This is a genomic window from Modestobacter italicus, from assembly GCF_019799965.1.
In the GTDB taxonomy this organism is placed as follows: domain Bacteria; phylum Actinomycetota; class Actinomycetes; order Mycobacteriales; family Geodermatophilaceae; genus Modestobacter; species Modestobacter italicus_A.
Window position 1 is genome coordinate 111,003 of the sequence record NZ_JABGCJ010000004.1, and the last position, 54,166, is coordinate 165,168.

General features: G+C 74.6%; 57 protein-coding genes and 4 tRNA genes (2 of these 61 only partly in view). 27 read left to right on the top strand and 34 right to left on the bottom strand.

Annotated features, from left to right (window positions below; translation table 11 throughout):
* Both HLA93_RS11035 and HLA93_RS11040 read right to left on the bottom strand, forming a co-directional pair.
* Positions 1-793, bottom strand: partial view of a hypothetical protein gene (locus tag HLA93_RS11035; RefSeq protein WP_222194798.1) — the 5' portion only. 74 nt of this gene lie to the left of the window's left edge; 793 of the gene's 867 nt are visible here — the first part of the coding sequence; it begins with the start codon at positions 791-793; the stop codon falls past the left edge of the window.
* Positions 793-1,008 (bottom strand): hypothetical protein, encoded by a 216-nt coding sequence (locus HLA93_RS11040; RefSeq protein WP_222194439.1) that lies wholly within the window; start codon positions 1,006-1,008, stop codon positions 793-795. The genes HLA93_RS11035 and HLA93_RS11040 overlap by 1 nt, the downstream gene beginning before the upstream one ends.
* A 369-nt stretch (positions 1,009-1,377) precedes the next feature.
* Between HLA93_RS11040 and HLA93_RS11045 the strand changes: the two genes are divergently transcribed.
* From HLA93_RS11045 to HLA93_RS22190, 3 genes are all read left to right on the top strand, one after another.
* Complete coding sequence (locus tag HLA93_RS11045) at positions 1,378-1,944, top strand: dihydrofolate reductase family protein (protein WP_222194440.1); 567 nt, start codon at positions 1,378-1,380, stop codon at positions 1,942-1,944.
* 199 nt (positions 1,945-2,143) lie between these two features.
* Entirely contained in the window at positions 2,144-2,542 is a 399-nt protein-coding gene (locus HLA93_RS20955) for an iron chaperone (RefSeq protein ID WP_222194441.1), read from the top strand.
* Between the two features lie 825 nt (positions 2,543-3,367).
* A complete protein-coding gene (locus HLA93_RS22190; protein WP_368858262.1) occupies positions 3,368-3,565 on the top strand; it encodes an Ltp family lipoprotein in 198 nt (65 codons plus the stop codon).
* Here the strand turns inward: HLA93_RS22190 and HLA93_RS11060 are convergent.
* The gene (locus HLA93_RS11060) at positions 3,499-4,080 is read right to left on the bottom strand and encodes a TetR/AcrR family transcriptional regulator (RefSeq protein WP_222194442.1); all 582 of its coding nucleotides are present in this window, start codon (positions 4,078-4,080) and stop codon (positions 3,499-3,501) included. The genes HLA93_RS22190 and HLA93_RS11060 overlap by 67 nt on opposite strands.
* Before the next feature lie 77 nt (positions 4,081-4,157).
* Here HLA93_RS11060 and HLA93_RS11065 point away from each other — a divergent pair, with 77 nt between their 5' ends.
* Complete coding sequence (locus HLA93_RS11065; protein ID WP_222194800.1) at positions 4,158-4,880, top strand: SDR family oxidoreductase; 723 nt, start codon at positions 4,158-4,160, stop codon at positions 4,878-4,880.
* 361 nt (positions 4,881-5,241) lie between these two features.
* Here HLA93_RS11065 and HLA93_RS11070 read toward each other — a convergent pair.
* Positions 5,242-5,314: transfer RNA gene (locus HLA93_RS11070), tRNA-Lys, on the bottom strand.
* Between the two features lie 113 nt (positions 5,315-5,427).
* A complete protein-coding gene (locus tag HLA93_RS11075; RefSeq protein WP_222194443.1) occupies positions 5,428-6,093 on the bottom strand; it encodes a TetR/AcrR family transcriptional regulator in 666 nt (221 codons plus the stop codon).
* Between the two features lie 80 nt (positions 6,094-6,173).
* Here HLA93_RS11075 and HLA93_RS11080 point away from each other — a divergent pair, with 80 nt between their 5' ends.
* Positions 6,174-7,235: an NAD(P)-dependent alcohol dehydrogenase gene (locus tag HLA93_RS11080; RefSeq protein ID WP_246626403.1), complete on the top strand. Its 1,062-nt coding sequence runs from the start codon at positions 6,174-6,176 to the stop codon at positions 7,233-7,235.
* A gap of 358 nt (positions 7,236-7,593) precedes the next feature.
* Here HLA93_RS11080 and HLA93_RS11085 read toward each other — a convergent pair whose 3' ends face one another.
* From HLA93_RS11085 to HLA93_RS11095, 3 genes are read right to left on the bottom strand one after another with little or no spacing between them, the layout of a single operon-like run.
* Positions 7,594-8,481: a Rieske 2Fe-2S domain-containing protein gene (locus tag HLA93_RS11085; RefSeq protein ID WP_222194444.1), complete on the bottom strand. Its 888-nt coding sequence runs from the start codon at positions 8,479-8,481 to the stop codon at positions 7,594-7,596.
* Entirely contained in the window at positions 8,478-8,924 is a 447-nt protein-coding gene (locus HLA93_RS11090) for a VanZ family protein (RefSeq protein ID WP_222194445.1), read from the bottom strand. Before HLA93_RS11090 ends, HLA93_RS11085 begins: the two co-directional genes overlap by 4 nt.
* Positions 8,921-9,406: a hypothetical protein gene (locus HLA93_RS11095; RefSeq protein ID WP_222194446.1), complete on the bottom strand. Its 486-nt coding sequence runs from the start codon at positions 9,404-9,406 to the stop codon at positions 8,921-8,923. The genes HLA93_RS11090 and HLA93_RS11095 overlap by 4 nt, the downstream gene beginning before the upstream one ends.
* A gap of 193 nt (positions 9,407-9,599) precedes the next feature.
* Here HLA93_RS11095 and HLA93_RS11100 point away from each other — a divergent pair, with 193 nt between their 5' ends.
* On the top strand, positions 9,600-10,124 hold the full coding sequence (locus HLA93_RS11100; protein ID WP_222194447.1) for a GtrA family protein: 525 nt from the start codon (positions 9,600-9,602) through the stop codon (positions 10,122-10,124).
* 52 nt (positions 10,125-10,176) lie between these two features.
* On the top strand, positions 10,177-10,509 hold the full coding sequence (locus tag HLA93_RS11105) for a hypothetical protein (protein ID WP_222194448.1): 333 nt from the start codon (positions 10,177-10,179) through the stop codon (positions 10,507-10,509).
* 3 nt (positions 10,510-10,512) lie between these two features.
* On the opposite strand, the gene HLA93_RS11110 is transcribed toward HLA93_RS11105, so the two are convergent.
* Positions 10,513-11,148 carry an AMIN-like domain-containing (lipo)protein gene (locus HLA93_RS11110; protein ID WP_222194449.1) on the bottom strand — a complete coding sequence of 212 codons (636 nt, stop codon included), beginning with the start codon at positions 11,146-11,148 and terminating at the stop codon, positions 10,513-10,515.
* Positions 11,149-11,287: 139 nt separating this feature from the next.
* Here HLA93_RS11110 and HLA93_RS11115 point away from each other — a divergent pair.
* The 5 genes from HLA93_RS11115 (at position 11,288) to HLA93_RS11135 (ending at position 13,946) form a co-directional block, all read left to right on the top strand.
* A tRNA-Glu gene (locus HLA93_RS11115) sits at positions 11,288-11,360 on the top strand.
* A gap of 30 nt (positions 11,361-11,390) precedes the next feature.
* Positions 11,391-11,467, top strand: a tRNA-Asp gene (locus tag HLA93_RS11120).
* 33 nt (positions 11,468-11,500) lie between these two features.
* Positions 11,501-11,574, top strand: a tRNA-Phe gene (locus HLA93_RS11125).
* A gap of 103 nt (positions 11,575-11,677) precedes the next feature.
* On the top strand, positions 11,678-12,421 hold the full coding sequence (locus HLA93_RS11130) for a response regulator transcription factor (RefSeq protein ID WP_281425271.1): 744 nt from the start codon (positions 11,678-11,680) through the stop codon (positions 12,419-12,421).
* A 16-nt stretch (positions 12,422-12,437) separates the two neighbouring features.
* The gene (locus HLA93_RS11135) at positions 12,438-13,946 is read left to right on the top strand and encodes a sensor histidine kinase (protein WP_222194450.1); all 1,509 of its coding nucleotides are present in this window, start codon (positions 12,438-12,440) and stop codon (positions 13,944-13,946) included.
* A 3-nt stretch (positions 13,947-13,949) separates the two neighbouring features.
* On the opposite strand, the gene HLA93_RS11140 is transcribed toward HLA93_RS11135, so the two are convergent.
* Positions 13,950-15,005 carry a glycosyltransferase family 4 protein gene (locus HLA93_RS11140; RefSeq protein ID WP_222194451.1) on the bottom strand — a complete coding sequence of 352 codons (1,056 nt, stop codon included), beginning with the start codon at positions 15,003-15,005 and terminating at the stop codon, positions 13,950-13,952.
* Between the two features lie 245 nt (positions 15,006-15,250).
* On the opposite strand from HLA93_RS11140, the gene HLA93_RS11145 reads away from it, so the two are divergent.
* Positions 15,251-16,684, top strand: coding sequence for a hypothetical protein (locus HLA93_RS11145; RefSeq protein WP_222194452.1), 1,434 nt, complete (start codon positions 15,251-15,253; stop codon positions 16,682-16,684).
* 8 nt (positions 16,685-16,692) lie between these two features.
* On the opposite strand, the gene pcaC is transcribed toward HLA93_RS11145, so the two are convergent.
* The 5 genes from pcaC to pcaH are packed head-to-tail and all read right to left on the bottom strand — an operon-like array spanning position 16,693 to position 20,700.
* Positions 16,693-17,109 (bottom strand): 4-carboxymuconolactone decarboxylase, encoded by a 417-nt coding sequence (gene pcaC, locus HLA93_RS11150; protein WP_222194453.1) that lies wholly within the window; start codon positions 17,107-17,109, stop codon positions 16,693-16,695.
* Entirely contained in the window at positions 17,106-17,882 is a 777-nt protein-coding gene (gene pcaD / locus HLA93_RS11155) for a 3-oxoadipate enol-lactonase (RefSeq protein ID WP_222194454.1), read from the bottom strand. The genes pcaC and pcaD overlap by 4 nt, the downstream gene beginning before the upstream one ends.
* Positions 17,879-19,195, bottom strand: a complete 1,317-nt coding sequence (locus HLA93_RS11160) for a lyase family protein (protein ID WP_222194455.1) — start codon at positions 19,193-19,195, stop codon at positions 17,879-17,881. Before HLA93_RS11160 ends, pcaD begins: the two co-directional genes overlap by 4 nt.
* Positions 19,196-19,220: 25 nt before the next feature.
* Positions 19,221-19,889, bottom strand: a complete 669-nt coding sequence (gene pcaG, locus HLA93_RS11165; RefSeq protein WP_222194456.1) for a protocatechuate 3,4-dioxygenase subunit alpha — start codon at positions 19,887-19,889, stop codon at positions 19,221-19,223.
* Positions 19,890-19,932: 43 nt separating this feature from the next.
* Positions 19,933-20,700 (bottom strand): protocatechuate 3,4-dioxygenase subunit beta, encoded by a 768-nt coding sequence (gene pcaH, locus HLA93_RS11170; RefSeq protein ID WP_222194457.1) that lies wholly within the window; start codon positions 20,698-20,700, stop codon positions 19,933-19,935.
* A gap of 102 nt (positions 20,701-20,802) precedes the next feature.
* Between pcaH and HLA93_RS11175 the strand changes: the two genes are divergently transcribed.
* The 5 genes from HLA93_RS11175 to HLA93_RS11195 all read left to right on the top strand — a co-directional run bounded on the left by HLA93_RS11175 (position 20,803) and on the right by HLA93_RS11195 (position 24,548).
* Positions 20,803-21,546 carry an IclR family transcriptional regulator gene (locus HLA93_RS11175; protein WP_308128066.1) on the top strand — a complete coding sequence of 248 codons (744 nt, stop codon included), beginning with the start codon at positions 20,803-20,805 and terminating at the stop codon, positions 21,544-21,546.
* A 63-nt stretch (positions 21,547-21,609) separates the two neighbouring features.
* Positions 21,610-22,782, top strand: coding sequence for a 4-hydroxybenzoate 3-monooxygenase (locus tag HLA93_RS11180; RefSeq protein WP_222194459.1), 1,173 nt, complete (start codon positions 21,610-21,612; stop codon positions 22,780-22,782).
* Positions 22,783-22,998: 216 nt separating this feature from the next.
* Positions 22,999-23,208 (top strand): hypothetical protein, encoded by a 210-nt coding sequence (locus HLA93_RS11185; RefSeq protein WP_222194460.1) that lies wholly within the window; start codon positions 22,999-23,001, stop codon positions 23,206-23,208.
* Between the two features lie 57 nt (positions 23,209-23,265).
* Positions 23,266-23,886 (top strand): hypothetical protein, encoded by a 621-nt coding sequence (locus tag HLA93_RS11190; protein WP_222194461.1) that lies wholly within the window; start codon positions 23,266-23,268, stop codon positions 23,884-23,886.
* Entirely contained in the window at positions 23,886-24,548 is a 663-nt protein-coding gene (locus HLA93_RS11195) for a hypothetical protein (RefSeq protein ID WP_222194462.1), read from the top strand. Before HLA93_RS11190 ends, HLA93_RS11195 begins: the two co-directional genes overlap by 1 nt.
* Positions 24,549-24,563: 15 nt before the next feature.
* Here the strand turns inward: HLA93_RS11195 and mftG are convergent, their stop codons facing one another.
* Together mftG and HLA93_RS11205 are read right to left on the bottom strand one after the other, a co-directional pair.
* The gene (mftG, locus tag HLA93_RS11200) at positions 24,564-26,183 is read right to left on the bottom strand and encodes a mycofactocin dehydrogenase MftG (RefSeq protein ID WP_222194463.1); all 1,620 of its coding nucleotides are present in this window, start codon (positions 26,181-26,183) and stop codon (positions 24,564-24,566) included.
* Positions 26,184-26,198: 15 nt separating this feature from the next.
* A complete protein-coding gene (locus HLA93_RS11205) occupies positions 26,199-27,065 on the bottom strand; it encodes an MBL fold metallo-hydrolase (protein WP_222194464.1) in 867 nt (288 codons plus the stop codon).
* Between the two features lie 95 nt (positions 27,066-27,160).
* Between HLA93_RS11205 and HLA93_RS11210 the strand changes: the two genes are divergently transcribed.
* Entirely contained in the window at positions 27,161-27,697 is a 537-nt protein-coding gene (locus tag HLA93_RS11210; protein ID WP_222194465.1) for a hypothetical protein, read from the top strand.
* A gap of 66 nt (positions 27,698-27,763) precedes the next feature.
* Here the strand turns inward: HLA93_RS11210 and HLA93_RS11215 are convergent, their stop codons facing one another.
* From HLA93_RS11215 to HLA93_RS11230, 4 genes are all read right to left on the bottom strand, one after another.
* A complete protein-coding gene (locus HLA93_RS11215) occupies positions 27,764-29,083 on the bottom strand; it encodes a M23 family metallopeptidase (RefSeq protein ID WP_222194466.1) in 1,320 nt (439 codons plus the stop codon).
* A gap of 111 nt (positions 29,084-29,194) precedes the next feature.
* Positions 29,195-30,028, bottom strand: coding sequence for an ATP-binding cassette domain-containing protein (locus HLA93_RS11220; protein ID WP_222194467.1), 834 nt, complete (start codon positions 30,026-30,028; stop codon positions 29,195-29,197).
* Positions 30,025-30,930 carry an ABC transporter permease gene (locus tag HLA93_RS11225; protein ID WP_308128067.1) on the bottom strand — a complete coding sequence of 302 codons (906 nt, stop codon included), beginning with the start codon at positions 30,928-30,930 and terminating at the stop codon, positions 30,025-30,027. The genes HLA93_RS11220 and HLA93_RS11225 overlap by 4 nt, the downstream gene beginning before the upstream one ends.
* 152 nt (positions 30,931-31,082) lie before the next feature.
* Positions 31,083-32,072, bottom strand: a complete 990-nt coding sequence (locus HLA93_RS11230) for a substrate-binding domain-containing protein (RefSeq protein ID WP_222194468.1) — start codon at positions 32,070-32,072, stop codon at positions 31,083-31,085.
* Positions 32,073-32,370: 298 nt separating this feature from the next.
* On the opposite strand from HLA93_RS11230, the gene HLA93_RS11235 reads away from it, so the two are divergent.
* On the top strand, positions 32,371-33,426 hold the full coding sequence (locus tag HLA93_RS11235) for a Glu/Leu/Phe/Val family dehydrogenase (protein WP_246626490.1): 1,056 nt from the start codon (positions 32,371-32,373) through the stop codon (positions 33,424-33,426).
* A gap of 209 nt (positions 33,427-33,635) precedes the next feature.
* Positions 33,636-33,851, top strand: coding sequence for a DUF3073 domain-containing protein (locus tag HLA93_RS11240; protein WP_222194470.1), 216 nt, complete (start codon positions 33,636-33,638; stop codon positions 33,849-33,851).
* 161 nt (positions 33,852-34,012) lie between these two features.
* Here the strand turns inward: HLA93_RS11240 and purM are convergent, their stop codons facing one another.
* The 4 genes from purM to HLA93_RS11260 all read right to left on the bottom strand — a co-directional run bounded on the left by purM (position 34,013) and on the right by HLA93_RS11260 (position 38,567).
* Complete coding sequence (purM, locus tag HLA93_RS11245) at positions 34,013-35,077, bottom strand: phosphoribosylformylglycinamidine cyclo-ligase (RefSeq protein ID WP_222194471.1); 1,065 nt, start codon at positions 35,075-35,077, stop codon at positions 34,013-34,015.
* The gene (gene purF, locus HLA93_RS11250; protein ID WP_222194472.1) at positions 35,074-36,630 is read right to left on the bottom strand and encodes an amidophosphoribosyltransferase; all 1,557 of its coding nucleotides are present in this window, start codon (positions 36,628-36,630) and stop codon (positions 35,074-35,076) included. Before purF ends, purM begins: the two co-directional genes overlap by 4 nt.
* A gap of 163 nt (positions 36,631-36,793) precedes the next feature.
* Positions 36,794-37,402, bottom strand: a complete 609-nt coding sequence (locus tag HLA93_RS11255; protein ID WP_222194473.1) for an MBL fold metallo-hydrolase — start codon at positions 37,400-37,402, stop codon at positions 36,794-36,796.
* A 73-nt stretch (positions 37,403-37,475) separates the two neighbouring features.
* Positions 37,476-38,567, bottom strand: coding sequence for an S-(hydroxymethyl)mycothiol dehydrogenase (locus HLA93_RS11260; protein WP_222194474.1), 1,092 nt, complete (start codon positions 38,565-38,567; stop codon positions 37,476-37,478).
* Between the two features lie 238 nt (positions 38,568-38,805).
* Between HLA93_RS11260 and HLA93_RS11265 the strand changes: the two genes are divergently transcribed.
* Positions 38,806-40,221, top strand: a complete 1,416-nt coding sequence (locus HLA93_RS11265; protein WP_222194475.1) for an OFA family MFS transporter — start codon at positions 38,806-38,808, stop codon at positions 40,219-40,221.
* Complete coding sequence (locus HLA93_RS21535; RefSeq protein WP_281425272.1) at positions 40,218-40,343, top strand: MFS transporter small subunit; 126 nt, start codon at positions 40,218-40,220, stop codon at positions 40,341-40,343. The genes HLA93_RS11265 and HLA93_RS21535 overlap by 4 nt, the downstream gene beginning before the upstream one ends.
* Positions 40,344-40,486: 143 nt before the next feature.
* Here HLA93_RS21535 and HLA93_RS11270 read toward each other — a convergent pair whose 3' ends face one another.
* The 4 genes from HLA93_RS11270 to purS form a co-directional block, all read right to left on the bottom strand.
* A complete protein-coding gene (locus HLA93_RS11270; RefSeq protein WP_222194476.1) occupies positions 40,487-40,915 on the bottom strand; it encodes a sterol carrier family protein in 429 nt (142 codons plus the stop codon).
* 63 nt (positions 40,916-40,978) lie between these two features.
* Entirely contained in the window at positions 40,979-43,318 is a 2,340-nt protein-coding gene (gene purL, locus HLA93_RS11275) for a phosphoribosylformylglycinamidine synthase subunit PurL (protein WP_308128068.1), read from the bottom strand.
* Complete coding sequence (gene purQ / locus HLA93_RS11280; RefSeq protein WP_222194477.1) at positions 43,315-43,986, bottom strand: phosphoribosylformylglycinamidine synthase subunit PurQ; 672 nt, start codon at positions 43,984-43,986, stop codon at positions 43,315-43,317. The genes purL and purQ overlap by 4 nt, the downstream gene beginning before the upstream one ends.
* Positions 43,987-43,996: 10 nt before the next feature.
* Positions 43,997-44,245, bottom strand: a complete 249-nt coding sequence (purS, locus tag HLA93_RS11285) for a phosphoribosylformylglycinamidine synthase subunit PurS (protein ID WP_222194478.1) — start codon at positions 44,243-44,245, stop codon at positions 43,997-43,999.
* Between the two features lie 219 nt (positions 44,246-44,464).
* On the opposite strand from purS, the gene HLA93_RS11290 reads away from it, so the two are divergent.
* The gene (locus tag HLA93_RS11290; RefSeq protein ID WP_222194479.1) at positions 44,465-45,130 is read left to right on the top strand and encodes a PilZ domain-containing protein; all 666 of its coding nucleotides are present in this window, start codon (positions 44,465-44,467) and stop codon (positions 45,128-45,130) included.
* A gap of 2 nt (positions 45,131-45,132) precedes the next feature.
* Here HLA93_RS11290 and HLA93_RS11295 read toward each other — a convergent pair whose 3' ends face one another.
* Positions 45,133-46,014, bottom strand: a complete 882-nt coding sequence (locus tag HLA93_RS11295; protein WP_222194480.1) for a phosphoribosylaminoimidazolesuccinocarboxamide synthase — start codon at positions 46,012-46,014, stop codon at positions 45,133-45,135.
* Positions 46,011-47,318: an adenylosuccinate lyase gene (gene purB / locus HLA93_RS11300; RefSeq protein WP_222194481.1), complete on the bottom strand. Its 1,308-nt coding sequence runs from the start codon at positions 47,316-47,318 to the stop codon at positions 46,011-46,013. Before purB ends, HLA93_RS11295 begins: the two co-directional genes overlap by 4 nt.
* A 92-nt stretch (positions 47,319-47,410) precedes the next feature.
* On the opposite strand from purB, the gene HLA93_RS11305 reads away from it, so the two are divergent.
* The gene (locus tag HLA93_RS11305) at positions 47,411-48,877 is read left to right on the top strand and encodes an AI-2E family transporter (RefSeq protein ID WP_222194482.1); all 1,467 of its coding nucleotides are present in this window, start codon (positions 47,411-47,413) and stop codon (positions 48,875-48,877) included.
* A 98-nt stretch (positions 48,878-48,975) separates the two neighbouring features.
* Here HLA93_RS11305 and purD read toward each other — a convergent pair whose 3' ends face one another.
* Positions 48,976-50,232, bottom strand: coding sequence for a phosphoribosylamine--glycine ligase (gene purD, locus HLA93_RS11310; RefSeq protein ID WP_222194483.1), 1,257 nt, complete (start codon positions 50,230-50,232; stop codon positions 48,976-48,978).
* A 57-nt stretch (positions 50,233-50,289) separates the two neighbouring features.
* On the bottom strand, positions 50,290-51,297 hold the full coding sequence (rsgA, locus tag HLA93_RS11315) for a ribosome small subunit-dependent GTPase A (RefSeq protein ID WP_246626404.1): 1,008 nt from the start codon (positions 51,295-51,297) through the stop codon (positions 50,290-50,292).
* A gap of 95 nt (positions 51,298-51,392) precedes the next feature.
* Between rsgA and HLA93_RS11320 the strand changes: the two genes are divergently transcribed.
* On the top strand, positions 51,393-52,439 hold the full coding sequence (locus HLA93_RS11320; RefSeq protein WP_222194484.1) for a glycerophosphodiester phosphodiesterase family protein: 1,047 nt from the start codon (positions 51,393-51,395) through the stop codon (positions 52,437-52,439).
* A 218-nt stretch (positions 52,440-52,657) separates the two neighbouring features.
* Positions 52,658-53,107 (top strand): hypothetical protein, encoded by a 450-nt coding sequence (locus HLA93_RS11325; RefSeq protein ID WP_222194485.1) that lies wholly within the window; start codon positions 52,658-52,660, stop codon positions 53,105-53,107.
* A 192-nt stretch (positions 53,108-53,299) separates the two neighbouring features.
* On the opposite strand, the gene HLA93_RS11330 is transcribed toward HLA93_RS11325, so the two are convergent.
* Positions 53,300-54,166: the 3' portion of an adenylosuccinate synthase gene (locus HLA93_RS11330; RefSeq protein WP_222194486.1), read on the bottom strand. Its footprint extends 420 nt past the window's final position; only the last 867 of its 1,287 coding nucleotides appear in the window; its start codon lies off the right edge, out of view; the stop codon is at positions 53,300-53,302.

The window sequence follows — 54,166 nt, forward strand, 5'->3', positions numbered from 1 at the left end:
GGCAGTCGGCGACCGCGGCGTTCATCGCCTGCTGCACCGCCCCGTGCACCGCAGCGCCGCGCACCTGCTCCCGGCCCATCCGGTCGTGCTGGTGCCAGCTCACCACGATGCCGTGCCGCCCCGGCTCGGGGCTGAGGCAGACGCCGCCGGCCGGCGCCCCACCGGCACAGTCGTGCAGCGGCAGCCCGGACTCGACGAGCGCGGCCGCCACGTCGACCACCAGGGTGACCAGCTCGTCCTCGTCGACCAGCGGCGAGTCCCACTCCTCGGGCAGCCGGTCGAGCTGCTCGCCGAGCTCGGCCAGCCAGGCCCGCTCCGCCGGGAGCTGCCGGCGGACCAGCCGGCCGTCGGGGCGCAGCACCCCGTGCACCGCGCGCACCGTCGCGGCCAGACCGGTGGCGAGCACTGCCCAGTCGGCGTCCACCCGGTCGGGGAACGGGCCGGCCACCAGCTGGCCCGGCCCGGCGTCCTCGGCCTCGTCGACCAGCCACCAGGCGGGCGTCCCCGGCTCGGCGGCCCGCGTGCCGGCGGGGTGGTTGGCCACGCCGACCGGTGCACTCTGCTCCGGCAGCGACCCACCAGCGGCCGGCGCCGGCACGGCGGGGACGCCGGCGGCGGCCGGGACCGCCACCGCGACCGCACCGACCGCGGCGGGGACTGCGGCCTGCCGGCGCTGCCCCTGCACCTGGTTGCGCTCGAACTCGTACCGGGCGGTGGAGCTCTGCGCCAGCGCGACGACCACCGCGGCCAGCAGCACGAAGCCCACGACCGAGACCGTCGGCCAGAGGAGCATCACTGCGCCACGCCCGCCACGGCGCCCCACCGGGCCGCCCGCCGCGAGGTCTGCTGGGTCCAGTCGCGCAGCCGGGCACCGGACGCGCGGAGCGACGGCCGCGCCGGCCCGGCCAGTGGCTCCTCCGAGCCGAAGAGGTCGAGCAGCTCGGCCAGGCTCAGCTCCTCCTCGGCAGGGGACGACGGTCGGGGTGCCAGTTCGAGTGCGGTGGTCACGCGGGGCTCCTCGGTGCTGTTCGTCGCGGCCGGGGAAGTGCCGCGGACGAGCAGAAAGGTATGGCCCGGACCGCTCCGGTCGACCCGCCCGGACACGCCTCCGGCGGCCCCGTCACCGAATCGTTGCGTGGAGCACTCCGCAGGTCGATGACCGACCTCCGGGCGGCCGCCTTGTCGACATACCCACCCTCGCGACCTGGGCTTTTGCCCGCACCGAGCGGGAACGGCGGGGGTGACCCCGCCGGACGCGGCATGTCGCGCGAGTGACGCACGGGGCGGTCGGTGTCCGCACGGCGTGGCCGGGGAGCGATGAGATCCCCGGCGTCCACGGGTCTGAGGTGTCGAGCCCATCGCGGACCAGGAGGACGCATGCGCAAGATCGTCGTGCAGATGATGCTGTCGCTGGACGGCTGCTTCGAGGGGCCGGACCACGACCTGAGCTGGCACCAGGTCGACGAGGAGCTGCACACGCACTTCAACGAGCACCTCGCGACCATGAGCGCCTTCCTGGAGGGCCGGGTCAGCTACGAGCTCATGGAGGCGGTCTGGCCGACCGCCGACCAGGACCCGGACAACTCGCCGACCATGCGCGAGTTCGCCGGCATCTGGCGGGCGATGCCCAAGGTCGTCTTCTCTCGCACGCTGCAGGAGGCCGGGCCCAACGCCTCGCTGCGGTCGGAGGTGGACCCCGACGAGATCCGCGCACTGCAGCAGCAGCCCGGCGGGGACATGACCCTCGGCTGGGTGGACCTGGTGGAGACCTTCCGCCGGCTGGAGCTGGTCGACGAGTACCGGCTCTACGTCAACCCGGTCGTCGTCGGCCGCGGCCGCCGCCTGTTCGAGCCCGGCACCGAGCCGATCGACCTGGAGCTGGTGGAGACCCGCCGGTTCGGCAATGGCGTCGTCCTGCTCCGCTACGCCGTCCTCCGGGCCTGACGGGACGACGGTCCCCGTCGCGGTACGCCCGCGGGAGCGCCCGGCAGATGGTGGTCCTGCCGGCGGCTTCAGGGACACGCCCCTGTCGGCGAGGCCCCCGCCGCCCCTACGCTCCGCCGATGCGACTCGTCGGGGAGCCAGCAGGAGGAGCTCTCAGCCGCTGCCTCGCGGAGCTGCACGGTCTGGTCGCGGAGCACGGGTGGGGACGACGACCTGGAACACCCAGCAGGGAGACACGGCCATGACGACGACACCCGACCACGACTCCTACATCGCCGCGGCGCCCGAGCCCTTCCAGCCGTTGCTGAGACGGTTGCGCGCGACACTGGCCCGCGTCCTGCCGGACGCGGAGGAGATGGTGGCCTACGACATGCCGGGGTTCAGGATCGACGGCTCGGTCGTTGCGAGCTATGCGGCGTTCAGCAAGCAGTGCGGGCTGTACCTCCTCCCAGGCGCCCTCTCCGAACACGCTGGAGAAGTCGCGGCCGCTGGCCTGAAGGCGACCAAGACCGGCGTCACCTTCTCGCCGCGCAACCCGATCCCGGACGACCTCGTCGAACGGCTGGCGCGGGCGTCGCGAAGGGACGCCGGGGCCTGACGGCTCAGCCTGCCCATCAGGCAGGCGCCCTCACCGAGAGGCGCCTGGAGGGATCGAAGGCCCCGGCAACCTCACGAGACGGCCCGACCCGCGAACATGCTGGTCACGAGTGCCTGCGCGTGGGCCCCGTGGGGATCGAACCCACAACCCCCGGATCAACAGCTCGAACGGCACCGAGCTCTGACCTGCGCATTCATTGACCATCACGGGCACTGACCAGCGGATTCACCGTCGGGAGCACATGATCGTGAACGAGTCGTAACGACCCTCTTGTGGGCGCCATGTGGGCGCCGGTGTTGCTCAGCGCCTCGGGACGAGCCGCAGTTCGCGCGCAACGGACGAACCCGGTCGAGCATCTTCCGCGTCAGCAACTCGCCTGCGGTCGGTGCCCGACAGCAGCGTTCTCGAACAGGATCGCTCCGACGCACTCTCCTGACGTGCTTTGGTGGGCACGCAGGGCGAGCGGATGCGCCTACGAGTCCGGGCCACCGAGCGGGTCACCCGTGACGCCACCGTAGCTCCGGGCCCGTAGCCGCACGAACACCGCTCGCCGGGTGAGTTCGTCGTCCACGGCGCCGGGCCGGGCAGCGCCCGCGCACACTGGCCCGCCCTTCTCGGTGCGCGGGCAGCGACTCGGGGACGAACACCCGCGCCCTGAAGTGCTCACGTTCCTCCCACACCTCGGACAGCCGACCAGACGCAGGTCTCCCTCGCGCTGGTCGCGGTGTCACGACCGGCGCGCCCGGGCACTGCCTGAGACAGCCGGATCAGCAGCAGGCGCTCCCCAAGGCGCAGAGCCACCTGGACTTCACCGGCTTCTCCGGAGTGGGGTTGATCGACCAGCTCTCCAGTGAGCACGGCGACCAGTCCACCCAGGCTCAGGCCGAGTACGGAGTGGACCAGGCCGGTCTCCGAGACACCCGGCAGGCGGTTCCGCGGAACCGCCTGCCGGCTGGTCAGGTGAAGACGCCGGCGGTCGCGATGGCCACCCGGCGGCGCGCGGTGGCCTCGTCGTCGCGGTAGCGGTCGACGCCCCAGGACAGCGCGGTGGCCAGCTCGAGGAGCTCCTCGGCGGTGACGTCGTCACGCACGTCGCCCGCGGACCGGGCGGCCTCCATGAGCACCTCGGTGCGGACGAGCAGCGGGTTGCGCGCCGAGCTCAGGGGTGAGCCGGGGTCGGTGGTGACGACGGAGATGCAGTAGGGCAGGTCGTGCCAGATCCGCAGCTGCCAGGTCAGCTGCACCAGCCACTCGGCGAGGGCGTCCCGCGGCGGCAGCGAGTGGGACAACTCGTCGGCGGCGGCCAGCGCGTCGACCACGTTGGACTCCAGGACCGCGGCGAGCAGGTCGTCGCGCGTGGGGAAGTTCCGGTACAGCGTCGCGTTGCCGACGCCGGCCTTCAGCGCGATGCCGTCGAGCGAGGCGAGCACGCCCTCGGTCTCGAACGTCTGCCGTGCGGCCCGGAGGACGGCGTCCCGGTTGCGCTGCGCGTCCGCGCGCAGCGGGCGCTTGGCCGCGACGTCCCCACCAGCGGTCACGTCGCCTCCTTGACGAACTGGGGAGGGTCCCCACATGCTGTAGCTGGGGATAGTCCCCACTTGAGCGAGGAGTCTAGATCGCGTCACTCGATGGCCGTACCGTGCTCGTGACGGGCGCGAACGGCGGGCTCGGCGAGGAGTTCGTGCAGCAGGCGCTCGACCGCGGCGCCCGACGCGTCCACGCCGCCGCCCGGACGCCGAGGAGCTGGACCGACAGCCGGGTCACCGCGCTCGCCCTGGACGTCACCGATCCCGAGGCCGTCGTCCGGGCCGTCACCGCCGCGTCCGACGTCGACCTGGTGGTCAACAACGCCGGCATCGCGCCGGAGGGCGACTCCATCGCCGGACCGGAGGACGAGCTCCGCCACGTCTTCGAGACCAACTTCTTCGGTGCAGTGCGGGTTGCGACCGCGTTCGCCCCGGTGCTGGCGGCCAACGGCGGCGGCGCCCTGCTCAACGTCCTGTCGGCCGCGAGCTGGCTGAGCGTGCCGACCGGCTACGCCGCGTCCAAGGCGGCGATGTGGTCGGCGACCAACGCGCTGCGAGTCCAGCTGCGCGGGCAGGGCACCCAGGTCACCGGCCTGCTGGTCGGGATGGTCGACACCCCGATGTCGCAGAAGCGGGACGTGCCGAAGGTGAGCGCCGCCAGCGTGGTCACCCAGGCCTTCGACGGGGTCCTCGCCGGTGCGCTCGAGGTGCTGGCCGACGAGCCGACCCGCGACCTCAAGTCCCGGTTGAGCACACCCGCCGAGGAGCTGTACCCCTGGTTCGACGAGGTGCTGGCCGGCTTCGTCGCCTGACCCGGCGCAGCAGTCGGGCGGCCGGGGGGTCCCCGGTCCGGCCGCCCTGAGCCGGTGTAGGCACCGTGGGGATCGAACCCACAACCCGCGGAGTTCGAGGCCGACGACAGCTCGCTCGCCAGCGATGCTGCGCTCAACATGAGCCTTGCAGATCGACGGGTGAACGGTCGCGGTGCCAGCTACCGGGTCGACCACCGGGTAGGCGCGGACTGGGAGTTCCTCTACTCGCTGGTTGCCGTCCACGGGTTCGACTAGCACCGATCGGGCAGCCTGAGCGAGGGATCACCGAGGGATCCCCTCGGCAGCAACGATCATTGCGACCTCATCGTCCGGCAAGACCGCAGGTCAACGTCGCTGATCGTGGGCCCCGTGGGGATCGAACCCACAACCCGCGGATTAAAAGTCCGCTGCTCTGCCAGTTGAGCTAGAGGCCCGGCGGGTGCGGGGGCCGGCCGAGCGACCCACGAGACGGCATGGACCTCGGCGGCCCCGCGGCCCGGGACGAGGTTACCGCCGGGTGCGACCGCGCCCACGACCGTGCGGACCGTCAGGCCTCTCGAGCCGCAGCGCGCTCCAGCCCGTCCAGCACCAGGTCGAGGCCGAACTCGAACTCGTCGCCGTAGTCGTAGCCGGGCTGCAGCACGTGCGCGGTCGCCAGCTCGGCCAGGTGCGGGTACGCCCCGGCCGGGAACTGGGCCAGCATGGCCTGCGCCACCTCGGTGGTCTGCTCCGCCGTCTCGAAGGGGAGCGCCCGCTCCTGCAGGACGAACCCGTAGACGTAGCTGTCCATCAGCGAGAAGGCGTGCGCGGTCAACGCCACGGAGAACCCGCCGGCACGGAGGCAGCCGATCACCGCGTCGTGGTGCCTCAGGGTCGCCGGGCCGGGCGTCGTCCGGGAGTCCATGAGGCCGATCGCCCAGCCGTGCCGGGACAGGACCTCGCGCATCGACAGCGCCCGGCGTCGCATCGCCGTCCGCCACCCGACCCCCTCGACCGGCAGGTCGACCTCGGCGAACACCGCGTCGACCATCCCGTCCAGCAGGTCGTCCTTGTTCGCCACGTGGTGGTAGAGCGACATCGCCTCGACCCCCAGCGACTGGCCCAGCTTCCGCATGCTCAGCGCCTCGATGCCGCTCTCGCCGGCCAGCGCCATGGCCGCGCGCAGGACGAGTTCTCGGTTGAGCGGTGCACGTGCGGCGCCGGACGGGCTCATGGCGCTCCTCCCCCTTGACGGACTTACGGCGTAAGCTACATCCTTACACCGTAAGGACCTCGACCGACGGAAGGCCTGCGATGACGACCGACCACGAGACAGCTGCCCGGCTCCCGCTCCCCGCACCCGTGGTGCCGGAGCGGATGACGGCGGTCCGCCAGGACCGGTACGACGCCGTCCCGGAGACCGCCCTCCGGATCGCGGAGGTCGACCGGCCGGCGATCGGCGCCGACGAGGTGCTCGTCCGCGTGCACGCGTCGAGCATCGACCGCGGCACCTGGCACCTGATGGCAGGCCTGCCCTACCCGGTCCGCGCGGCCGGCTTCGGGCTCCGCCGCCCCAAGGACACCAACCCGGGGCTGAACCTGAGCGGGGTCGTCGCCTCCGTGGGCGCGGACGTGACGGACCTCCAGCCGGGAGACCACGTCTACGGCATCGGTCGCAGCACCTTCGCCGAGTACGCCCGGGCCCGGCCCGACGAGCTCGCACGGAAGCCCGCCGGCCTGTCCTTCCCGCAGGCCGCTGCCGTGCCGGTCTCCGGGCTCACCGCCCTGCAGGCCGTCCGCGACCGGGGGCAGGTGCAGGCGGGACAGCGGGTGCTGGTCCTGGGCGCGTCCGGCGGCGTCGGCACCTTCGCCGTCCAGCTCGCCGCGCACCTCGGGGCCGAGGTCACCGGGGTCTGCAGCGGCTCGAAGGCCGACGTCGTCCGTTCCCTCGGGGCCCACCACGTCATCGACCACACCCGCGAGGACGCTCTCGCCGGGCCGCAGCGGTACGACGTCGTCCTCGACACGGGCGGCAACCGACCGATCGGCCGGCTGCGCCGGGTCCTCACCCCCCGCGGCAGGCTGGTGATCATCGGCGGTGAGACGGGCGGGCGGTGGCTCGGCGGCATCGACCGCCAGCTGCGCGCGCACCTGCTCTCGCCGTTCGTCCGTCAGACGCTGGGCACCTTCATCTCCTCGGAGAACACCCAGGACCTCGATGCCCTCCGCGAGCTGATCGAGGCATCCGCGCTCACCCCCGTCGTCGACCGGGCCGTCCCGCTCGACCAGGTCGCCGCCGGCATCCGTCACCTCATCGACGGTCACGCCCGCGGCAAGGTCGTCGTCACCGTCGCCGCCGACACCTCGTCCTCCTGACGGGGCCGGAGGCCCGGCGGCAGGGTGAGTGCGTGGCCGGCGTCCACTCAGAGCAGGGTGAGCAGCAGGAACAGCAGCGCGGTGAGCACGAGGCTGACCAGCAGGGAGCCCAGGCAGCCGAGCCGGCTGGTGAAGAAGAGGAACACGGCAGCTCTCTGCCCGCCGCCGGCCCCCGTCAACCCGAACAGACCCGGTCGAGCAGCGACTGCAGCTGTCCGAGCTGCGCCGGGTCCAGCGACAGCCGCACCGGGCACCCCGGACAGCCGGGCCGGGGAGGGGGGTGCCGACGCGCAGCCGGTGAACAGCACCGCCACCGCCAGCAGCGCCCGCCCGGGCGGGAGGGTGGAGCCCGGTCAGCTCACTTGGTGACGTGCCGGTCGGGCAGCTTGCCGAACACCCGGCCGCCCTCGTACTTCACCTCGAGCTTCTCCTGCGCCGACGCGGTCGGGCCGCGCCGCGGCTCGCCGTTCTCCAGGTCGAACGCCGACCCGTGCCACGGGCAGACGATGCACTCGCTGCCGCGCACCTGCTCCACGGTGCCCTCCGCCAGCGGCCCGCCGACGTGCGCACAGGCGCCGACGAACGCGTCGACCCGGGCGCCCCGGCGGACGACGGCCAGCGGAACGGGCGAGCCCTGACCCTCGCCGGTGCGCAGCGCCGGGCGGCCGTCGGGCAGGTCGTCCAGCGGGCCGAGGTCGATCCAGTCGGTGGTCAGCTGCCGGGCGTCGACCACCGAGTGGTTGGCCCCGGAGGACTGCGCGTAGGACATGTGCCCGCCGATCGCCGCCGAGCCACTGGCCAGCCCGAGGCCGCTGTAGGCCAGCACCCGGCCCAGCGTGCCGTTGCCCTTGCCGCGGGCCACCAGCGAACCGACGTAGAGGCCCAGCGCGGCGACGTTGGCCGCGGCGTGCAGCGCACCCAGGCGGCGGACGGCGTCGTCCTGCTCGGACCAGTCGGCCGCGCCGGCCATCGCCGCGGGCACGCTCGCGGCCACGCCGGTGCCGATCAGCGCGGTGGCGGCCGGGCGGGCCGGCGGCAGCAGGTCGAGGATCCCGGCCGACAGCCAGGTGCCCACCGGGACCATCGCCAGGATGGGGTGCAGCGGGTGACCCAGCCAGGTGCCGTGCAGCAGGTCCTTGAACGCCTGCGGACGCAGGACCTTGTCCACCGCCGTCCGGGCGGTCTCCAGCGACTTGTCGAACGACGACACCTCGGACAGGCGGTCCAGCACACCGAACAGGCTCATGCACCGGCCCATACCCGCGGCGGGCGGCCGGAACCCGCCGAGTGCAGTGCCAGTGCGCCGGCGACCAGGCAGCCCACCACCAGGGCGCCGGCTCCGTTGAGGAGGGCGTCCACCGGGGAGACCACCCTGCCCAGCGGCAGCACCCGTTGGAGCACCTCGATCGCCACCCCGGCCCCGGCGGCCGCGGGCACCAGGATCAGCGGCCGGCGCAGTGCGGGCCAGCGGAGCACCGCGAGCACCGCCGTCGGCACCAGCAGGAGCAGGTTGCCGACCAGCTGGGCGGCGGCCGTCGCGGACCCTGCGGCGTACCAGTGCAGCTCGGCAGCCGGGTCGCCCCACGCCCAGCCACCGGCGCCGGTCGGGCTGAGGGTGAGCAGCCCGACCAGCAGCAGGCTCCCGGCCAGGGCACCGTCCAGGGCCAGCGCGCGGCCCCGCCCGGTCATCGCCGCACCGTCCAGTCGGCCTCCTCGGCCAGCAGCGCGATCGCCGCGGCGCCGACGGCGTCGACGTGCGCGACGACCGCGGCCAGCAGCGCCGGGTCACCCAGCTCGGCGTCCGGCGAGCCCAGGAGCGCCGCCAGCCGGTCGGTGGCGGTCCGCAACCGGGCCCGCCCGGAGCCGTCGACGTCCGCCGCACCGGCCGGCACGCCGGACCAGTCCAGGCCGGCGGCGAGGCACAGCCCGGGCAGCCGGCGCAGCAGCGCGGCCGAGGTGGCCGCCGTCCGCCACGCGGTCCCGCCCACCAGGTCCGGCGCGCAGTCCAGCGTCGCCGCGGCCCAGCGGACCAGCCGCAGCACGTCCCGCCAGACCGCGTCGGACACCACGTCCGCGGCCGCCCCGGCGGACGGCGGCCGGTGGGCGCGGACCAGGAGGTCACCTGCGGACGGGTCGTAGAGCCAAGGGCGACGGGGACCGGATGCGCTCATGGACCCGACCTTGTCCCCCGATCCGGGGATCCCCCTGACCAGTGCCTGTGAGTCGCCGGTGAACACGCTCCGTGAGCGACGTCACGGACTGTGTCCGGGACGCACCGGGAATTCACATGCGCCTCACCAGCTTCGTGCCAGAGCATGGGCAGCACGCGTCACCATGGCGTGCGCACCCGACCGAGGAGAACCCGTGACCTGCCCGTCCCTGATCCGCCGCAGCCCCGTGGGCAGCGTGCGCGAGGGCCGGCCGCAGGCCCCCGAGGCCCTCCAGCAGGCCGGGCAGCTGGTCGCCCTCCTCCGCGAGCGGCTCCGTCAGGACGACGCCGGAGCCCAGTTCGCCCGCTACGTCGTGGTGGGCGTGGTCTCCAGCGCCCTGTACGCGCTGGTCTTCATCGCCCTGCAGGTCGCCGGCGACCAGGCGGCGAACCTCGCCGGCGCGATCGCCTCGACGCTGCTGGCCAACGAGCTGCACCGCCGGCTCACCTTCCACGCCGGCGGCCAGGTCTCCTGGTTCACCGCGCAGTGGGAGGGCGGCGGCCTCGCCGGGATCGGGCTGGTCGCGACGTCGCTGGCGCTGGCCGGCGTGCACGCCCTCATCGGCGACGTCGGCACGGTGCCACAACTGGCGCTGATCGCCGCGGTCACCGGCGCGATCGGCCTCGTGCGGTTCGTGGCCCTGCGCAGCTGGGTCTTCTCCGCCGGCCCCCGGGGCTGACCGACCCCGCCTGGTCCCGCACCCAGAGCTCCTCGCGCCCTACGCTGCGGCCATGGCGACTCTGCACCGACCCGCACGGCTGGCCTCGGGCGCCGTGGCCGCGGCCCTCGTCCTGCTCCCGCTGACCGCCTGCAGCTTCAGCTCGGGCAACGTCTCCTGCTCCAACGGCGAGTGCACCGCCACGCTGAGCGGCGACGGCGCCACGGCGACCGTCCTGGGCACCGAGATCTCCTTCGGCGGCACCCAGGACGGCCGGGCGAGCCTGTCCGTCGGCGACACCAGCGTCTCCTGCGGTGAGGGCGAGAGCGTCTCCCTCGGCCCGCTCTCGCTGACCTGCACCACCGTCACCACCGACTCGGTGGAGATCAGCGCCTCGGTCAACTGAGGCTCAGCCGGCGTCGGCGACCTCGACGACCACCCGGGAGGGCCCGGTGAGCGCGTACACCCGGAACGGCCGGCGGTCGGGCGTGCCGATCCAAGCCACCGAGGTGCCCTCGTAGGTCGCGTCGTAGAAGACGCCGGCGACGGCCTCGGTGCCCGAGACCGCGACCTCGCCGCGGGCGACCTCCTCGGCACCGGTCTCGTACGGGTAGCTGGTGCCCTGCAGCACCACCTGCAGCGCCGCCTCGCCGGGCACCTCCACCGCGTCCCCACTGCCCTGGGACGACGGGGTGTCGACGTACTCGACCTGCCACCCCGGGGTGCCGCTGCCGCTGAGCTCGAACACCACCCGGTCGAAGCCCTCGTGCCGGCCGGCGCGCACCTCGGTGACGCTGAGCCCGGCCGGGTCGACCGGCTCGGCGCTGACCGCCTCGGTGTCGCCCGGGAACGCACTGGTCTCCGCCGCCGGCTCCGCGCCGGCGGAGGTGACCGCCGCGTCGTCCTGGGCCGGGGCGGTGCTGGTGGCGCTGCCGCTGGAGGAGGCCTCGTCGGTGGCGGGCTGCTCGGCGCAGCCGGCCAGCAGGACGGCGGCCAGGACCAGGGGGACGCCGCAGGTGAGGCGGAGCGGGTGGCGAGTCTGCACGGCGCGATGCTGGCACGGCGCACGGCGCGGACGCGGTCGCCACGCCCCGTCCGCCGGCCCCGGCACGCCGCCGCGGGGTACCCGGTGCAGGACACCCCCGCAGGGCATGTATGGTTCTCCCTGCCTCCAGCGACCACGAGCCCCCATCGTCTAGCGGTCCAGGACGCCGCCCTTTCAAGGCGGTAGCACGGGTTCGAACCCCGTTGGGGGCACGCAGCACGAGCAGAACAGCACAACAGCAAGGCCCTGTAGCGCAGTTGGTTAGCGCGCCGCCCTGTCACGGCGGAGGTCGCGGGTTCGAGTCCCGTCAGGGTCGCCACCCGGCACCAGCAACGGCTGGTCCCGGCGCTGGGGCCAGGTAGCTCAGTCGGTACGAGCGCTCGCCTGAAAAGCGAGAGGTCGGCGGTTCGACCCCGCCCCTGGCCACCCCATCTCCTCCCTGCCGGTCCGGTCACCCCTCTGGGTGGGACACAGCCACTTCCCGTGCTGGGTACAGGGAACTCTCAGGATCGCGGCGCACAGTCAGCTCATGACGACGACCACCTCCCCCTCGTCCAGCTCCCGGGCCCAGCTGACCCGCCCCGACGGCAGCGCCCTGCGGGTACTGGTCGTCGACGACGAGCCCTCGATCTGCGAGCTGCTCTCGATGGCCCTCCGCTACGAGGGCTGGGACGTGCGCACCGCCCACGACGGGACCGACGCGGTGCGCGTCTCCCGCGAGTTCCGCCCGGACGCCGTCGTCCTGGACGTCATGCTGCCGGACATGGACGGCCTGGAGGTGCTGCGCCGGCTGCGCGCGGACTCCCCGCTGGTGCCGGTGGTCTTCCTCACCGCGAAGGACGCGCTGGAGGACCGGATCGCCGGGCTCACCGCCGGCGGGGACGACTACGTCACCAAGCCGTTCAGCCTGGAGGAGGTCGCCGCCCGGCTGCGCGGCCTGCTGCGCCGCACCAGCCGGGTCGTGGCCGACGACGGGCTGCTGGTGGTCGGCGACCTGACCCTGGACGAGGAGAGCCACGAGGTCACCCGCGGCGGCGACGACATCCGGCTCACCGCCACCGAGTTCGAGCTGCTGCGCTACCTGATGCGCAACCCCAAGCGGGTGCTGTCCAAGGCGCAGATCCTCGACCGGGTCTGGCAGTACGACTTCGGCGGCCAGGGCAACATCGTCGAGCTCTACATCTCCTACCTGCGGCGCAAGATCGACGCCGGCCGGGCCCCGATGATCCACACGCTGCGGGGCGCCGGGTACGTGATCAAGCCCGCCGCATGACGTCTGCCCGCCCGCGGTGAGCCGCGCCCCCACCCGGTCCCGCCGTTCGCTGCGCACCCGGCTGCTGATCGCCTTCGTCGTCCCGCTGGTGGCGGTGCTGGCCCTGGTGGGCGTCGTCTCGGTCACCGCGCTGCGCGAGCAGCTGGTCGACCAGGTCGACGCCCGGCTGGCCGCGACCACCGACCGCTCCAAGGACTACTCCCCCAGGCCCGGGGACGGGCCCGCGCCGACCCCGCCGGTCGAGGTGGACGCCGATCCCTGCGACGCGGACGGCCCCGGCTTCCTCGACGCCCGGGGCCAGGGCGAGGGCACGCTGGGGGCCAAGATCGTCACGGGCGGGTGCACGGTCTCGGGCGTGATCGGGGCGACCGGGGACACCGTGGAGCTCAGCACCGCCCAGGACGACGTGCTGGCCGCGCTCACCCCCGACGGCGAGCCGGTCACCCGTGACCTGGGCGGTGACCTCGGCGACTACCGGCTGGTGGCCACCGAGCTGCCCGACGGCGACGTGCTCGTCTCCGGCCTGCCGTTGCGCGGTACCGCCGACGCCGTCCGACGGCTGGTCGCCGTCGAGCTGCTGGTCGGCCTGCTGGCCCTGGTCGCCGCGGCACTGGCCGCGGTGCTGGTGATCCGCCGCACGCTGCGACCGTTGGACCGGGTCGCGGCCACCGCGACCCGGGTGTCGGAGCTGCCGCTGGCCACCGGCGAGGTGCGGCTGGCCGAGCGGGTCCCGCCGGAGGACACCGACCCGGGCACCGAGGTCGGCCAGGTCGGCACGGCGCTGAACCGGATGCTGGACCACGTGGAGGGCTCGCTGGCCGCCCGCCAGGAGTCCGAGACCCGGGTCCGGCAGTTCGTCGCCGACGCCAGCCACGAGCTGCGCACCCCGCTGGCCTCGATCCGCGGCTACGCCGAGCTGGTCCGCCGGCAGGGGTCGGAGGTGTCGGCCGACGTCGGCCGGGCGATGGGCCGGGTCGAGTCCGAGGCGCTGAGGATGTCCTCGCTGGTCGAGGAGCTGCTGCTGCTCGCCCGGCTGGACGCCGGCCGGGAGCTGGCGATGGCCGAGGTCGACCTGACCGCCCTGGTCGTGGACACCGTCAGCGACGCGCACGTGGCCGGCCCCGACCACCTCTGGCAGGTCGACCTGCCCGACGCCCCGGTGCTGGTGCCCGGCGACGCGGACCGGCTGCACCAGGTGCTGGCCAACCTGCTGGCCAACGTCCGCAGCCACACCGCGGCCGGCACCACGGCCACCACCCGGCTGCGGGCCGAGGACGGCTGGGCGGTGCTGCAGGTCGTCGACGACGGGCCGGGCGTGCCGGCGGCCCTGCAGGCGCACGTGTTCGAGCGGTTCGCCCGCGGGGACGCCTCCCGCTCCCGCACGGCCGGCAGCACCGGCCTGGGCCTGGCGATCGTGCACGCCGTCGTCGCCGCGCACGGCGGCACCGTCGAGCTGGCGAGCGAGCCGGGCCGCACGGCGTTCACCGTCCGGCTGCCGCACGCCAGTCAGGACGACGTCGGCTGAGCGTCAGGCCACCGCGGAGTCGGCGGCCACCTGCTCGTAGACCTGGGCGTGCACCCGGCGCACCGCGGCCCGCTGCTCGGCCCGCCAGCCGCGGTCGACCCGGGCCGGCGCCGGGCGGGTCAGCGCGGCGACCACCGCCGAGGTGAGCGACGCGGCGTCCAGCCCGTGCTGCGGGTCGTTGCCGTAGAGCACCACGTCGGACCACTGCTGGGCGTGCCAGCCCCCGGCCGGGACGACGAGCCGGGTGCCGGCGTCCCGGCACAGCTCCACCCAGCCCGAGTGGGTGCCGCTGCGACGGCCGAGCACGGCGACGTGCAGCTCCTGCAGGTGCCGCACCCAGGCGGCCGGGCCACCCGGCCAGCTGCGGGCCAGCTCCAGCTCGCCGGCGTCGGCCAGCTCCGTGAGCTCGGGGAGGCGGGTGGCCAGGTCGACGTCGGGGTGCACGTCCACCCGCAGCCGGCCGCCGCCGGAGAGCGCGCCGGACAGCGTGGCCCGGACCAGCTCCAGCGGCTCGGGCACGTCCGGGCCCAGCCGGCCCAGGTGCAGCCCGACCGACCGCGTCTCCCGGCCGATGCCCGGGGTCGGCTCGGCCAGCGACGGGTGGGCGGCCACGATCGCCGTCCGGCCGAAGCGGTCGGCGATCTCGTCGGCCGCGCCCGGGGTCAGGGTGAGCACCACCTCGGCGGTGGCCAGCAGCGCCCGCAGGTGCGCCCGGTGGCGGGTCCGGGCCGCACCGGGGTGGGTGCCGGTGTCCGCGCCCTCCAGCGTGTCCAGGTGGTGCACCGTGACGACCAGCGGGACGCCGGTGCGCCGGACCGCCATGGTCCAGGCGTCCATCTCCGGCACGGTGAGCGAGTCGTGGTCGCCGTGCAGGTGCAGCACGTCGATCTCGCCGGCGTGCTCGGTGAGGAACTCGGGGTCCAGCCACGGGCTCGGCGAGCCGGCCGGGCCCACCCGCAGGACGGCCTCGGGCAGCACGGCGTCCACGTAGGCGCTGGCGAACGGCACGGTCGCCACCCGCAGCGGGCGCTGCGAGGGCTCGTCGGGCACTGCGGTCACGCGGTCGTACGCCTCCTGCGCTCGAGCACTGCGACGCGGCAGGGGCGGTGCTCCTCGACGGGGTCTGGTCAGCCGATCTCCCCTACCCGGTGTAGTCGCTGTCGAACCGACAGGCAAGGAACCGCTCACCCGTGCGGGTGGCCCCCGGCGAGCGTGGTGCGTGCCCACCGGCCGCCGGGTCGGCTACGTTCCGCGCGGCCGACCCGTCCCCCGGGCGGTGGACCCGGGCACGAGGAGGCGGACCAGTGGACCAGCACGGCGAGCGGGGCCCGGCGGTGCTGCCCTCGGCGGCAGCGCCCGACCCGGTGCCGGCCGGACGGCGGCGACGCCCCCGCGGCCCGGTGCTGACCCTGGCTGCGCTGGTCGTGGTGCTGCTCGCCGGGGCCGTGCTGTTCCTCGTCCTGTCACTGCGTGAGGACCCGATCCGGTTCGGCGGCGACTACGTCGTCGACCCCGCGGGCACCCTCGCCGAGGCCGACCGCCGGCTGGCCGGCTACGTCTCAGACCGGAACGGGGTGCTGGCCGAGGACAGCCGCTGCTGGTTCGAGCGGGTCGACCCCGAGAGCGACGACGTGCAGCCCACCCTGCTCTGCGGCCCGGTGCTCTTCGTCGACGGCGACCCGGCGCGCAGCTGGCTGCGGTTCCCGCTCACCGCGGCCCCGACCGGTGGCGACGTCCGGCTCGCCGTCGCCGACCTGCCCGTCGACCCCTCCCCCGAGCAGCTCGCCGACCCCGGCCTCCTCCGCCGGCCGGACGGCGGCAGCCCGCCCGACGGCTCGGGTGGCCTGCAGGTGCCGCCGCCGGCCCGGGCCGAACCGGGGTTCACCGCGGTCGGGCCCTTCCCGGGCGTCACCTACACCGCCCCCACCGGGCCCAGCCGGCTCTCCGGCCCGGCCGCCGCCGTCACCGTGACCGGGCTGGCCGCCCCCGACCGGATCGGCAGCGGCGACGCCGCCCGGCGCCCTGCCGAGGGCGAGCGCTTCCTCGCGGTCACCTACGAGATCGCCGCCGGCGAGGGCCGGTCCGCGACCCCGCCGGCGCTCACCTACCAGGCCGAGGGCGCCGCGCCGGTCGCCGTCCCGGCCTCGGTGGTCGCGCCGGGCACCACGGTCGAGGCGGTCGTCTCGGTGCCCGCCGACGCCGGCGCGGCCGACCTCGTCGCCGTCGACGACGGCGTGGAGCAGCGGCTGTCCCTGCTGACCGGGGCGCCCGGGGAGGGCAACCTGCAGGTGCTGGCCCGGGAGAACCGGCAGCTGGGCCTGGACAGCAGCCGGCAGCTGCCCGGCACGCTGAGCGCGCCGGGTCGGGTGTCGGCCGAGTTCGACCTCACCGTCACCGTCTCCGGCGGCTCGCTGCAGTGGTTCGCCGGCCCGGACGGCGCCGACCGGCCGTCCGCCCCGGACCGGGCGCTGCTGGTGGTCGGCACCACCCTGACCGTCCCGGGGGTCCAGCCCGGGGCCCTGCCGCTGGAGCTGCTGTCGCTGCGGCTGGACGACGGCACGGTGCTCCGGCCGGTCGACCTCGACGACTCCGCCGACCGCGTGCTGATCGCCTTCGACGTCCCGGCCGACCTGACCAGCGCGGACCTCGTCGTCAGCGGGTCGGTGACCACCGACGGGGTGACCGTCGACCTCGGCGCCGGGCGGCTGACCTTCCCGGTCACCCTGCCCGCCGGCTGAGCGGGGCCTCAGCCCTCGGCGCGCAGCTCGGCCAGGATCGGCCGGGCCACCGCGAGCGCGTGGTTGGCCGCCGGCACCCCGGCGTAGACGGCGGTGTGCAGGCAGACCTCGGCGATCTCGGCGTCGGTCAGACCGTTGCGCACCGCTGCCCGCACGTGCAGCGCGAACTCGTCCCAGTGCCGCAGCGAGGCGGTGATGGCCAGGGTGAGCATGCTGCGCTCCCGGCGGGCCAGCCCCGGCCGCTGCCACAGGTCGCCCCAGGCGACCCGGGTGATGAAGTCCTGGAAGTCCGCGGTCAGCGGGGTGACCGCGGCGACCGCCCGGTCGACGTGCGCGTCCCCGAGCACCTCGCGGCGCACCCGCATGCCGGCGGCGCGACGCTGCTCGTCGGTCTCCAGCGGTCCGGTCTCCAGCGGTTCGCTCATGCGGTGCCTCCGGTGGCGTGGGCGATCAGCGCCCGGGTGACCTGCTCGGGCTGTTCCAGGTTGGCCAGGTGCGCAGCGGGGCTGAGGCTCAGCAGCCGGGCCCCGGGGACGCCCTCGGCGATCAGCCGCTGGTGCTCCGGCGGCAGCGCCTGGTCCTCGGCGCCGGAGACGACCAGCGTGGGCGTGGTGATGCCGCCCAGGTCGGGGCGCTGGTCCATCCGCTCGATCGCGGCGCAGCAGCCGGCGTACCCCTCGTCGTCGGCCGCGGCGATCATCGCCTGCAGCCGGGCGACCAGGTCGGGGTGGGCCGCGGCGTGGGGCGGGGTGAGCCACCGGCCGACCACCGTCTCGGCGAGCACCGCGGTGCCCCGGGTGCGCGCCGTGTGCGCCCGCTCCCGCCAAGCGTCGGCGTTGCCGGTGTGCGCCGAGCTGCACAGCACGGCCAGGCTGGCCACCCGGTGCGGCTCGCGCACCGCCAGCCGCAGCCCCGTCATCCCCCCGATGGAGAGCCCGGCGACGTGCGCCCGCTCGACCCCGAGCCGGTCCAGCAGGGACACCACGTCGTCGGCCAGGTCGTCGATCGTGGCGTCCCCCGGCACGGCCGGCGACCGGCCGTGGCCCCGGGTGTCGTAGCGCACCACCCGGAACCGCTCGGCCAGCGCCGGCAGCTGCGGGTCCCACATCGTCAGGTCCGACCCGAGGGAGTTCGACAGCAGCAGCACCGGCGCGTCGGCCGGGCCCTCGACGACGGCGTGCACCTCGACGGCGGTCACGGGTGTCCTCCCTGGACGGCGACGGTGTGGGCGGCGAGGGCGGCGTCGGTCTGGGCGCCGGCCTCCCCGACGTCGGGGGCGCTGTCGGCGACCAGTGCCGCCCCGTCGACGTCGGCGCGCTCGAGCACGACGTCGGCCAGCGGGCGGCCCGCGGCGGTGGCCTCCCGGACGGCGGCGGCCGCCGCGTCGTGCGCAGCGTCCGCCCCCAGTGCCGGGGTGAGCGCCTCGGCCAGCGCGCCGGCCAGCTGCGGGTCGCCCGCGGCGGCGACGGTGCCGGCCATCCGGTCGGTGTCCAGCCGCAGCGAGGCCAGGCACTCGGTCAGCCACGCGGCCGCCGAACCGACCGTGCCCAGCAGGTCGGTCAGCGTCGGCCACTCCGCGTGCCAGGTGCCCGCGCCGCGCTCGTGCTCCTGCTCCATCGCGGCGAACAGCGTCGCCACCATCCCGGGTGCCCGCCGGGCGCAGGCCCGGGCCGAGATCGCGGCCACCGGATTGGCCTTGTGCGGCATCGCCGAGGAGCCGCCGCGGCCCTCGGCGACCTCGGTCACCTCGGCGACCTCGCTCTGGGCCAGCAGGACGACGTCCAGCGCGATGGTCGCCACCACCCCGGCGGCCGCGCCGAGCACCCCGGCCACGTCGGCGATCGGCAGCCGGACGGTGAACCACGGGACGTCGGTGCTGGCCAGCCCCAGCTCGGCGGCCAGCTCGCGGCGCAGGTCGACCCCGGAACCGGCGCTCGCGGCCAGCGTGCCGACCGCACCGCCGAACTGCACCGGCAGCCCGGCCGACACCGCGGCGATCCGGCTGCGGACGCCGTCCAGGCCGGCCAGCCAGGTGGCGGCCTTGAGCCCCATCGTCACCGGCAGAGCCTGCTGCAGCAGCGTGCGGCCGATCAGCACGTCGTCCCGGTGCTCGGCGGCCAGCCGGGCGCAGGCGGTCGCCGCCTCGGCCAGCGCCTGGTCGATCAGCTGCAGGCCGCGGCGGGCCAGGAGCATCGCCGCGGTGTCCACGACGTCCTGGCTGGTGGCGCCGGGGTGCACCGCCCGGGCCGCGTGCGGGCCGACGGCGTCGCGCAGCGCCCGCACCAACGGTGGCACGGGGTTGCCGGCGTCGCCGGCGTGCCGGTGCACGGTGGCCAGGTCCAGCCGGGCCGGGTCGGCACAGGCACGGCTGACCTCCTCGGCCGCCGTGCCGGCCACCAGGCCCACCCGGGCGGCGGCCCGGGCGAGCGCGCCCTCCACCTCCAGCAGGGCGACCAGCCAGGCGTCCCCGGCCGGCACCGGGCCGCGGGCGAACGTCGCGTCGAGGATCACGCGGCCATCCTGTCGGGTCGGTCGCTCACACCGCGAAGAAGACCGTCTCGCGATCCCCCTGCAGGCGGATGTCCAGCCAGTAGCCGTCCTCGCTGGGCTGCGCGACGAGCGTGGCGCGGGAGGCGTCGTCGGGGAGGCCGCGCAGCACGACGTCCTCGGCGTTGGCCGCCGCCTCGTCGGCGAAGTAGACCCGGGTGACCAGCCGGTCCAGCAGGCCGCGGGCGAACACCGAGACGTCGACGTGCGGCGCCTGCCAGCCGCCCTCGCCGTCGGGCACCCGGCCGGGCTTGAGGGTCAGCACCCCGTACTCACCGTGCGGCTCGACGGTGTGCGACCGGCCCAGCCCGCGGAAGCCGGGGAACCGGCGCTCGCCGGCCGGGGCGTCGGGGTGGTCGAACAGCCCGTCCGGGTCGGCCTGCCAGGTCTCGATCATCGCGTCGGGCACGAGGTCGCCGTTGCCGTCGTACACCCGGCCGCGCAGCCAGATGGCGCCCTCCGTGCCCTCCGGGACGGCGTACGGCCCGTCCTCCCAGGTCAGGCCGATGGCCAGGTAGGGCCCCACCGTGGAGCTCGGGGTGGTGCCCAGCCGGAACGGCTCGTCGAGGAAGCCGCTGCCGCGCCGGGGGGTGCCCGGACGGCGGTCGTTGGTCCCGTCGGCGGACCGGACCAGCGGGGACGGGTGCTCGGTGCTCATGCCACGACCTCCGCGCTGCCCCGCGCCTCGATCTGCTCCGTCATCACGCGACGTCCCCGTCGTCGTCGGTCTCGAACGGGGTCTGGTCCCGCCCGCGCAGCACGATGTCCCACCGGTAGGCCAGTGCCCAGTTGTCCTGGGTGCGCTCCAGGTCGAAGCGGCTGATCGCGCGGTGCCGCGCGTTCGGCGGGACGGAGTTGAAGATCGGGTCCTGGCCGAAGAGCGGGTCGTCCGGGAAGTACATCTGGGTGACCAGCCGCTGGGTGAAGGCCTGCCCGAAGAGGCTGAAGTGGATGTGCGCCGGCCGCCAGGCGTTGTGGTGGTTGCCCCACGGGTAGGCGCCGGGCTTGACGGTGGTGAACTCGTACCGGCCCAGGCCGTCGGTGACCACCCGGCCCAGCCCGTCGAAGTGGGGGTCCAGCGGCGCAGGCCAGTTGTCGACGACGTGCCGGTAGCGGCCGGCCGCGTTGGCCTGCCACACCTCGACCAGCGCGTGCGGCACCGGGCGGCCGTCGCTGTCGAGCACCCGGCCGTGGACGATGATCCGCTGCCCCTGGGCCTCGCCGCCCGAGCGCAGCGTGAGGTCGGCGTCGGCGGCGGTGACCCGGTCCTCGCCCAGCACCGGGCCGGTGACCTCGGTCAGCCGGTGCGGCAGGTCGACCGGGGTGCGCAGCGGCGCCCGCAGCGCGGTGCTCCGGTAGCCGGCGAAGGCGACCGGCGTGCGGCTCTCCTCGCGTTCGCGGAGGTAGCGCGGCACGGTCAGCGCGCTGTCCGACGCGGGGCGTGGCGCCCGAGGTGTGGTCCCGGTCATGTCCGGGACCGTACGACCCGGGACTACGGTGCCCAAGCGAGGGCTTCCGCTGAGGGGAAGGCAGGCGACGTGGCCGGTGGAGCAGGCACTGGTGGCCGCTCGGTGACCTCACGCGCGCTGGGGGTGCTCGACGCCTTCGACGCCGAGCACCCCCGGCTCACGCTCTCCCAGGTGGCCGAGCGCTCGGGCACCCCGCTGACCACCGCCCACCGGCTCCTCGCCGAGCTCGCCGCCTGGGGTGCGCTGGCCCGCCGCCCCGACGGCCGCTACGAGATCGGCCGGAAGCTGTGGGACCTCGGACTGCTCGCGCCGGTGCAGCTGGAGCTGCGCCAGGTGGCCAGCCCGTTCCTGCTCGACGTGCACACCGCCACCCGGGACACCGTGCACCTGGCGGTCCGCGACGGCACCAAGGCGCTGTACGTGGAGCGGATCTCCGGCCGCGAGTCGGTGCCGGTGGTCAGCCAGGTGGGCAGCCGGCTGCCGCTGCACGCCACCGGGGTGGGCAAGGTGCTGCTCGCCTCCGCCCCGGACGACGTGGTGGAGCAGGCGCTGGCGCAGGCGACCCGGCAGACCCGGCACACCGTGGTCGACCGGCGGCTGCTGACCCGCGAGCTGGCCGAGGTGCGCCGCCGCGGCCTGGCCCGGACCGCCGAGGAGATGTCCCTGGGCGCGGCGTCGGTCGCCGTCCCGGTGACCGTGGACCGGCCCGCCGGCCCGGTCGTCGTGGCCGCCCTGGGCATCGTCGTCCCGGCGCACCGGCGGGACGTCGGGCGGCTGTCCCCGGTGCTGCAGGTGGCCGCCCGGGGCATCGGGCGGGCGCTGCGCGGCAGCGAGCAGTTCCGCTGACGGCTTCTGCTGGGCGGGAGCAGCGGGTCGCCGGGGGCCGGTAGCGGGGGTCACACTCCGACCGTGCGCACCCAGGTGGGGATCATCGGAGCCGGGCCGGCCGGGCTGCTGCTGTCCCGGCTGCTGCAGTTGCAGGGCATCGACACGGTGGTGCTGGAGAACCGCTCCCGGGAGTACGTCGAGGCGCGGATCCGGGCCGGCATCCTGGAGCAGCACACGGTGCAGACGCTGGTCGACGCCGGCGTGGGCGACCGACTGCAGCGCGAGGGGCTGCCGCACGACGGCATCCACCTGCAGCACCCCGGCGTCCGCCACCACCTGGACTTCCCGCAGCTGTGCGGCCGCCGGGTGTGGGTCTACGGCCAGACCGAGGTCGTCAAGGACCTGGTCGCCGCCCAGCTGGACGACGGCCCGCCGCTGCTGTTCGAGGTCTCCGACGTCCGGCCCGAGGACGTCGAGAGCGACGCACCGCGGATCCGGTTCACCGACGCCGACGGCGTCCCGCAGGTGCTCGAGTGCGACGTGGTCGCCGGCACCGACGGCTTCCACGGCGTCTCCCGCCCGGTGGTCACCGCCGGTGCCGGGGGCCGCACCTGGGAGCGCACCCACCCCTACGCCTGGCTGGGCATCCTGGCCGACGTCCCGCCGAGCGCGGACGAGCTGGTCTACAGCTGGCACCCGGACGGGTTCGCGCTGCTGTCGATGCGCTCGCCGTCGGTGTCCCGGCTCTACCTGCAGGTCGACCCCACCGAGCGGATCGAGGACTGGTCCGACGACCGGATCTGGGACGGGCTGACGACCCGGTTCGCCCTGGACGGCTGGGAGCTGCGGACCGGCCCGGTGACCGAGAAGTCGATCCTGCCGATGCGCTCGTTCGTCAGCGCACCGATGCGGCACGGCCGGCTCTTCCTCGCCGGCGACGCGGCGCACATCGTGCCGCCGACCGGCGCGAAGGGCCTGAACCTCGCCGTCGCCGACGTCACCCTGCTGGCGCAGGCGCTGGTGCGATGGCTGACCGAGGGGCAGACCGACCTGGCCGACACCTACTCCGACCGGGCGCTGGCCCGGGTCTGGCGGTCCACGCACTTCTCCTGGTGGATGACCTCGATGTTCCACCGCTCCGGCGACGACCTGGACGCCGAGCTGCAGCTCTCCCAGCTGCGCCGGCTCTGTTCCTCCGAGACCGCCGCCCGCGAGCTCGCCGAGAACTACACCGGCCTCCCCCTCGACACCTGAACCTCCCCGAGGGAGTCGGCTGCCTGCGTCGGGGCTGGTCGATCCGGCCCGGCGCTGTCCAGCGCGTCGGACGGCGGATTGGCAGGGTCCGCCCATCGGGGTCGACGAGTCGACTCGTCAACTGTCAGAGTCATCGGACTCCCGGCGCGAGCTTCGGTGACTTCTGCCCAGCGCGCAGCCGGACGCGGACCGGTCCTCCCCACTAACTTCCAGTACATGCTCTCGACGCTCTTGATCATCGCCGGCGTGTTCGTGGGGCTGTTCGTCCTGCTCTCCCTGATCGTGCACCTCAGCGCACGGCCGGCGACCCGGGCGCAGTCGACGGGCCCGCGCACCACCCCCTGGGTCGCGGACTCCGGGCAGCCCCACCCCGACGCCTGGTCGCCGCTGTCCACCACCAGCACGCAGATCCGCGCGATCCGCTGACCCCGGCGCTCCCGGCGGCCACCGGCGGTCTCCGCCGTCCCGGCTAGGCTCCGCGCGATGACCAGCGACTCGCCCCCGCTGCAGGTCTACCCGATCGGGCAGCTGATCGGCGTGCGCGCGGTCGTGGGCCAGTTCGACGTCCGCGTCGGTGCGGCCCTGCACAGCCTCAGCGCCGCGGAGTTCGGCGTGTGGGCCATGGCGCACGGCCCCGCCGACCACGTGGCCCGCCCCTGGACACCGGAGGCCCTGGCCGAGCAGGCCGCCTCCGTGGGCCTGCCCGACTGCACCCGGCGGCTGACCGACCTGGCCGAGCAGGGCCTCGTCGCCCTCGCCGCGCCGGGGACGCCGTCCGCCCGCGAGCTCGCCGACCGGGTGCGGATGGTGCCGCTGGTGCTCGGGCTGGGCAACAGCGCGGAGGCACCCGACGCCTACTCCGTCGGCCTGCCCGGCCGCCCGCTGGCCGTGCTGTCGGCCGCCGCCTACGACCTGTTCGAGTGGGCGCACATGGAGACCAGCCTCTGGCACGCCTGCGAGGGCGCCGCGGCGACCGCAGCCCGGGTGGGGATCACCGACACCACCGCCACCGACCCGGAGGCGCTGCTCGCCTCGCTGCTGGGCGACCTGCACCGGCTGCTGACGCCGAACGCGGTGCACCTGGACACCTGGGCGGTCAGCTGATGTACACCGAACCGCTGGTCTTCCCCCTGGGCCACCCCATGGGGCCCTTCCACCAGCACCGCGGCGAGCCACCGGCCTACTGGGTCGTCCGGCTCGGCTGGGACAGCCCGCTGCTGCCCGACCAGGCCAGCGCCGACGTGTGGCGGCTGGCGCACGGGCTGCCCGAGCGGGTGCACGACGAGCCGTGGACCCGCTCGGCGCTGCGCGAGGCGGCGCTGGAGGCCGGCATGACCGACAGCGACACCGTGCTGGACACCCTGGTGGAGCGCGGCCTGGTGGTGGAGCTGACCCCCGGCTCTGCGGAGGCCACCGAGTTCGCCCGCACCCACCGGGTGCAGTCGCTGCTGCTCGGCCTCGGCCAGCCGGCCGACCGGCCCGGCGTCGACGGCATCGGCCTGCTCGGCATGCCCCCGCTGGCCCAGGTGCACCCGGCGACCTACGAGTTCTGGCAGTGGGGCCACCTGTGGCCCACGCTGGCCGAGGCGGCCGACGGGCTGGCCGAGATGGCCGCCCGGGACCCCCAGCACACCCGCCACCAGGCCGATCCCGTCGCGGTGCTCGACCGGCTGTTCCGGGAGCTGCACGGGCTGCTGTGCGGCAACGCCGTCTACCTGGACCGCTCGCTGGCCGTCGCCGACGCCGCCCGCAACGCCTCAGGCTGACCCGCACCCACCCCCTCAGCCGCCGGTCATCAGCTCGGCGGCCCGCTCCCCCACCGCCACCGCCGTCGCCGCGGGGCCCCGGGAGGGCACCCGCGGCAGGACCGAGGTGTCCACCACCCGCAGGCCCTCGACCCCGCGCACCCGCAGGTGCTGGTCGACCACGGCGCCCGGGTCCGACGCCGGCCCCATCCGGGCGCTGCCGGCCAGGTGGACGGCGGTGGCCAGGTGCGTCCGGACCCAGCGGTCCAGCTCCCGGTCGTCGGCCAGGACGTGGTCCGGCAGGCCGGTGCGCTCGGCCACCAGGGGCGCGAAGGCCGGTGTGCGCAGCAGCTCGGCAGCCAGCCGGACCCCCGCGCGCAGTCGCTCCCGGTCCGCGGCCGCGGTCAGGTAGCGGTACCGGATCCGCGGCTGGACCAGGGGGTCGGCGCTGGTCAGGGTGATCTCCCCCCGGCTCTCCTCCTGCTGCAGGCCGACCGCGAGGTAGAGGTCGTCCCGCCGCCGGGCGGTGTCCAGCAGCCGGGCCGGGGAGGCCCCCCGCAGCGCGCGCAGCGTCGCCCGCGGACGGCGCAGCAGGTCGACCGCGCCCGAGCGCCCCGCCGCGCGGGACGTCATCACCCGGCTGAACGGCTTGAGCCACGGCATGACCTCGAGGTGGTCGGCGGTGTTCAGCGCGGTGGCCAGCGGCAGCAGGTCCCGCGGCATCGGCGTGCGCCGCGCGGGCCGCCAGGTGACGTAGACGTCCGGGTGGTCGGTGAACTCCTGCCCCACCCCAGGGACGTCGGCCACCACGTCGACGCCCGCCGCCCGCAGCCGGTCGGCCGGGCCGATCCCGGACAGCAGCAGCAGGTGCGGCGAGCCGACCGCGCCGGCCGCCAGGACCACCTCGGCAGCGCGCACCGGCCCCTGGTCGGTCTGCACCCCGACCGCCCGGCCGCGCTCCACCAGCACCCGGGTCACCCGGACGCCGCCGCGCACGGTGAGCCGCGGGGAGTCCCGGCGGGGGGACAGGTAGGCCATCGCGGTGTTCACCCGCACCCCGCCGGCGACGGTGAACGGCACCGGCCCGTGCCCGGGCGGGGCGTCGCCGTTCTTGTCCGGCTCGGCGGGGAAGCCCAGCGCGTCGCAGGCACCGGCGAACGCGTCGGTCACCGGGTGCGGCCGGTGCACCCGGGTGACCGGCAGCGGGCCGGAGGCACCGTGCCCGGGCCGGTGCCCGAAGTCGGCGTCGGACTCGCACCGGCGGAAGGCCGGCAGCAGCGCGTCGGCGGACCACAGGTCGTTGCCCTCGGCCGCCCAGCCGTCCAGGTCGGCCCGGGTGGCCCGGATGAAGTAGGTGCCGTTGAGCGCGCTCGACCCGCCCAGCACCCGGCCGCGCGGCACCGGCCAGCGCAGGTCGTCGGTGAGCTCCCCGGTCAGCTCCCAGTTGGCCGGGTGCCCGGGGGTGGCCGCGCCCATGGTGGTGGCGTCCCGCAGCACCGCCGGGAAGTCCTCGGGACGGCGGTGGTCGGCACCGGCCTCCAGCAGCAGCACCCGCCGTCCGGCGTCCACCAGCCGGGCGGCCAGCGGGCACCCCGACGACCCGGCACCGACGACCACCACGTCCCACTCGCCGGTGGTCAGCACGCCGTCCGTCATGGCGCCGTCCGGCGGTCAGGCACGGCGCACCCGGTCGCCGTCGTCGGCCACCCGGCCCTCGGCCCGCAGCTTGTCCAGCGTCGCCCGCGTCGACTGGGCGGCGGCCGGCCACACGCTGCGCGGCACCGCCGCGTAGACCGTGGCGACCAGCTCCGCCACCGTCCGCGGCCCGTCGGCGAGGACGTCGAGCAGCTGCTGCTCCCGGTGGGCCCGGTGGGCGAGGTAGAAGCGCAGCACCGCCCCCGGGTCCTCGGTCAGCTCCGGGCCGTGGCCGCAGTACAGCGCCGAGGGCCCCAGATCGTGCACCCGGCGCAGCGACTCGAGGTAGGCCAGCACGTCACCCTCGGGGTGGGTGACCACCGAGGTGCCGCGGCCGAGCACGTGATCGCCGACCAGCACCGCACCGGAGGCGAGCCGGAACGCCAGGTGGTCGGCGGTGTGCCCGGGGGTGGCCACGACGTCCAGGGTGGTGCCGGCCAGCCGCAGCGTCTCCCCCGGCTGCAGCAGGCGTCCGCCGGGGCCGGCGACCTCCGGGCTGGCCGCGGCCACCGGGGCGCCGAAGCGCCGACCCCAGGGCAGCGCCGCCTCGGCGTGGTCGCCGTGGTGGTGGGTGACCAGCACCGCGACCACCCGCGCACCGCGCGCGGCGGCGGCAGCCTCGACCGCGGCCAGGTGCGCCGGGTCGTCGGGGCCGGGGTCGACGACCACGACCTGGCCGGAGCCGGGCTCGCCCACCAGGTGGGTGTTGGTGCCGTCCAGGGTCATCGGCGACGGGTTCGGCGCCAGCACCCGGGTCACCAGCGGCTCGGGCTGCGCCACCGGCTCCATCGCACCCGGGGCGGGCAGGTCCCAGCCGGTCCGGGGGTCGACGGGGGCGGTCACCCGCGCGACGGTATCCGGCCTCCCGCCGTCCCCGCGTCCCGAGCCGGTCACATCGTGGCCGGTCGCCGTCCGCGGCCGGCGGTTAGCGTGGGCACATGCGTCTTCCTCCCGTCCTCGCCTCCGGGGTCTCCGCGGCCGCGGCCCTCGTCCTGCTGACCGCCTGCGGCGGCGACGACTCCGCGGAGTCCTCGGCGAGCACCTCGTCGTCGTCCGGCGCCGGCTCGTCGTCGGCCACCTCGAGCGCCCCGGAGACCGCGGTCGAGGGCGGCTCCAGCGACGAGGAGGTGCAGGCGTTCTGCAGCCAGGCAGAGACCGTCTTCACCGAGCTGGACACGGCCTTCGAGGGCGCCAGTGACCCGGCACAGCTGCCGGCGCTGCTGCAGCAGGCCACGGACGCCTTCGAGTCGGTGGACCCGCCGGCGGAGATCGAGGGGTCCTGGACCGCCTTCTCCGACTCGCTCGGCGGCCTGGCGGACAGCGCGGCCAGCACCGACCTGACCACGCCCGAGGGGCTCGCCCAGTTCCAGCAGGAGTACGAGCAGCTCACCGCCGACGCCACCGCCGCCCAGGGCGACGTGGAGCAGTACGTGACCGCCAACTGCCCGGGGGCCGGGGCCAGCCCGACCAGCTGACCCCGCCGACGACGACGGCCCGGCACCTCGCGCAGAGGTGCCGGGCCGTCGTCGTCCGTGGTGCGGTCAGCAGCCGCTGATGTTGATCCCGCGGGCCCGCAACCAGGGCACCGGGTCGACCTGACCGCCGTACATCGCCCCGCCCGGGTGCACCTCGAAGTGCAGGTGCGGTCCGGTCGACTGGCCCCGGTTGCCGACCTCGGCGATCCGCTCGCCGGCCGCGACCCGCTCACCCGCGCGGACCGAGTAGGTGTTCACGTGGCCGTAGACGGTGACCGCGCCGTCGTCCCCGCGGATGTAGACGGCGAGCCCGAAGCCGGTGGCCGGGCCGGCCCGCTGCACCACCCCGGCGGCCGCCGCGTAGATCGGCGTGCCGATCGGGGCGGCGATGTCGACGCCGTAGTGCGTGACCCCCCAGCGGGCGCCGTAGCAGCTGCTGGTGCGGCCGATGGCCGGGCGCACGTAGCCCGCGCCACCGGAGTCGGCGACCTCGGCCTCGGCCTGGGCGGCCGCGGCGGCAGCGGCACGCGCCCGCTCCTCGGCGAGCCGGGCCGCCTCCTCCTCGGCCGCCTTCTGGGCCAGCCAGGTCTGGTAGGCGTTGCGCGCCCCCTGCAGCTGGAGGAGGGCCACCTGGGCGTCCTGCAGCTGCTGGTCCAGCTGCGCCTTCTGCGCCGCCACCTCGTCGAGGGCGGCCTGCTGGCCGGCCAGCTGGGCGTCGGCCTCGGCCTTCGCCGCCGCGGCGGCCGCCTCGGCGCCGGCGGCCTCGTCGCGAGCCGAGCGCGCCGCGGCCTCGGCGGTGGCCTGCGCCACCTGCGCGGACTCCAGCACGTCGAGGACGTCGACCTGGTGGTCGCCGACGTAGGCGAGCAGGGCGGCCTTCTGCACCAGCTCGGACGGCCCCTCGGCGTCCAGCAGCGCCATCCCGCTGGACAGCTCACCGCTGTTCTTGTAGGAGTCCCGGGAGTACTCCGCGATCCGGGCCTGGGCCGCGACGACGGCGTCGGTCGCCGCCTGCAGCTGCGCCGCGGCCTGGTCGGCGGCGGCCTGGGCGGCCAGCCGGGCCTCCTCGGCGATCAGGTACGCGGTGCCGGCGGCCTCGGCCTGCCACTGCACCTGCTGCAGCCGGGCCTCGGTCGCGGCGACCAGCGCGGCGATCCGGCCCACCTCGGCGGCTGCGGCGTCCTGGGCCGCCTGCGCGCCGGTGATCTGCTCGTCGCTCGGGTTCTCCGGCGCCGCCTGCGCGGTGCCGCCACCGGCGCCGACCAGCACGGCGGACACCACCGTGGCCAGCGTCGCCGACACGAGCCGGGAGGTGCGCCGCCTCGGCGGGGGTCCCGGAGCACGGGAGGAGAACCCGCGCTCCGGGCGCAGCAGACGCTGCGACATGGTCGCTCCCTGGGGAAGGGGGATGGGGGTGAGCACCTCGAGGGTCGCACCCACACCATGAGTCCCAAAGGCAACACGCGGCGCAGTCGCTACATCACTGACTGCGACTGATCAACCCCCCGGCGGACGCTCCAGCTCCTCCGCGAGCTGGGTCAGCTCGTCGCCGCCGGCCATCATGTCGGTCAGCTGCTCGCGGGTCAGCTCACCCTTGGCGAAGTCGCCCATGCTGCGTCCCCGGTTGAGCAGCAGGAACCGGTCGCCGACCGGGTGCGCGTGGTGCGGGTTGTGGGTGATGAACACGACGCCCAGCCCCCGGTCCCGCGCCTGGGCGATGTAGCGCAGCACCACCGCGGCCTGCTTCACCCCCAGCGCCGACGTCGGCTCGTCGAGGATCAGCACCCGGGCCCCGAAGTGCACCGCCCGGGCGATCGCCACCGACTGCCGCTCCCCACCGGAGAGGGTGCCCACCGGCTGGTCGGGGTCGCGGATGTCGATCCCCATCGCGGCCAGCTCACGCCGGGTCACGTCCTTCGCGGTGGCCCGGTCGAACCGGCGGAACGGGCCCCAGCCCGTGGTCGGCTCCGAGCCCAGGAAGAAGTTCCGCCAGATCGCCATCAGCGGGATCATCGCCAGGTCCTGGTAGACCGTGGCGATCCCGGCGTCCAGCGCCTCCCGCGGCGCACCGAACTCCACCGGCGCACCGTCGAGCAGCAGCTGGCCGCGCGTCGGTCGGTGCACCCCGGCCAGCACCTTGATCAGCGTCGACTTGCCGGCCCCGTTGTCCCCGAGCACGCAGGTGACCTCGCCGGCCCGGACGGCGGTGGAGATGCCGTCCAGGGCGATGACCGAGCCGAAGTCCTTGCCGATGCCGCGCAGCTCCAGCAGCGGTGCCCCGCCGTCCGTCGTGCCGCTCTCCCGTCCGGCGCGGGTGGCCCCCCCGCTCATCGCCGGGCCGCCTCGGCGTAGCGGCGCACCAGCCGGTTGGTCAGCACCGCGAGCAGCAGCATCGCCCCGAGGAAGAAGTAGAACCAGTCGGCGTCCCAGTTCAGGTAGACGATCCCCTGCTGGGTCATCCCGAAGATCAGCGCCCCGAGCGCCGCGCCGACGGCCGAGCCGAAGCCGCCGGTCAGCAGACAGCCCCCGATGACCGCCGCCACGATGTAGATCAGCTCCTGCCCGGTGCCGGTGTTCGCCTGCACCGACGTCAGCCGCACCGCGGTGATCGAGCCGACCAGCCAGGCGGCCCCCGCGGTGGTCATGAACAGCGCGATCGTGGTGCGCCGCGCCGGCACGCCCACGTTGCGGCTGGCCACCTCGTCGCCACCGGTGGCGAACACCCAGTTGCCGAACCGGGTGCGCAGCAGCACCCAGCTGGCCACCGCGGTGAGCAGCAGCCACCACACGATCGCGATCCGGAAGGGCTGCCCGAAGACGCTGATCGTGGAGGACAGCAGCAGCTCGGCGGAGTGGTAGCCGGGCGCGTCGGCCAGCCCCCGCACCTGGACGGTGCCGGTGAACAGCTTGGTCAGCCCCAGGTTCAGGCCCTGCAGCATCAGGAAGGTGCCCAGCGTGATGATGAAGCTGGGCAGACCGGTGCGGGTCACCAGCCAGCCGTTGAGGAAGCCGATCGCCAGCGCCAGCACCAGGGCCGCGGCGATCGCCACCCAGATGTTCTGCCCCAGCTCGACCGCGACGATCCCGACCGTCAGCGCGGTCGTGCCGGTCATCACGCCGGCGGAGAGGTCGAAGTGCCCGCCGATCATCAGCAGCGCGACGGCGACCGCCATGATCCCCAGCGTCGAGGCGACGTCCAGCCAGTTGGCCACCCCGCTCAGGGAGCGGAACACGTCGGACTGGGCAGAGAAGAACGCCAGGATGGCGATCGCCCCGATCAGCGACCCGATCTCCGGCTTGACCAGCAGCCGGCGCCCGAGGCCGACGGACGCGACCCGCTCGTCGGTGCGCGCCGTCCGGTCGGCCGGCGCCTCGCGGGTGGCGCTCAGCGGGTGCCCGCCGATGCGAGCTCGGCGATCTCGTCGACGTTCTCGCTGTCGACGATCCCCGGACCGGTGAGCACGGCCTGGCCGCCACCGACGGTGTTGAGGTTCTCCGCGTAGAGCTTGAGCATCACGATCGGCAGGTAGCCCTGCTCGAACTGCTGCTGGTCGACCGCGAAGGCGACCGAGCCGTCCTGGATGGCGGCGATGACGTCGCCGTTGAGGTCGAAGGTGGCGATCTCCACGTCGGCCCCGGCGTCCGAGGCGGCGGCCGCCGCGACCGGCGCCACGGCGGAGTTCAGCGTGAGCACGGCGTCGATCGAGTCGTCGCTCTGCAGCTGCGAGGTGATCGTCGACTGTGCGGACTGCAGGTCGTTGATGTCCACCTGCAGCAGCCGGACGTCGGTGGCCAGGCCCTGGGAGGCACCGGCGCAGCGCTGCTCCAGGCCGATGTTGCCGGCCTCGTGGACGACGCACAGGACGTTCTGCGCGCCGTCGGCGGCCAGCCGCTGCCCGGCGCCGATGCCGGCGATCGTCTCGTCCTGGCCGACGTGCCCGATCGCGCCGAACTCGGCCGACTGGGCCGCGCCGGAGTTGATGGTGACCACCGGGATGCCGGCCTCGACCGCCGCGGTGATCGAGTCCTGCAGGGCGTCGGGGTTGGCCATGGAGACCACGATGCCGTCGACGTCCTGGTTGACCGCGGCCTCGATGAGCTGCGACTGGCGCTGGGGGTCACCGTCGCTCTGGTAGTCCACGCCGACGCCCAGGTCCTCACCGGCGGCCTCGGCGCCGTTCTGCACGACGTCCCAGAAGGCGTCCCCGGCCGAGCCGTGGGTGACGACGGCGAAGTCCAGGTCGCCCGAGGCGGAGGCCCCGCCGCTGTCCCCGCCGCTGTCCCCGTCGCCGCCGCCGGAGTTCTCGGTGGAGCAGCCGACGAGCAGCAGGGGCGCTGCCAGGGCGAGTGCGAGCAGCCGGGTGGGTCGAGCCATCGTGTGCCAGTTCCTCAAGGTCGTCACTCCTGTGTGGCGGCGCAGCACTGCCCCGCTGGTCCGCTCCTCCACGCCCCTGGACTCGGGGCGTCTGGGGGGAGTCTGCGGCACCAGGGTGCGCCGGCGCCTGTCGTCAGCCCCTGATCATGCCCGGCCGCACCGCCCGACACGGCACTGACCTCCTGATCGACACCAGGTCGTTGCCCGCGGGCCCCCTCGCCGCACGCCGCCGGCCCCGCGCGAGCGCACGCGCGCGTGGGACGGCGACCGCGCGCCTAGGCTGCCCGACGTGGACGTGATGGCCTCCGGGCACGAACAGGTCGTCTTCTGCTCCGACCCGGAGTCGGGGTTGCGCGCGGTGATCGCGGTGTACTCCACCGCGCTCGGGCCGGCACTGGGCGGCACCCGCTTCTTCCCCTACGCCTCCGAGGAGGCCGCGGTCGCCGACGCGCTCGCGCTGTCCAGGGCGATGGCCTACAAGAACAGCTTGGCCGGCCTGGACCTGGGTGGCGGCAAGGCGGTGATCATCGGCGACCCGCGCACCGACAAGACCGAGGTGCTGCTGCGGGCCTACGGCCGGTTCGTGGAGAGCCTGGGCGGCCGCTACCTCACCGCCTGCGACGTGGGCACCTACAACGCCGACCTCGACGTCGTCGCCCGGGAGACCCGCTTCGCGCACGGCCGCTCGGAGGCCTTCGGCGGCTGCGGCGACTCCTCGGTGCTCACCGCCTTCGGCGTGTTCCAGGGCATGCGCGCGGCCGCGCAGCACCGCTGGGGTGCGCCCACGCTGGCCGGCCGCACGGTCGCCGTGGCCGGGGTGGGCAAGGTCGGCAGCTGGCTGGTCGACCGGCTGGTCGCCGACGGCGCGTCCGTCCTGGTCACCGACGTCGACCCGGGCGCCGTGGCACGGGTGCGTGCCCGGCACCCGCAGGTCACCGCCGTCGCCGACACCGAGACCCTGGTGCGCACGCCGCACGACGTCTACGCCCCGTGCGCCCTCGGTGGCGCACTGGACGACGAGACGGTCGCCGCGCTGCCGGCCGAGATCGTCTGCGGTGGGGCCAACAACCAGCTGGCCCACGAGGGGACGGCGCAGCTGCTGGTCGACCGTGGCGTGCTGTACGCACCCGACTACCTGGTGAACGCCGGCGGGGTCATCCAGGTCGAGGACGAGCGGCACGGGTTCTCCTTCGCCCGGGCCGAGTCGAAGGCCACCTCGATCTTCGACGTCGCGCTCCGGGTGTTCGCCGCCGCCGACGCCGAGGGGGTCTCCCCCGCGGTCGCCGCCGACCGGCTCGCCGAGGAGCGGATGCGCTCCGTCGGCCGGCTGGCGACCATCCGACTGCCCCGCTGAGCCCGCCGGGGCGGGCCTGGAGACCCGTTCCGGCTGAGACCTCGGCCACGGATCACCTCCCGACGAGGGGGCTGGGGGGTGGGACGCGTGCCCGTGACCGATACGTGTCGTAAGCTCGGCCCAGGACACAGTCACTCAGTCGGGGTCGCCACACGGGCCGTCCAGCCCTGTGCTGGGCGACCCGAACTCCGTCACGAGGGGGTCGAGCCATGGGGCGCGGCCGAGCGAAGGCCAAGCAGACACGCGTGGCCCGTGAGCTCAAGTACAGCTCACCCAACACCGACCTCACGGCCTTGCAGCGCGAGCTCGCTGGTCAGCCGTCGTCGTTCCCCTCGCGGGGGGCGAAGGACGACGACGAGGAAGAGCCGTACGTCGGTGCTTGGTCACAGGACGACGAGGACGACGACTGGGCTGCCAGCCGTTGACCAGCTGAGCCCCCGGGCCCAGTACTCGTTCCAGGACGACACCACGGCACCCCCGGGTGCCGGGGTGTCGTCCTGCGCGTGCACTCCGAACGGCGTCAGCCCCGCACCGACCTCCGGGTCAGGTGCGGGGCTGCTGCCGGTTCACCGGTAGGAGTGCCGGTTCAGCGGTAGGAGCCCACCAGCCGGGCGCTGCCGGCTGCCCCGGGGCTGCCGGCCGCACCGACCGTGCCGGCCACCCACGCGGGCACCCCCCGCTCGGTCAACAGGGCGACGGCGCGGTCGGCGTCGCCCGGCGAGACGGCTGCGACCATGCCGACGCCACAGTTGAACGCCCGCTCGGACTCCGTCCGCGGCACGCCGTGCTCCTCGAGCAGCCGGACGGCCGGAGGCAGCGCCCAGGTGCTGCGGTCCAGGACGGCCTCCAGGCCGGCGGGGACCACGCGTGTGGTGTTGCCGGCCAGCCCGCCGCCGGTGATGTGCGCGTAGGCGTGCACCGTCTCCACGCCGAGGGCCTCGACCAGGGCCAGGCAGTCCAGCGCGTAGATCCGGGTCGGCTCGAGCAGCTCGTCGCCCAGCGGCCGGGTCAGCCCGGCGGGGGTGGCGGTGAGGTCGAGCCCGGCGCGGTCGACGACCCGGCGCACCAGCGAGTAGCCGTTGGAGTGGAAGCCCGAGGACGCCATCGCGATGACCACATCGCCGTCGCGGACCCGCTCCGGCCCCAGCACCGAGTCGGCCTCGACCACCCCGACCGCGGTGGCGGCCAGGTCGTACTCGTCGGCGTCCATCAGGTCGCCGTGCTCGGCGGTCTCCCCGCCGACGAGCGCCGCGCCGGCCTGGGTGCAGCCGGTGGCGATGCCGGTGACGATGGCGGCGATCCGCTCCGGGACGACCCGGCCGCAGGCCACGTAGTCCTGCAGGAACAGCGGCTCGGCGCCGCAGGCGACCAGGTCGTCGACGACCATGGCGACCAGGTCGATGCCGACGGTGTCGTGCCGGTCCAGCGCCCGGGCGAGGGCGATCTTGGTGCCGACGCCGTCGGTGGACGACGCCAGCAGCGGCTTGCGGTACTTCGCCGTGTCCAGCGCGAAGAGCCCGGCGAAGCCGCCCAGGCCACCGACGACCTCGGGGCGGTTGGTCTTCTCCACCGCGGCGCGCATCAGCGTGACGGCGCGTTCACCGGCGTCGATGTCCACGCCGGCGGCGGCGTAGGTGTACTCGCCGCTCACGGCCGGCTCAGCGCGTCGTCGGCGCCACCGGGCAGCGAGGGGCTGCCGGCCTGCCGCCCGGTCCAGCCGGTGACCGCGGCCTCGGGCTCCAGCGCGCGGCGGCCGATGCCCTCCAGCACGTGCTTGCCCAGCACCTCCGGCTCGGCCAGCGGGATCGGGTACTCCCCGGTGAAGCAGGCGGTGCACAGCCGGTTGGCCGGCTGCTCGGTTGCGGCGATCAGTCCCTGCTCGGAGACGTAGCCCAGCGAGTCGGCGTTGATCGAGGCGCGCACCCCGTCGACGTCCAGGCCGTTGGCCACCAGCTCGGCCCGGCTGGCGAAGTCGATGCCGTAGAAGCACGGCCACTTCACCGGCGGTGAGGCGATCCGCACGTGCACCTCGAGGGCGCCGGCCTCCCGCAGCATCCGGATCAGCGCACGCTGGGTGTTGCCCCGCACGATCGAGTCGTCGACGACGACCAGGCGCTTGCCGCGGATGACGTCGCGCAGCGGGTTGAGCTTCAGCCGGATCCCCAGCTGGCGGATCGTCTGGCTCGGCTGGATGAAGGTGCGCCCCACGTAGGAGTTCTTCACCAGGCCCAGGCCGTAGGGGATGCCGGAGGCCTCGGCGTAGCCGACCGCGGCCGGTGTGCCGGACTCGGGCACCGGGATGACCAGGTCGGCCTCCACCGGGTGCTCCTTGGCCAGCCGGCGGCCGATCTCCACCCGGGCCGCGTGCACGCCGCGGCCGGCGATCGTGGTGTCGGGCCGGGCCAGGTAGACGTACTCGAAGACGCAGCCCTTGGGGTCGGCGGGCGCGAAGTGCTGGCTGCGCAGCCCGTCCTCGTCGATGGCGATCAGCTCGCCGGGCTCGACCTCGCGGACGAACGAGGCGCCGCAGATGTCCAGCGCGGCGGTCTCGCTGGCGACCACCCAGCCACGCTCCAGCCGGCCGAGCACCAGCGGGCGCACGCCCTGCGGGTCGCGGGCGGCGTAGAGCGTGTGCTCGTCCATGAAGGTGAAGCTGAACGCGCCCCGCAGCCGCGGGAGCACCTCCATCGCCGCCACCTCGACCGACACGTCGGGCTTGGCGGCGATCAGCGAGGTGACCAGGTCGGAGTCGTTGGTCGCGACGAACGCCCCGGCCACGCCCTGGTCCGCCGCGGCGCTGGCCAGCTCGGCGGTGTTCACCAGGTTGCCGTTGTGACAGAGCGCCAGGCCGGTGCCGGCACTGGTGGTGCGGAACGTCGGCTGGGCGTTCTCCCAGGTGGAGGCGCCGGTGGTGGAGTACCGGGCGTGGCCGACGGCGATGTGCCCGCGCAGGCTGCCCAGCGTGGGCTCGTCGAAGACCTGGCTCACCAGGCCCATGTCCTTGTAGACCACGACGGAGGAGCCGTCGGACACCGCGATGCCGGCCGCCTCCTGACCGCGGTGCTGGAGGGCGTACAGGCCGAAGTAGGTCAGCTTCGCGACCTCCTCCCCCGGCGCCCAGACCCCGAAGACGCCACAGGCGTCCTGGGGACCAGGGGAATGGGGGTCGAGGTCGTGCGTCAGCCGTCCGTCACCGCGAGGCACCCCCAGAGAGTACCGGCTGCGCCGCCCCCGCCCGGGTGGGACCGCTCACTCGGGCGGGGACGACGCCGTCCGGAAAGGGCAGCTCAGCGGCCGGAACCGCCCGGCCCCGTCCAGGGGCTCGCCCCGAGCCTGCACGGGGTGAGCCCCTGGACGGGGGCCTTCATCAGGCGATGTTGCCCAGCTCGGCGTCGATCGTGGTGTCGTCGCCGTGCCCGGTGTGCACCACGGTGTCGCCGTGCAGCGACATCAACCGGCTGCGGATCGACTGCAGGATGGTCGGCTTGTCGCTGAACGACCGGCCGGTGGCTCCGGGCCCACCGCAGAAGAGCGTGTCGCCGGTGAAGACGGTGCGCAGGTCGGCCGCGTGCAGGCAGGTGCTGCCCGGCGAGTGGCCGGGGGTGTGCAGCGCCTCGAGGGTGGTGCCGCCGACGGTGAACCGGGTGCCGTCGACGAGGTCACGGTCCGGCGCGGTGTCCGGGTGGACGACGTCCCACAGGATCCGGTCGGCCGGGTTGAGCCAGACCGGTGCGGCGGTGGCCTCGCGCAGCGCGACGGCCGCGGTGAGGTGGTCGTTGTGGCCGTGGGTCAGCACGATCGCGGTGACCCGCCGGCCGCCGATCGCCTCGACGATCGGCTCGACCCGGTGCGGGGCGTCGATGACGAGCACCTCGTCGTCGTCCCCGACCAGCCAGACGTTGTTGTCGACGTCGAAGTCCTGCCCGTCGAGGCTGAACACCCCGCTGACGACGGCCTTCTCGATCCGGGCGCTCACTCGTCCTCCTCGCTGGCGCTCGTCGTACCCGTGGCGCACGCTGCTCTGCTCATCGGTGAGCTCGCGAGCTCGCTCACTCGTCGAACACCACCACGGAACGCAGCACCTCGCCGGCGTGCATCTTCTCGAAGGCCTGCTCGACCGCGTCCAGGGCGATCGTCTCGGAGACGAACGCGTCCAGGTCGAAGCGGCCCTGCAGGTACAGGTCGATGAGCATCGGGAAGTCCCGGGAGGGCAGGCAGTCGCCGTACCAGGAGGACTTGAGCGCCCCGCCCCGGCCGAACACCTCGATCATCGGCAGCTCGACCGTCATGGTCGGGTTGGGCACCCCGACCAGGACGACGGTGCCGGCGAGGTCGCGGGAGTAGAAGGCCTGCTCGTAGACGGCCGGGTGCCCGACCGCGTCGATGGCCACGTCGACGCCGAAGCCGCCGGTCAGCTCGCGGATCCGGGCGACCGCGTCGGTCTCCTTCGAGTTGACCGTGTGGGTGGCGCCCATCCCGCGGGCCCACTCCAGCTTCCGGTCGTCGATGTCGACGGCGATGATCGTCGTGGCACCGGCCAGCTTCGACCCGGCGATCGCCGCGTCGCCCACGCCGCCGCAGCCGAAGACGGCCACCGAGTTGCCCCGGGTGACCCCGCCGGTGTTGATCGCCGCGCCGACGCCTGCCATCACGCCGCAGCCGAGCAGGCCGGCGGCCGTCGGCGGGGCCGCCGGGTCGACCTTGGTGCACTGCCCGGAGTGCACCAGCGTCTTCTCGGCGAACGCGCCGATGCCCAGGGCCGGGGACAGCTCGGTGCCGTCGGCCAGGGTCATCTTCTGCGCGGCGTTGTGGGTGTCGAAGCAGTACCAGGGCTTGCCGGCGGTACAGGCCCGGCACTCACCGCAGACCGCCCGCCAGTTGAGGACGACGTAGTCGCCGACCGCCACGTTGGTGACGCCCTCACCGACCGCGGAGACGACGCCGGCCGCCTCGTGCCCGAGCAGGAAGGGGAACTCGTCGTTGATCCCGCCCTCGCGGTAGTGCAGGTCGGTGTGGCAGACCCCGCACGCCTGGACGTCGACCACGGCCTCACCCGGCCCGGGGTCGGGGACGATGATCGTCTCGATGGTGACCGGCGCACCCTTGCTCAGGGCGACGACGCCCTTGACCTCGTACGGCATGCCGTCAGCCTAGGTACGCCGACCCAGGTGGCGCCCGTCGCGCCCGCTGGCCCGGGGAGTCGAGTGGTTGCGTCTGCAACGAATTGGTCTCGGCCTCACCCCGATGAGGGCGGTGGGTGCGCCGATGTGCTGGTCGCGTCGTACCGTCCCTGCGGTCGCGACGCAGCTCACAAGGAGTGTGACTCGCGCGGCTGGCTCGTCCGACCGGCCGCGCCGTCACGTCACCTCGGAGGTCTCCGTGGCAGTACCCAGCTTCCTGGCCCGGGAGCGCATCATCGCGAAGCCCGGGTTCAACCGATGGCTCATCCCCCCGGCTGCGCTCGCCGTGCACCTGTGCATCGGGCAGGCCTACGCCACCAGCGTCTACAAGGCCGCGCTCGTCTCGCACTTCGACTCGACCCTGACCGCGATCGGCGTCATCTTCTCGATCGCCATCGTCATGCTGGGCCTCTCCGCCGCCGTCTTCGGCACCTGGGTGGACCGCAACGGCCCCCGTGCCGCCATGTTCACCGCCGCCTGCTTCTGGTCGGCCGGCTTCCTCGTCGGTTCGCTGGGCATCGCGACCGAGCAGCTGTGGCTGGTCTACCTCGGCTACGGCGTCATCGGCGGCATCGGCCTGGGCATCGGCTACATCTCGCCGGTCTCCACGCTGATCAAGTGGTTCCCGGACCGTCCGGGCCTGGCCACCGGCATGGCGATCATGGGCTTCGGTGGTGGCGCGCTCATCGCCTCACCGCTGTCCCGCCAGCTGATGAACTGGTACGACCCGGCCTACGACGGCACCGCCGGCACCACCCCCAGCGGCAGCTCGGTCGCCGGCCTGTTCCTCACCCTGGGCCTGGTCTACCTGGTCTTCATGATGTTCGGCGCCTTCATCGTCCGCGTGCCGGCCGATGACTGGAAGCCCGCCGGCTTCGACCCCTCGACGGTCAAGCAGAAGGCCCTGGTCACCACCGAGAGCGTCTCGGCCGCCAACGCCATCAAGACCCCGCAGTTCTGGCTGCTGTGGACCGTGCTGTTCTGCAACGTGACCGCCGGCATCGGCATCCTCGAGCAGGCCAGCGGCATGATCCAGGACTTCTTCCGCGAGGGCGGCACCTCGGCGGTCGCCGCGGCCACCGCCGGCGGGTTCGTCGGCCTGCTGTCGCTGTTCAACATGGGTGGCCGCTTCGTGTGGTCCTCCACGTCGGACTTCATCGGCCGCAAGGGCATCTACATGGTCTACCTGGGCGTCGGGCTGGTGCTCTACGTCCTGCTGGCCACCATCGGCAGCAGCGCCGTCTGGCTGTTCGTCGTCCTCGCCGCGATCATCATCAGCTTCTACGGTGGTGGCTTCGCCACGATCCCGGCCTACCTGCGTGACCTCTTCGGCACCTACCAGGTCGGCGCCATCCACGGCCGGCTGCTGACCGCCTGGGCCGCCGCCGGCATCGCCGGGCCGCTGATCGTCAACGGCGTCCTGGACTCGCAGGGCACCGTCGGTGAGCTCGTCGCCGCCGACTACCGGCCGGCGCTGTTCATCATGGTCGGCCTGCTGGCCATCGGCTTCGTCGCCAACCTGCTGGTCAAGCCGGTGGCGGCCAAGTGGCACGAGCCGCACGCCACCACCCCCGCCACCGCCCGCGCCAACCCCGAACGGAGCACCGCACGATGAGCGAGTCCAAGAGCACCACGCCGACCGGCCTGGTCGCCTTCGCGTGGGCCCTGGTGGGCCTCCCGCTGGCCTACGGCCTGGTGCAGACCGTCCGCACGGCCAGCTCGCTGTTCACCGGCTGACCCAGCCCGCACCACCACACAGCGCCCCCTCTGCCACCCGGCAGAGGGGGCGCTGTCGTTCCACGTGCGGATCCCGGCCGGAGGCCGTCTCCGGGAGGAGTGGGGCCGGAGGCTCCGGCGAGGAGCGGAGGGAGCGGCTCAGCTCAGCCGGGGGACGGCTCCTGGCCGTGGTGCGGCCCGGAGGAGCGCGACGAGAGCGGCCGCAGCGGGAGGTGCTCGGAGAGGTCGGCGCGGTTGCCACTGGCGCTGACCTTCCCCTCCGCCAGCGCCCCGGCCCAGGTCAGCTGACCGGTCGCCAGCCGCAGCCAGGTCGCCGCGTCCGTCTCGATCACGTTGGGCGGCGTGCCGCGGGTGTGCCGCGGCCCCGGGATGCACTGGACGGCGACGAACGGCGGCACCCGCACCTCGACCGAGCGCCCCGGCACGTGCTGGGCCAGCCAGCGGGCCGAGGTCTTCACCGCCGCGCCGAGCACCGCGCGGGGTGGCTGCTCCCCCTCCCCGGCCAGCCAGCCGGCCGTGGGGGCGACCGCCGCCCGCAGGTCCTCCGCCGAGATCGGCGCGACGCCCGCCATCAGCGCAGCGCCGTCACGACGGGCCCGCAGCCCGGCGGCAGGACGAGCACGGCAGGACCGGGATCAGCTGGTCGGGACGGTGCCCGCCGGCACGGTGCCGACCGCGACCTCCGGGCTGCCGAACAGCGCCGGCAGCGTCGCCGTCCAGGCCGCCCGCAGCTCGTCCAGCGGCAGCTCCAGCAGACCGTCCAGGACCAGGGCGTCGCCGCCCGTCGTCCCGAGCTCGGTGACCGGCACCCCGGCCGCCTCGGCGGCGGCGCGCACCGCGGCCGGGTCGGCGGTGGTGACGACGACGCGGGCCACCGACTCACCGAACAGCGCGGCCGTCGGGTCGCCGGTCACGCTCAGCCGGGCACCGGTGCCGTACCGCAGCGCCGACTCGGTCAGCGCCTGCGCCAGCCCGCCGTCGGCGAGGTCGTGCGCCGAGCTGACCAGCCCGTCGGCCGACAGCGCCGCCAGCAGCTCGCCCAGGGCGCGCTCGGCGGCGAGGTCCAGCCGGGGCGGCAGCCCGCCCAGGTGCCCGTGGACGACCGCGGCCCAGGCCGAGCCACCGAACTCCGGCCGGGTCTCCCCCAGCAGCAGCACGGACTCACCCGCGGCCCGCCAGCCGGTGGGCACCCGGCGGGTGACGTCGGCGTGCACGCCCAGCACCCCGATCACCGGGGTCGGGTTGATCGCCACGTCGCCGGTCTGGTTGTAGAGGCTCACGTTGCCACCGGTGACCGGCAGGCCGAGCTCACGGCAGCCGTCGGCCAGGCCGCGGACGGCCTCGGCGAACTGCCACATGACCTCGGGGTTCTCCGGCGAGCCGAAGTTCAGGCAGTTGGTGACCGCCAGCGGCTCAGCGCCGGAGACGGCGACGTTGCGGTAGGCCTCGGCCAGGTTCAGCTGCGCGCCGGTGTAGGGGTCGAGCCGGGCGAACCGGGCGTTGCCGTCCAGCGCGAGGGCGATGCCCAGGTTGCTCGACTCGTCGATCCGCAGCACCCCGGCGTCCTCGGGCTGGGCGAGCACGGTGTTGCCCCGCACGTAGCGGTCGTACTGCTCGGTGACCCAGCTCTTGTCCGCGCCGTCCGGGCTGGAGACGACGGCGAGCCAGTCGGCCCGCAGGTCGGTCGAGGACGACGGCGGGGCGTCGGCCTGCAGCGCGTCCAGGTCGGCCGGGCGGGACATCGGCCGCTCGTAGCGCGGCCCCTCCAGGGCGACGGTGCGCGGCGGGACGTCGACGATCCGCTCACCGTGCCAGTCGATGGTCAGCCGGTCGCCGTCGGTGACCTCACCGATGACGGTGGCCAGCACGTCCCACTTGCGGCAGACCGCCAGGAACTCCTCGACCTTGCCCGGCTCGACGATCGCGCACATCCGCTCCTGGGACTCGCTCATCAGGATCTCGGCGGGGGTGAGCGTGGAGTCGCGCAGCGGGACGGCGTCCAGGTCGATCGCCATGCCGCCGGAGCCGGCCGCGGCCAGCTCGCTGGTGGCGCAGGAGATGCCGGCGCCACCGAGGTCCTGGATGCCGGTGACCAGGCCGGCGGCGAAGATCTCCAGGCAGGCCTCGATCAGCAGCTTCTCGGTGAACGGGTCACCGACCTGCACGGCGGGGCGCTTGGCCGGGCCTTCGGCGTCGAAGGTCTCGCTGGCCAGCACGCTGACCCCGCCGATGCCGTCGCCGCCGGTGCGCGCCCCGAAGAGCACGACCTTGTTGCCGGCACCCTCGGCCTTGGCCAGCTGCAGCTCCTCGTGCCGCAGCACGCCGACGCACAGGGCGTTGACCAGCGGGTTGCCCGCGTAGGTCTCGTCGAAGAGCAGCTCGCCGCCGATGTTGGGCAGGCCCAGGCAGTTGCCGTAGCCGCCCACCCCGGCGACCACACCGGGCAGCACCCGGGCGGTGTCGGGGGCGTCGGCCGCGCCGAAGCGCAGCGAGTCCATGACGGCGATCGGCCGGGCGCCCATGGTGAGGATGTCGCGGACGATGCCGCCGACCCCGGTGGCCGCACCCTGGTAGGGCTCGACGTAGCTGGGGTGGTTGTGCGACTCGACCTTGAAGGTGACCGCGTAGCCCTCGCCGACGTCGACCACGCCGGCGTTCTCGCCCATGCCGACCAGCAGCGCGTCGCTCTTGGGCAGGTCACCGAAGCGGCGCAGGTGCACCTTGGAGGACTTGTAGGAGCAGTGCTCGCTCCACATCACCGAGTACATCGCCAGCTCGGCGGTGGTCGGCCGGCGGCCGAGGATCTCCCGGATCCGGGCGTACTCGTCGTCCTTGAGCCCCAGCTCGGCGAAGGGCTGCGCGTCGTCGGGGGTGCGCCCGGCGCGGTCGACCGTGTCGAGGTCGGGCATCGCCCGGACGGCGGCGTCGGCCGGGCCGTCGGCGGGGTGCGGGGTGGACGTCACGTCGGCGCTCACGCGGCGACCATCGCGGTGAGCACGGAGGTGAAGAAGCCCAGGCCGTCGGTGCTCGGACCGGTCAGGGCCTCGACCGCGTGCTCAGGGTGCGGCATGAGCCCGACCACCCGGCCGTCGGCGCTGGTCACCCCGGCGATGTCCCGGGAGCTGCCGTTGGGGTTGCCGCCCACGTAGCGGACGACCACCCGGCCCTCGCCCTCCAGGCGGTCCAGGTCGGCGTCGGCGGCCACGTAGCGGCCCTCGCCGTTCTTCACCGGGACGACGATCTGCTGGCCCTGCTCGAAGGACGTCGTCCACGCGGTGTCGGCGCGCTCGACGCGCAGCCCCTGGTCGCGGTTGCGGAAGTGCAGGTGGCTGTTGCGGGTCAGCGCCCCCGGCAGCAGGCCGGCCTCGCAGAGCACCTGGAAGCCGTTGCAGATGCCCAGCACCGGCAGTCCGCCGTGCGCCGCGGCCACGACGTCGGCCATCAGCGGCGAGCGCGCGGCGATCGCCCCGGCCCGCAGGTAGTCGCCGTAGGAGAACCCGCCCGGCAGGACGACGGCGTCGACGTCCTTCAGGTCGTGGTCGCCGTGCCAGAGGGACACGGGCTCGGCGCCGGCCAGCCGCACGGCGCGTGCGGCGTCGACGTCGTCCAGGGAACCCGGGAAGGTGATGACACCGATGCGCACTGGGTCTCTCTCAGTCGGTGGTGCGAGCGGGGAGGTGCAGCTCGACGTCCTCGATGACGGGGTTGGCCAGCAGCGTCTCGGCGATCTGGCGGAGCTCGGCCTCGTCGGGGTCGCCGTCGACCTCGAGGACGAAGTGCTTGCCCTGGCGGACACTGCGCACGCCGGTGTGACCGAGGCGCCCGAGGGCGCCGAGCACGGCCTGCCCCTGGGGGTCGGAGATCTCGGGCTTCAGGACGACGTCGACGACCACCTGGGACACGCCGATGAGGGTACCGGCTGCCGAACAGGTGCCGACACCACGCCAGGTGGACGGAGGTCGTGCACGACCGGAGCCGTGCCGCCCAGCCTGACGCGTCGGACGTCATCCCAACGGGTCATCCACCTGCACGGTTGCACTGGAGAACCAGTCCGGCCAGCCGATGATGGAGGCGGACACGATCGCCACCGGGCGGTCGCCGAGCAGGTCGGAGGCACGGAGATGGTCGCGGGACAGCCCAACGTCGACCACCCGGTCGCGACCACGGCGCTCAGCGTGATGCCCCTCGGACAGGACGAGGCGCTCACCGCCCGGGTCCGTCGCGAGACCGACTCCTTCCTCTACATCAGCTCCCCGCGCAACGGCGTCGGCGAGGCCGCCCCCTTCGTCGAGCGGGACATGCTCGAGCTGTCGTGGCAGTCCGACGACGGCCTGCGCTCCGTGCCGGCCGAGGCGCTCGCCGTCGCCGACGACGGGACGTGGAAGGTCAAGATCACCGGGCCGGCCAGCCGGATCCAGCGGCGGGACTCCGTCCGGGCGCCCATCGGGCTGTCGGTCACCCTCTCCTGGGACCGCACGACCCTCGTCGGCAGCACCGTCGACCTGAGCGAGGGCGGGCTGCTCGCCGTCTTCCGCCCGCACGGCGACCTCGGCGTCGGCGTCCCGTTCCCCAAGCGCGGCCAGCCGCTGGCGCTGCAGCTGGACCTCTACTCCGACCAGCTGGTCACCGAGGTGGCACTGGTCCGCCGCCGGCCCCGGCAGGACAACCTGCACGAGTGGTCACTGCGGTTCGTCGCCCTGCCCGAGCCGTCCGCCGACCTGATCCGCTCGCACGTCTTCACCGCGCTGCGCAACGCCCGCGCCCGCGGGCTCGCCGCCATCTACTGAGCTCAGCTCCAGGGCAGTCCGGTGAGCTGCTCGTAGGCCCTGACGTAACGGTCGCGGGTGGCGGCGACGACGTCGGCGGGGAGCTCCGGCGGCTCGGAGACCCGGTCCCAGCCCGACGTGGTCAGCCAGTCGCGCAGGTACTGCTTGTCGAACGAGGGCTGCGGCGCGCCCGGTGACCAGGTGATCGCCGGCCAGAAGCGTGAGGAGTCCGGCGTCAGCACCTCGTCGCCGAGCACCAGGGTCTCCCCCGCCGTCCCGAACTCGAACTTGGTGTCGGCCAGCACGATCCCGGCCTGCTCGGCGATCTCCGCGCCGCGGGAGTACAGCGCCAGGGTCAGCGACCGCAGCGCCTCCGCCCGGTCGGCGCCGACCGCGTCGACCACCTGCGCGAACCCGATCGCCTCGTCGTGCTCGCCCACCTCGGCCTTGGTCGAGGGGGTGAACACCGGCTCCGGGAGCCGGGAGCCCTCGACCAGCCCGGCCGGGAGCGGGACGTCGACGATCGCGCCGGTGCGCTGGTACTCGACCGTCCCCGAGCCGGACAGGTAGCCACGGGCGACGCACTCCACCGGCAGCATCTCCAGCCGGCGCACCAGCATCGACCGGCCGGCGAGCTCGGCCGGCACGCCCTCGGCGAGCAGCTCGTCACCGGAGGCCAGCAGGTGGTGCTCGGCGCCGTGCGCGGCCAGCACCGGCGCGAGCTGGGAGAACCACCAGACCGACAGCTGGGTCAGCACCCGGCCCTTGTCCGGGATCGGCGTGGGCAGCACGTGGTCGTAGGCGGAGACCCGGTCGCTGGCGACCAGCAGCAGCCGCTCGTCGTCGACCGCGTAGACCTCCCGGACCTTGCCCCGGGCGACCAGCTCGAACGGGAGGCCGGTCACGACAGGGCAGCCAGCCGCTCGAACAGCGGGCCGAGGTTGGCCACGTACTGCTCCGGGCGGCAGATCTCGTCGAGCCGGGCCTCGTCCAGGGTCACGCCGTCCTCGGTCGCCCGCTCGCGCAGCGTCTGCCGGAAGGGAGTGCCGTCCTTCCAGGTGCGCATCGCCGCGGACTGGACCAGCGCATAGGCCTGCTCTCGGCTCATGCCGGCCTCGACCAGCTCCAGCAGCACCGAGGAGGTGTAGATCAGCCCACCGGTCGACTCGAGGTTGGCCCGCATCCGGTCGGCGTCGACCACCAGGTTCTCCACCAGGCCAGCGGTCAGGTCCAGCAGGTAGTCGGTGGTGATGGCGGCGTCGGGCAGGAACACCCGCTCGGTGGAGGAGTGCGAGATGTCCCGCTCGTGCCAGAGCGGGATGCCCTCCATGACCGGGACGATCGCCGCGCGCACCACCCGGGCCAGGCCGGCGATCCGCTCGGAGCGGATCGGGTTCTTCTTGTGCGGCATCGCGCTGGAGCCCTTCTGCCCCGCGCCGAACGCCTCGGACAGCTCGCGCACCTCGGTGCGCTGGCCGTGCCGCACCTCCAGGGCGATCGCCTCGCAGACGGTGGCGATGATGCCCAGTGCGGACACCCACTCGCTGATCCCGTCGCGCAGCACCACCTGGGTGGAGGCGTCGGCCGCGCGCAGCTGCAGCGCCTCGGCGACGGTGACCTCGACCGAGGGGTCGATGAGGGAGTAGGTGCCGACGGCGCCGGAGATGGCGACCACGCCCACGGCCTCACGGGCGCGGCGGAGCCGGTCCCGCGAGCGGGCGGCAGCGAAGGCCAGGTCGGCGACCCGGTGGCCCCAGACGTCGGGCTCGGCGTGCACGCCGTGCGTGCGGCCCACCTTGATCGTGTCCCGGTGCGCCAGGCCGTGGTCGCGCAGCGCGGCCACCAGCCGGTCGGCCTTGGCCAGCAGCACGTCGGTGGCGTCGGTGAGCTGGACGGCGAGCGCGGTGTCCAGCAGGTCCGAGGAGGTCATGCCGTGGTGGACGTAGGCCGCGGCCGAGCGCGGCTCGGTGTTGTCCGCCCAGGCGGTCAGGAAGGCGATGACGTCGTGCTGCGTCGTCTCCTCGATCTCCGCGACCCGCTCGGGGGTCGGCGGCGGCGCGTTGCGCACCGGCTCGACGACGTCGGCGGGCACCCGGCCGGCGGCCGCGTGCGCCTCCAGCACCAGGGTCTCCACCCGGCACCACAGCTCGTACTTGTGCTGGTCGCTCCAGACCCGGCCCATCTCCGGCAGGGTGTACCTGTCGATCATGCGGGTACCGCCTCGGACCGGTCAGCTCGTCGCACCACGGCCCCATCCTCTCGCACCGCTGCGAGCGGGCCCCCATCAGCTCGGAGGACTCGATGTTGCAGCGGGCCAGGCACGTGGTCGAGCGGGCCCGCGAACGCATCCGGGCGGCCGCCGAGCACGACCCGCACGGCTGGTCCGACGGCACCGTGCTGGTCATGCAGGACGGCAGCCGCGCCGTCGTCGACCACGTCGAGGACGGCGGGACGACGTCCCCACCGCCGGCGCCCCCGGCCCAGGACGCCCCGGCTCAGGATGCCCCGGCCGACGGGGTCCTCCAGGCCGGCAGCCCGCACCCCGACGCCCCGGACGTCGACGTCCCCGGCGGGGTCAGCGGCCCCCCGGCACCGGGTGGCCCGCCCCCGGAGCCCGGCCGGGACCGCAGCCGCGGCAGCCTGCTGGCCCCCGACGGGGCGCTGCGGGCCGCCGAGCGCGACGTGCCCAACGGGCTGCGGATCGCCGCGGCCTGGTCCTGGCGGACGGTCGCCGTGGTCGCGGCGCTGTACCTGCTGCTGCGGGCCGCGGGCTACGTCGCGGTGGTCATCGTCCCGGTGATCGTGGCGCTGCTGCTGGCCGCGCTCCTGCAGCCGGGAGCGGCGTTCCTGTGCCGCCGCGGCTGGCCGGTCTCGCTGGCCGCGCTGACCATGCTCGTGGTCGGGGTGGGCGTGGTCGCCGGCATCGTCACGCTGGTGGTCGAGGAGTTCGTCGCCGGCTACGACGACCTCGCCTCCCAGGTCGACGAGGGCCTCACCCAGGTGCAGGACTTCGTCACCCGCACCTTCCCGGTCACCGACGGCCAGATCACCGACGCGGTGGAGAGCGCGAACCAGGCCGTCGTGGACAACCGCGAGGTGCTCACCTCCGGGGCGCTCACCACGGCCGCCACCGTCGGTGAGGTGCTCACCGGCGCCCTGCTGACCCTGTTCACCCTGTTCTTCTTCCTGATGGACGGCCGGCAGATCTGGCTGTGGGTGGTGGGCCTGACCCCGACCAACGCGCAGGCCTACATCGACGAGGCGGCCCGGCGCTCGTGGCGCACGCTGATCTCCTACGTGCGGGCCACCGTCGGGGTGGCCGCGTTCGACGCGGTCTTCATCGGCATCGGGCTGGTGTTCCTCGGCACGCCGCTGGTGGTGCCGCTGGCCGCGCTGGTCTTCCTCGGCGCGTTCATCCCGATCATCGGGTCGTTCCTGGCCGGCACCGTCTCCGTGCTGGTGACCCTGGTCGCCGTCGGCCCGGTGCGGGCGCTGATCGCCCTGGGCATCATCGTGCTGGTCATGCAGCTGGAGAGCCACGTGCTCCAGCCGCTGCTGCTGGGCCGCGCCGTCTCGGTGCACCCGCTGGCCGTGGTGCTGGGCATCGGCGCCGGGCTGCTGATCGGCGGCATCTTCGGCGCGCTGATCGCCGTCCCGGTCATCGCCTGCGGCAACGTCGCCGGCACCTACCTGTCCCGCCGCCACGAGGGGCCACGGCCGCCGCAACCGGACACCCGCCGGGCCCGCCGGATGGTCCGGGCCGGCTGAGCCGCCGTCGGCCGGCGGCCGCCCGCCGTCCGGGTCGACCCCCAGGACGGCGCCAGACCAGGAACCGGAGGGCGTCCAGGCCCCTCCGGCCGGATGCCTCAGAGGGCGGTGATGCGGCCCTCGACGGCGGCCAGGCCGATGTCGGTGCGCCAGTGGGCGCCGGCCAGCCGCACCGAGGCCAGCCGCTCGTAGACCGTCTGCCGGGCCGCGGCCAGGTCCGCACCGACCGCGGTCACGGCCAGCACCCGCCCACCGGCGGAGTGCACCTGCCCGTCGGCGCCGACCGCGGTGCCCGCGTGCAGCACCCCCTCGCCGTCCGCGCCGGTGATCGGGTCGCCCAGCCGCGGCCGCTCCGGGTAGCCGTCGGCGGCGACCACCACGGTGACCGCGGCGCCGTCCCGCCAGCGCAGCGGCGGCTGCTCGGCCAGCGTGCCGGTGGCCGCGGCGTACAGCAGCCCGGCCAGCGGCGTCTCCAGCAGCGGCAGCACCACCTGGGTCTCCGGGTCACCGAACCGCGCGTTGAACTCGACCACCCGCACGCCGCGCGAGGTCAGCGCCAGCCCGGCGTAGAGCAGCCCGCTGAACGGCTCCCCGCGGCGGGCCATCTCGTCGACCGTCGGCTGCAGGACGGTCGCCCGCACCTCCTCGACCAGGCCGGCCGGCGCCCAGGGCAGCGGCGCGTAGGCGCCCATGCCACCGGTGTTCGGGCCGCCGTCACCGTCGTCCCGACGCTTGTGGTCCTGCGCGGGCAGCAGCGGCACCACCGTCGTCCCGTCGGAGAGGGCGAACAGCGAGACCTCGGGGCCGTCGAGGAACTCCTCGATCAGCACCGAGTGGCCGGCGTCCAGCACGGCGCGCCCGTGCGCGACCGCCGCGGCGCGGTCGGTGGTCACCAGGACGCCCTTGCCGGCGGCCAGCCCGTCGTCCTTGACCACGTACGGGGCGCCGGCCTCGTCCAGCGCCGTCTCCAGCTCGGCCGCGCCACCGACGGCCCAGAACCCGGCGGTCGGCACCCCCGCGGCGGTCATCACGTGCTTGGCGAAGGCCTTGGAGCCCTCGATCTGGGCGGCCTGGGCGGAGGGCCCGAAGCAGGCGATGCCGGCCTCGCGGACGGCGTCGGCGGCACCGGCGACCAGCGGCACCTCCGGGCCGATCACGACCAGGTCGGCCTGCCACTCGGTGGCCAGCCCGCTCACCGCCACCGGGTCGGCGACGTCCAGCGGGAAGGCCTGGGCGAGGGCGACCGTGCCGGCATTGCCCGGCGCGCAGGCCAGCGCGGTGACCGCGGGGTCGGACTGCAGAGCCACGCACAGGGCGTGCTCCCGGGCACCGGAGCCGATCACGAGGACGCGCACCCGGCGAACCTACCCACCACCCGCACCCCGGGCAGAGCTGGCCGTTCCTGCTCCGGGTCAGCGGGCGCGCAGCTGCCGGTGCAGCGAACGCAGGCGGGCGGTCTCGGCCGCGCGGGCCCGGGCGTCGGAGCGCAGCTCCTGCCGGTGCGCCTCGGCCTGCAGCTTCCGCCAGGCGGTGAGGCGGGCCGGGTCCAGGTCACCGCGCTCGATCGCCGCCGCGACCGCGCAGCCGGGCTCGGTGCGGTGCGCGCAGTCCCGGAACCGGCACTCCGTGGCCCAGCCGGTGACGTCGGCGTACGCGGCGTCCAGCCCGTCGGCACCGGGGAGCGCCAGCTCGCGCATGCCGGGGGTGTCGATCAGCAACCCGCCGCCGGGCAGCTGGTGCAGCTCCCGGGCCGTGGTGGTGTGCCGCCCTCGGCCGTCGGCGCGGATCCCGGCGGTCCCGGCCACCGACCGCCCGGCCAGCGCGTTGGTCAGCGACGACTTGCCCACGCCGGAGGGGCCCACCATCACCGCGGTGCAGCCGGGGCCGATCCGCGCCGCCACCTGCGCCACCCCCTCGCCGGTCACCGCGCTGACGGCCAGCACGTCGACCCCGATGGCGTCCTCGGCCACCGCGGCCACCGCGGCCGGCACGTCCGGGCACAGGTCGGCCTTGGTCAGCACCACCACCGGGGTCGCCCCGCTGGCCCAGGCCACCGCCAGGTAGCGCTCCACCCGGCGTAGCCGCGCCTCGCCGACCAGGGAGTCGACGACAAGCACCAGGTCGACGTTGGCCGCCACCACCTGGGGCGCCGACGTCCGCCCGGCCGCCGTCCGGACGAACGCCGTCCGTCTGGGCAGCACGGACACCGCCCGCTCCCCGCGCAGGGCCACCCAGTCGCCCACCGCCGGGCCACCATCCCCCGACCCGCTCCAGGGCACGCGGCGTTCACCGTCGGCGGTCAGCACGGTCAGCAGCGCGCGGTCGACGCGGGCGACCCGAGCCGCGCTGCAGCCCTCGGGCACCTCGGACACCGGCGCCACGGCGCACGGCAGAGCTGAGAGATCACTCACAGGGGGCATGCTGCTCTCCAGGTGAGGCCGCTGTCCTCCGATTTGTCCGCATGAAGTCGGCGCGCGTTCAGGCCCCGGACAGCGAACTGGGTTTCCCTGGAGTCATGTCGGAGACCGGCCTGAAGGCCGTCCGTACGCCTCGCCAGGCGCGCTCCCCGCTCGTCATCGGGCACCGCGGGGCGCCGAGCTACCGCCCCGAGCACACCGCCGCCAGCTACGAGCTGGCCATCGACCTGGGCGCCGACCTCGTCGAGCCCGACCTGGTCGTCACCCGGGACGGCGCCCTGGTCGCCCGGCACGAGAACGAGCTCTCCCGCTCCACCGACATCGCCTCCCGCCCGGAGTTCGCCGACCGCCGGCGCACCCAGGAGGTCGACGGCGAGGAGGTGACCGGCTGGTTCACCGAGGACCTCACCCTCGCCGAGGTGCGCACGCTGCGGGCGGTCGAGCGGCTGCCGGCGATGCGGCCGCTGAACACCGCCTACGACGGCCGCTACGGCGTGCTCACCCTCGCCGAGGTCGTGGAGATCACCCAGCGCCGGTCCACCCCGGAGCGCCCGGTGCGTGTGCAGGCCGAGCTGAAGTACCCGGCTTGGTTCGCCGCCCAGGGCCTGCCGATGACCGAGCTGGTCGCTGCCGAGCTGCGCCGGCTGGACGCCGCCCGCCCCGACGGCCCGGTGGTCGTGATGGCCTTCGAGCAGTCGGCGCTGCGTGCCCTGCGCGCCGACCTGGGCAGCGGCGGACCGCGACTGGTGCAGCTGATCGAGGAGGAGGGCGTGCAGGACGCCCTGGTCACCCCCTCCGGGCTGCGGGAGATCTCCACCTACGCCGACGGGATCGCCCCGCACAAGGGCCGGATCCTGCTGCACGACGCTGCCGGCGGCCTGGTCGGCGTCTCCGACCTGGTCAGCCAGGCCCACCGGGCCGGGCTGACCGTCGAGCCGTGGACGCTCCGCCCGGAGAACGTGTTCCTGCCCAGCCACCTGCGCCGCGGCAGCGACCCGAGCGGGCTGGGCGACGCCCAGACCGAGGCCCGGCTGCTCTTCGCCCTCGGGGTGGACGGCGTGATCGCCGACGCCCCCGAGACCGCCTACCGGGCCCGCGCCGAGCTCTCCGCCGCCGCCATGGCCCCGGTCCGCCCCCGCGTCTGAGCCCCACCGCCTCACCGCCCGTGCGCTCGGCGGGCCGTCAGCACGCTGACCGCCCGCCGGGCGCACAGTCGCGTCCGGCTCGAGCCGGTGCGACTCGGGTGAGCCGTGCCGGCTGGACCGGTGTCCCCGCTCGGCGGAGGAACCGGCTGTGCCGGGCTGCCCGGGAACGAGAGGATGCGTGGATGACGACCCCTGCAACGTCTCCGCGAGCAGGTGCAGTGCTCGCTTCGGGAGCGGCCACGCTCCTCTGGTACGCGATGCCCGACGTGATCTCCTCGCGCACGGCTCGGGGGTGGGCGAAGGCCGGTCTCCTCGCCGGCTCGCTCGCCGTGACCGCACCTGAGCTCCAGGCGGCGTGGGCGGCCACCCGCGCGGAGTTCCGGGCCGGTCACGGCGACGCCCCACCGCTCACCCCCCGGTCGCTGACCGTGGGCGGACGGGCCGCCGCCCTCGGCGCCGCGGCGACCGTGCTCGCCCTCTCGGTCCGCGGTGTGGTCGCTGCCGAACGATGGGCCTTCGAGCACGGTCAGGCCAGGGCCGCGGCCGGCAGACAGCTCCCGCACACGGTCCCGGCCCTGGCGTACAGCGTGCTGACGATCGGGTTGTGGCTGGTCCCGGCACCCTCGCCCGCCCCGTCGACCGAGCACGCGCGGGGGACACCGCGCTGACCGCTCCGACCACGACCGCAGCCGCCGGGTCCCGGGCTCCTGGCCGTGGTCGGCGCCGAACAGCTGAGTCGATCGCCGGCGCCTGGCCGCACCTGGCCCACCGCTCGGCTGTGCCGGCCGACGCCCCAGACTGCGGAGCGGCTCACCACCGGCTGGGCACGCCCGCGGTTCGCGGTGCGGCCCGGCAGGTCGCTAGATCAGGTCGTGCAGCACCACGTTCTCGTCGCGGCCGGGGCCGACGCCGATGACGCTGACCCGGGCACCGGAGAGCTCCTCGAGCCGCCGGACGTAGGCCTGGGCGTTGACCGGCAGGTCCTCGAAGCGGCGGCAGGCGGTGATGTCCTCGAACCAGCCGGGCATCTCCTCGTAGATCGGCTTCGCGTGGTGGAAGTCGGTCTGCGTCATCGGCATCTCGTCGTGCCGCACGCCGTCCACGTCGTAGGCCACGCAGATCGGCACGGTCTCCAGCCCGGAGAGCACGTCGAGCTTGGTGAGGAAGTAGTCGGTGATCCCGTTCACCCGGCTGGCGTACCGGGCGACGACGGCGTCGAACCAGCCGCAGCGCCGGTCCCGGCCGGTGGTGACGCCGACCTCGCCGCCGTGCTTGCGCAGGTACTCGCCCCACTGGTCGTGCAGCTCGGTCGGGAACGGGCCGGAGCCGACGCGGGTCGTGTAGGCCTTGAGGATGCCGACGACCCGCTCGATCCGGGTCGGGCCGACGCCGGCGCCCACCGCGGCGCCGCCGGCGGTCGGGTTGGACGACGTGACGAACGGATAGGTGCCGTGGTCGACGTCGAGCAGGGTGCCCTGCGAGCCCTCCAGCAGCACCCACTCGCCGGCGTCCAGCGCCTTGCCGAGCAGCAGCCGGGTGTCGACGATGCGGTGCTTGAGCGCCTCGGCGTAGCCGGCGTACTCCTCGACGACCTCGTCGACGTCGATGGCCTTGCGGTTGTAGACCTTGACCAGGACCTGGTTCTTCTCCTGCAGCGTGCCCTCGAGCTTCTGCCGGAGGATGGAGAGGTCGAGCAGGTCGGCGACCCGGATGCCGTTGCGGGCGAC

What these genes read in the sequence shown, in the direction of transcription:
- HLA93_RS11045 (WP_222194440.1), top strand. Translation starts at nt 1,378, where the DNA reads ATGCGCAAGATCGTCGTGCAGATGATGCTGTCGCTGGACGGCTGCTTC.
- HLA93_RS11075 (WP_222194443.1), bottom strand. Translation starts at nt 6,093, where the DNA reads ATGAGCCCGTCCGGCGCCGCACGTGCACCGCTCAACCGAGAACTCGTC.
- HLA93_RS11080 (WP_246626403.1), top strand. Translation starts at nt 6,174, where the DNA reads ATGACGACCGACCACGAGACAGCTGCCCGGCTCCCGCTCCCCGCACCC.
- HLA93_RS11085 (WP_222194444.1), bottom strand. Translation starts at nt 8,481, where the DNA reads ATGAGCCTGTTCGGTGTGCTGGACCGCCTGTCCGAGGTGTCGTCGTTC.
- HLA93_RS11090 (WP_222194445.1), bottom strand. Translation starts at nt 8,924, where the DNA reads ATGACCGGGCGGGGCCGCGCGCTGGCCCTGGACGGTGCCCTGGCCGGG.
- HLA93_RS11095 (WP_222194446.1), bottom strand. Translation starts at nt 9,406, where the DNA reads ATGAGCGCATCCGGTCCCCGTCGCCCTTGGCTCTACGACCCGTCCGCA.
- HLA93_RS11105 (WP_222194448.1), top strand. Translation starts at nt 10,177, where the DNA reads ATGGCGACTCTGCACCGACCCGCACGGCTGGCCTCGGGCGCCGTGGCC.
- HLA93_RS11130 (WP_281425271.1), top strand. Translation starts at nt 11,678, where the DNA reads ATGACGACGACCACCTCCCCCTCGTCCAGCTCCCGGGCCCAGCTGACC.
- pcaC (WP_222194453.1), bottom strand. Translation starts at nt 17,109, where the DNA reads ATGAGCGAACCGCTGGAGACCGGACCGCTGGAGACCGACGAGCAGCGT.
- pcaG (WP_222194456.1), bottom strand. Translation starts at nt 19,889, where the DNA reads ATGAGCACCGAGCACCCGTCCCCGCTGGTCCGGTCCGCCGACGGGACC.
- pcaH (WP_222194457.1), bottom strand. Translation starts at nt 20,700, where the DNA reads ATGACCGGGACCACACCTCGGGCGCCACGCCCCGCGTCGGACAGCGCG.
- HLA93_RS11185 (WP_222194460.1), top strand. Translation starts at nt 22,999, where the DNA reads ATGCTCTCGACGCTCTTGATCATCGCCGGCGTGTTCGTGGGGCTGTTC.
- HLA93_RS11190 (WP_222194461.1), top strand. Translation starts at nt 23,266, where the DNA reads ATGACCAGCGACTCGCCCCCGCTGCAGGTCTACCCGATCGGGCAGCTG.
- HLA93_RS11195 (WP_222194462.1), top strand. Translation starts at nt 23,886, where the DNA reads ATGTACACCGAACCGCTGGTCTTCCCCCTGGGCCACCCCATGGGGCCC.
- mftG (WP_222194463.1), bottom strand. Translation starts at nt 26,183, where the DNA reads ATGACGGACGGCGTGCTGACCACCGGCGAGTGGGACGTGGTGGTCGTC.
- HLA93_RS11210 (WP_222194465.1), top strand. Translation starts at nt 27,161, where the DNA reads ATGCGTCTTCCTCCCGTCCTCGCCTCCGGGGTCTCCGCGGCCGCGGCC.
- HLA93_RS11215 (WP_222194466.1), bottom strand. Translation starts at nt 29,083, where the DNA reads ATGTCGCAGCGTCTGCTGCGCCCGGAGCGCGGGTTCTCCTCCCGTGCT.
- HLA93_RS11220 (WP_222194467.1), bottom strand. Translation starts at nt 30,028, where the DNA reads ATGAGCGGGGGGGCCACCCGCGCCGGACGGGAGAGCGGCACGACGGAC.
- HLA93_RS11230 (WP_222194468.1), bottom strand. Translation starts at nt 32,072, where the DNA reads ATGGCTCGACCCACCCGGCTGCTCGCACTCGCCCTGGCAGCGCCCCTG.
- HLA93_RS11235 (WP_246626490.1), top strand. Translation starts at nt 32,371, where the DNA reads ATGGCCTCCGGGCACGAACAGGTCGTCTTCTGCTCCGACCCGGAGTCG.
- HLA93_RS11240 (WP_222194470.1), top strand. Translation starts at nt 33,636, where the DNA reads ATGGGGCGCGGCCGAGCGAAGGCCAAGCAGACACGCGTGGCCCGTGAG.
- HLA93_RS11260 (WP_222194474.1), bottom strand. Translation starts at nt 38,567, where the DNA reads ATGCCGTACGAGGTCAAGGGCGTCGTCGCCCTGAGCAAGGGTGCGCCG.
- HLA93_RS21535 (WP_281425272.1), top strand. Translation starts at nt 40,218, where the DNA reads ATGAGCGAGTCCAAGAGCACCACGCCGACCGGCCTGGTCGCCTTCGCG.
- HLA93_RS11270 (WP_222194476.1), bottom strand. Translation starts at nt 40,915, where the DNA reads ATGGCGGGCGTCGCGCCGATCTCGGCGGAGGACCTGCGGGCGGCGGTC.
- HLA93_RS11290 (WP_222194479.1), top strand. Translation starts at nt 44,465, where the DNA reads ATGGTCGCGGGACAGCCCAACGTCGACCACCCGGTCGCGACCACGGCG.
- purB (WP_222194481.1), bottom strand. Translation starts at nt 47,318, where the DNA reads ATGATCGACAGGTACACCCTGCCGGAGATGGGCCGGGTCTGGAGCGAC.
- HLA93_RS11305 (WP_222194482.1), top strand. Translation starts at nt 47,411, where the DNA reads ATGTTGCAGCGGGCCAGGCACGTGGTCGAGCGGGCCCGCGAACGCATC.
- rsgA (WP_246626404.1), bottom strand. Translation starts at nt 51,297, where the DNA reads ATGCCCCCTGTGAGTGATCTCTCAGCTCTGCCGTGCGCCGTGGCGCCG.
- HLA93_RS11320 (WP_222194484.1), top strand. Translation starts at nt 51,393, where the DNA reads ATGTCGGAGACCGGCCTGAAGGCCGTCCGTACGCCTCGCCAGGCGCGC.